This is a genomic window from Colwellia sp. 1_MG-2023 (assembly GCF_030546755.1).
GTDB lineage: Bacteria > Pseudomonadota > Gammaproteobacteria > Enterobacterales > Alteromonadaceae > Thalassotalea_H.
On the sequence record NZ_JAUOPE010000005.1, the window covers coordinates 57672 to 115342 of the forward strand.

A 57671-nucleotide genomic window follows, 5' to 3' on the forward strand; every position below is an offset into this window, starting at 1 on the left:
TCAATGTAATTCACTTATATTTATCAGCACCGCTTAGTTTTATTATGGCGGTGCTTTTTAAAAGCTATTTCCCTCTTTTTTACACTGGCTAATGCCTTTATTAATTAGTTCTAATAATTGGTCAAGATCAGTTGCTCTATTAGAAATATAAAAACTTATTTCTTTGTTATCAATTTGAAAAATATTTGCGCCCTTTAATAACTCTTTATCTACATTTGAAAGTACTGTAGTGGGTAATATTGTGCCAACGACTCTAGATTGAGTGGCCATTTTTACCGCTTGTTCATAGGAGTCTACTTCGTGTGGCGTAGCATTTAATTTTTCGATCATATCAATGATATTAGAATGTCTTAATCCTGCTATTTTAATATTTGATAAGTCGCTTAATTTATTCAATGATTGATTTGCCGTAATGAAAAAATAAGTCATATTTAAAAGCGGATTAGCATAGATAGCTATCTCATTGCGTTTTTTCGTTTTAGCTAAACCTACGGCGATATCTACATTTCCATTTTTTAATTGAAATAAAAGCCTAGCGACAGGCAATTCTCGAGGAGTATATTGAATATGTGCTACATCTAAAGCACATTGGAAAATCTCACCGATACTACCTTGAATTTTATTATCTTTATAAAAAAATTCAGGGCCCCCTGAGCCATTTACACCAAGATTATAATGTTGAGCGAAAATAGGTGAGCTTAAAAAAGTTATTACACATAGGTAAATAGAGAGCAGTGCTGTACTAATTACTTTCATCGATAAAAAATTAATCCTGAGCTTTGCAAAAATCACCAAAGATGATTATAAATTCGATTTCGTACATTAATTATAGCTGTTTTATTATTTATGCCATTAGTTTATTTTAACATCATTGTTTTTTATTCGACAAAGTATCTATCTTTACCGATGAATTTAGGGGTTTGTATTGATAATACTTTTAACGGTATTTTAGAGGTTACTTTAACGGAATGAACAACGCCTTTATTCACTCTAATAAAGTCGCCCGGTTTAATGATTTGTTTAGTGTCGTCTAAAAGAAACAAGCCTTCCCCCTCTAAAACATAAATTAGTTCAGTATGTTCTTTATGAAAGTGAGATTTTACTTCGTTTCTAACAAAAATAATAAACTCTGATGAACTATCACCACTGCTAAGTTCATCAATGTGTAAGTTTTTCATATCGCTTGGAGCAGTATAACTACTTAAGTCAGCACCGGCTAAGCAAGGGGTTGTTAAAAAGAGAGAAAGATAAAATGATAAAAATTTAACATTGAAATTCATGGTTAATAAAGTGTAAATAAAATGTATTAATACAGTTATAGCAGAAAATTACTTGCTTTGTTAATTCGCATTTTTATTTGTTGGTGTTTTAGGTTGCATAAGTTGTAGATATTGGTTGCTTCGATATAGATAGTTTTTCAAATTTTCAGCGAAAGGTTTTTACGTTATGCTACATCGAGTATATTTATTGTCATTAAACGTATTATCGGACGATTAACACTATGATTGAGCACAGACTACTTCGCAGTATTTGCCATGCATCTTTAGGCACTAATGATGTTTCACAAGCTAAAGCTTTTTATCAGCCTTTACTAAAAATACTTTCGATAGAGTTAGTCTGTGAATATGAAAATGCGATTGCTTTTGGTAAAAACGGCTATCCGGAGTTTTGGGTACAAATTCCTTACGATCAAAAAGTGTCGAGTCAAGGCAATGGCGTACATTTTGGTTTTGTTGCCACGAATAAAAATCAAGTCGATGACTTTTACCAAAAAGCACTGGCGTTAGGTGGTAAGGATAATGGGCAACCGGGTGTTAGACCTGAGTATGGCGATAAATATTATGGTTGTTTTGTTTCTGATCTTGAAGGAAATAAAATTGAAGCGTGCTATTGGCAGCTAGATAATTAGGTGTTGCTTAGTTTTTATTTGAAACTATTTTGTTGATTTTAAAGGGAAATATAGAGAAATTAAAACGAGGTAGTTAAATAATGAAAATTGACTTTATCATTGTCTTAACTTCGTTTTATACTGACGCTCTTAAAATTATCGTCATAATTATTAACATAAAGAGGTATTTCATTGTTTAGAGGTTCATTCAATTTTTTAAAGTTGCTACCCCCTCTAGTGATGAGTCTTTTGTTGTTGATAACGGGTCAAGTAAAAGCTTGGCAAGCTATTGAGAATAGTACTTTCGACGCTTTTATTCAAAAAGCGGAATCACTTAAAGATATTAATGTTGCACAGGCTTTTAGGTTTTTAGAGGCTCAAAGTCAGCATTTGTCGTCATTATCAATTGAAAATCAATTAATTTATAACAAATTATTAGCGGAACTGTACGTTGAGCAAGCGCAATATCAACAAGGCTATAATCTCGCTAGCGATGCATTAAAGTTAGCAAGAGGGTTAACAAGCCCCAGTATTACCTCCTCAGAGATTCTATATGCAAGGGGCTTTGCTTTAGAAAGTTTGGGAGATTATCAAGCTGCTCGCGAAGATTATTTGAATGGACTAGAAATTGCTGATTCATTAAATAATAAAAAAATTCTCGCCATTGGTTTGGTTAACCTTGGAGCGCTAGATTATTTAATGGAGCAGTTTGATCGTTCGCTTATTATGTTTAATGACGCTTTAGCCATTGCTCAAAAAATAAATGATGATGAATTGTTAGGTTATATTTCTGGCGAAATGGGCATTTTATACAGTCTGATAAATCAAGAAGACAAATCACTTAGTTATCATAAAAGCGCCTATGAGTATTATATAAAAGCGGGAAAAGTACTTTATGCCATTAATACCTTACGAAACATTGCGTCTAGTCATTCAGTCAATGAAAGATATGAAGAAGCGATTGAAGTATATGAGCAAGTACTTGAAAATATAAATGAAATTTCAAATAACGAATTAATTGCTTCTGTATATTCTGGTATGGCTTGGGCACAAGTTAAACAAAAAGATAGTGATCCTGAGGCGTCTTATCAATATATGCTTATCGCGAGTCAATACATAGATCAAACAGAACAAGTAGATATTCCCATAGCGCATGCCCTTGATAAAGGCTACTTATTTTTGGAACTTGGACGCTATCAAGAAGCGTTAGACAATATGCATATTGCAACTGAGTATTTAAAGCAATATGAAGGCAGTGATCAGAAAATTGTCACGACTATCTCAAAACTAAATTTATTGTATTTAAAAGCTGAAACATATTTCAAAATTAAAGATTATCAACAAGCTTATCAAGCGCAAGATGAATTTATATCTTTCGCACTTTCATTACCTGAAAAAAGTAATGTTGATGAAACTGAAGATCTTAGAATGCGCTATGAAAGTGAACAGGCTGATTTGCAAACCAAAATATTAGAACAAAAAGAGTCTGTTCAGTCTTTATTATTATCAGATGCTAAAAATGAGGTTAAATATCGTCAAATATTTATTACTGTTTTTGCGTTAGTAGCATTAGGTTTAGCATGGATATTAATAAAAATTATTAGGGGGCAGAAAAAATTACTGAGAGCAACAATCACCGACAGATTGACAAAGGTTGCCAACAGAGCTCAATTATTGCAATCAGGCGATAGATTATTTACGCAAGCGAAAACTGACAATACTCGCTTAAGTGCAGTTACCATCACTGTTGATAATTTAAGACAAATTAACCTTGAGCATAGCCATAATACTGGCGATTTCATTTTAAAGAAAATTGCAGAGTTAGGACTTGAACATATCAATGAACAAGGGGTTTTTGCTCGATTCGATGCGGGTAAATTTGTCGTTTTACTTATCAATAACACTGAGCAACAAGTGAATGTTATTGTTGATAAAATAAGATTATCAATTGCACAAAATAACTGGTCAGAACAAAACGTTATCCATGTATCTATAAGTATTGGCATTGCACATTTTCATCCGGATAAACATCCAACATTAGCATCCTTGCTAACAAACGCCGATTTGTTAAAGCATCAAGCGAGCAATGAAGAAAAAAATAAGGTAAGCGATGATGAATAATATAATGCCTTATTCAATACTCTTGTTTTTATTGTTATGTTTTTCTAGCGATTTGCGCTCAGAAGAACAACTAAATAAAGCGCCGACATTATTAGATGTTGGTCAGCCTGAAGAATCTCACCTTCTCGATAGCGAAAAACCTTTTCCGGTAGATGCAAAAATAATAGCTTTATTAGAGAGCAGTGAAAAAGAGCCTTTGGTAGCTGCATCTCTGTTATCTAAAGTGAACGAAATTAGTCAAAACTTTAATATCGCTGAAAAGTACTTAATGTTGATTATTCGCGCTAATATCATTACAGAAGATGCAGATATTCATAAAGCGATCAATTGGTTAAATAAAGCTATTTTACTTGAAAATAAAATAGCTTATGCACAATTGATACTTCCAGAGTTTAATCAAATACATTTAAATTTAGCAAAGAGGTATATTCAATTAGCTCAATATAAATCAGCTTATGAGCAAAAAAATAAATATTTGGATAAATATCGTGATTATAGAAAGCAGTTAAGAGAACAGCGCTTAGCCAAGTTAAATGCTAAATACGAGACTGATTTAAAAGTGAAAAAGAATGAATTATTAAAAACCGAACATGAATTACAACGCTTACAACTACAAGAAACAGAAAAGGAAGCGGTGGTTCAACAGCGTAATATTGGAATTTTACTGATCACTGCCATTATTTTTATCGCGCTTTTAATTCGACAATTAAAAATCAATGCTACGTTAAAAAGACTTACCGAACGTGATAATTTAACGCGGTTGTTCAATCGTCAATCTTGTTTTGAACAAGGTGAGATACTGATAGAGTCGGCGTTAAAGTATCAACATGATATCAGTCTAATCCTTATTGATATTGACAATTTCGAACAAGTGAATCAACAGTATGGTTATGTTATTGGTGATGAACTGATAAAAGGTATCAGTGAATTAGGTAAAGAAACTATTCGACCTCGTGATATTTTTGCTCGTATCGCTGGCGAAGAATTTGCGGTAATTTTACCACAAACTAATCATGAACAAGCCAAAGCGATTGCTGAGCGTTTTCGAGAAAAAGTACAACACTTTCGTTACGTTTATCAAGAAGAACAACTACAACTAACAATCAGTGTTGGCGTCGCGACATTGTCACAAACGCAGAAGAATTTTGGAGCATTAGTTAATGCCGCAGATTCAGCATTAACCAAAGCAAAAAATACCGGTCGTAATCAAGTCTGTAGCTATATTAATCAAGATTGCTAATATTTATCAATTTCTAAAACTTTCTTTCATTCAGCTATTTTTTCCTCTGTGATAATCAGCTAAGCTAGACAAAGAAATAAAGGTTTACTTTCGCCTTAATCTATTCAAATTAATAATAATTAAAGTTCTTTTTAGTCATTTTTACATTAAAGAACAACAGGTTTTCATTAATGTTTATTTTTAAAAAGAAAATTTACGCTCAGCGTTTATTTGTTGATTAAAGTTAAACAAAATTAACAGTAGCTAAGTAGTTTATATTGGGAAAATTTATCCATGTCTGATGCGCTTGATTATAGTCTTGATGGTATTGAACAACGACCATTAAGGCAATTTACTGAAGAAGCTTATTTAAATTACTCCATGTATGTCATCATGGACAGAGCTTTGCCACATATTGGTGATGGCTTAAAACCTGTGCAGCGTCGTATTGTTTATGCCATGTCTGAACTTGGTTTGTCGGCTGCAGCTAAGTATAAAAAGTCAGCACGTACCGTAGGTGATGTGCTCGGTAAATTTCATCCGCATGGTGACTCTGCCTGCTATGAAGCTATGGTGTTGATGGCGCAACCTTTTTCTTACCGTTATCCATTAGTTGATGGTCAAGGAAACTGGGGTGCACCAGATGATCCTAAGTCATTTGCTGCGATGCGTTATACAGAATCAAGGTTATCCCGTTTTAGTGAAGTGCTATTAAGTGAGCTTGGTCAAGGTACGGTTGACTGGTTACCTAATTTTGACGGTACGATGAAAGAGCCAAAAACGCTGCCCGCACGCCTTCCTCATATTATGTTGAACGGTATTACGGGTATTGCGGTGGGGATGGCAACGGATATTCCGCCACACAATGTTAGAGAAATGGCTAATGCGTGTGTCAAACTCATTGAATCACCTAAAACTGAAATTGGTGAATTATTAGAGGTTGTTAAAGGCCCTGATTATCCTACGGATGCTGAAATAATTACCCCGGCTGCTGATATTGAAAAAATCTATCAAACCGGTCGCGGTAGCATTAAAATGCGGGCGGTTTATGATATTGAGCATGGTGAAGTGGTCATAACGGCATTACCTCATCAAGCATCTGGCGGCAAAATTTTAGAACAAATTGCTGCTCAAATGACAGCTAAAAAGCTGCCTATGGTTATTGATTTACGTGATGAATCTGATCACGAAAATCCGACTCGATTAGTGGTTGTTCCTCGTTCTAATCGCGTTGATATTGAACAATTAATGCAACATTTATTTGCCACGACAGATTTAGAAAAAAACTATCGTGTAAATCTCAACATGATTGGCTTAAATAATAAGCCAGCCGTTAAAAATTTAAAAAGCATTTTAAGTGAATGGATAGAGTTTCGTCGTGAAACGATACGTCGACGCTTACAATATCGTCTAGATAAAGTGCTTGCTCGACTGCATATTTTAGATGGTTTATTAATTGCGTATTTGAATATCGATGAAGTCATTGAAATTATTCGTAATTATGATGAACCGAAAGCAGAATTAATGTCCCGATTTTCGCTTTCACAAATTCAAGCGGAAGCGATTTTAGAAATTAAACTTCGTCAATTAGCGAAGTTAGAAGAAATTAAAATTCGCGCTGAACAAGATGAATTAAATCAAGAACGTGAAAAATTAGAAAAAATCTTAGGTTCAAATGCGCGCATGAATACCTTAATGAAAAAGGAAATTCTTGAAGCGGCAGAAAAATATGGTGACGAAAGACGCTCGAAAATAATCGAACGTACTGAAGCGAAAGCGTTATCAGAAAAAGATTTAGTGCCAAGTGAACCTGTGACCGTGGTTGTTTCTGAAAAAGGCTGGGCTCGTTGCGCTAAGGGACATGACATTGATGCTAAAATGTTAAGTTATAAAGCGGGTGATGAATATTTATGCTCAGCAAAAGGGCGAAGTAATCGTCCAGTCGTTTTTATTGACTCTTCAGGTAGGGCATATACCACCGACGCTCATACTTTACCAACCGCCAGAAGCCAAGGAGAGCCGTTAACAGGACGTTTTAATTTATCTACAGGTGAAAACTTCGAACAAACGTTAATGGCCGATGACGACGCTAATTACTTATTAAGCAGCGATGCAGGCTATGGCTTTGTTGGTAAATTTTCAGATATGGTTAGCCGAAATAAAAATGGTAAGGCCTTATTAAGTTTACCTGCGAATGCCAAAGTGATTGAACCTAAAGCAATTACTGATCTTGAAAATGCCTTGGTGCTTGCGATCACCACTGAAGGAAGAATGTTGGTATTCCCTGTGAAAGATTTACCGGTTTTAAGTAAAGGTAAGGGCAATAAAATCATTAATATTTCTTCAGCACGGGCAAAATCAAGGGAAGAGTATGTAACGTTGCTTGAGGTTATTACTGATCAAGATGCGGTGACTTTACATGCCGGAAAACGAAAATTAACCCTCAAAGCAAGTGATATTGAGCATTATCGTGGTGAAAGGGGCAGACGTGGTAATAAGCTGCCTCGAGGATTGCAGCGAGTCGATCGTGTTGAAGTTGAGTCGCCGGTTCAAGTGGCATCAGAACAATCAGATGCACCGGAGCCAAGTGGGGCATAATCTATTAAAAGTAGGTTATTGCTTAGTTTAACTTTTATGTAACCAGTTAAGTTTACTGGTTGAAACGATTATTCCCTCTGATTAACAAAGGCCTAGCACGTAACCCATCTTGTTACTTGCTAGGCCTTTTTAATGCGTGACATTTTAATTATTAGTTTTTGAACATTAAAAGATAATGACTACACATGGGAGAATTACAACGTAATTCCTACGCTACATTTAAGTTTTGTCATAAAACTGTCATCTAAAACTCCTAAACTTTTAAGTGAAAGGAGATTTCTGTGTATAAGATTATTCAAAACATTATCCGTAACAAAAAGATCACGGTAGTTTTTCAACCTATCTTTAATATTACCAACCAAACTATTGTCGGTTATGAAGCTTTATCTAGAGGCCCTGCTGATAGTATTTATTACGCGCCTGATGTGCTCTTTAAAGCGGCGACTGATTGCGGATTATTATCTGAACTTGAAATATTATGTCGTGATACCGCGATTCAACAATTTGCCAACTTACAATTAACGGGTAAATTATTTCTCAATATAAGTCCCTTAGTGCTTTTAGATAAAGCGCACCCTCAAGGTGAAACGATAAAGCTTGTTGAAAAAGCAGGTTTAAATTGTCAGCAAATTGTTATTGAGTTAAGTGAGAAATATCCTTTTCCTAATGCTGAGACTTTAAGTCTAGCGTTAGCGAAATATCGGGAGTTTGGCTTTGATGTCGCTATCGATGATCTTGGTGCTGGGTATTCAGGTTTAAAAATGTGGAGCCAATTACGTCCGGATATTGTCAAAATTGACCGCTATTTTGTTGAACATTGTCATTTAGATAGTTTTAAAAGGAAGTTTCTCAAAGCAATATTTGAATTAGCTAAATCGGCTCAAGCAAAAGTGGTGGTAGAAGGCATAGAAACCTTTGAAGAATATGAGTTATTAAGACAGTTAGGCATGAGTTATGCCCAAGGTTTTTATTTATCAAAACCCAGTGCAAACCCTATACGTGATTATCCACGGTGGCTTGAACAAGATTCACTTTATTTCCAATTAAATGCTTGATGAATACACAGTCATTTTTATTTATTGTGCAGCGCGTTAATGAGTTGGCAAAGTTGAGTAATTTTTATATTAGATAATTGTCGATAGTCAAAGTAAGGGCAAATCACTAGTTTTTTGTCGGCATTGACAGCAAACTCTGCTGATAGCCAATGACAAGTTTCAGAAAACCCTAATTTTGTTGCGTAGGTTTTTCCCATAATGATTGAAATGTTATCGGATAATAGTGGTTTGTTTGATACGTGTTGTAATATTTCTTGGGGTGTTAAATTAAATAATAAATTTTCATTGCTGTGATTTTGCAGCAAAGCACAATCTCGAAAGTCTTGCCATGTCTTATATTTTGTTGGGGTTAACTCAAAGGCTAACTTTGCATATACATTAAATATTTTTCGCCAATGATTGCCGGTAAGATCTGCAATTGTCTTAATTTCGCCAACTTGCATAGGACGACAAGCTTGTAGCGTCTGATATTCAGTAAGGGGCGGTGTATTTTCAATAAATACATTTAACTGAGCGGTTGGCTTTCCGAGTCCTTTAAAAGTCATTTAATGCAGAATAATCTTGGTAAATGGTAATAAAAAACCCAGTAAAAACTGGGTTTTAGTTTGAATGTTTTAATTAGCTTAAAACTCGTCCAACATATACTCTAATGAGTCTTCATAGACTTTTAAGTCTTTTTCAAGTTGGAACTTTTCTTTCAGTTGTTCTATTTCACGCCATTTTCTTTTTTTATTACTATTTGTTGCGGCTTTTGGTTGTTTACCAAGAGAGCCAAGTACTTCATCTAGCTTATCCATGGAATGCTCCTTTTTTCTACAACTGCATGATTTTTTTACCATACTTTCTCGAAAATTTGAAACATTTTTTTAAGCTTTTAGCCAAGTAAGTGAATAGTAAGCCTTTTTATTTTTATAAAAGTGCGGAAAGTTGCTTTTCAAGTTTCACTTGGTCAATGGCAAAATTTCTGATCCCTTCAGAGAGCTTCTCAGTAGCCATAGCGTCTTCATTCATCAACCAACGAAACTCTGCTTCCGTCAGTGGTGATTCTTTCTCAATAGCAGGTTGATCATTAAATAACTTTTGCTCTACTTGTTCTTGAGAGTTGGCTAATTCATCTAATAACTGAGGGCTAATGGTTAATCGATCACAACCCGCTAGCGCTAATATTTCACCGCTGTTTCTAAAACTCGCCCCCATAACAACTGTTTGATAGTTTTTTGCTTTGTAATAGTTATAAATTTTACTGACCGATAATACTCCAGGGTCTTCTGCTGCAGGATATTCTGTTCTGCCGGTATCTTTTTTATACCAATCAAGGATACGGCCAACAAAAGGAGAAATTAAATAGGCACCTGCTTCAGCACATGCTTGCGCTTGAGCAAAACTAAATAATAAGGTTAAGTTACAGTTGATACCTGAATTTTCTAACTGTTCGGCTGCTTTAATTCCTTCCCAAGTTGATGCTAGTTTAATTAAAATTCTGTCATTACTAATGCCGGCTTCGTTGTACATGGCGATAAGTTTATGCGCTTTTTCGATCGAGGCTTGAGTATCAAACGATAAACGTGCATCTACTTCGGTAGAAATACGGCCAGGAATTATTTTTAAAATTTCTAAACCAATTAATACTGATAATTTGTCCGCCGCGTCAATAACTTGCTGTTCTGGGTTGTCTGACTGATCTTTCGCCCAGCTTACGGCTTGGTCTAATAAATGTTGATAACTTTCTATCGAAGCAGCTTTAAGAAGTAATGACGGATTTGTCGTGGCATCTTGCGGGTGAAATTTTGCGATAGCTTCAATGTCGCCAGTATCTGCAACAACCGTGGTCATTTTTTTTAATTGTTCTAGTTGGTTTGTCATCATATTTTCCTTTGATTGATGTGAAAAGTGTACCGATTAAGCGTTGAGCAAATCGTAAATAATATGACAAGCGGCTTATTTCTGGTGTGACTTCGATAATTACTCAAATTATCGATCATGAACATTTGAGTTCGAACACTAATTTGTATCAAATCCTAGCAAATTAGCAAGTAGCTTTTGTGAATTTTTATTAAATAATTAGATTATTTGTGCATGCGATAGATCGCGATTTCATCGATTTAAATCTAGCTTCTCTATGATATAGTATCGGCAATGTTAATTGAGTAGGAACCGTTATGTTACTAGTTGTCTCTCCAGCAAAAAATTTAGATTATGAATCACCGTTAACGACAGATAAATATTCACAACCTGAATTATTATCGCATAGCCAATTATTAATTGAACAATGTGCAAAACTTTCTCCTGCAGAGATATCTTCATTAATGGGGATCAGCGATAAATTAGCTGGATTAAATGCCGCAAGATTTGGGCAATGGGCACAACCTTTTACCACAGAAAATGCTCGACCTGCAGTGTTGGCTTTCAATGGCGATGTATACACAGGGTTAGATGCCAAAACCTTAACTGATGCTGATTTTGAGTATGCTCAGCAGCATATGAGAATTTTATCGGGCTTATACGGTTTATTGAAACCTTTGGACTTAATGCAAGCTTATCGTTTAGAAATGGGGACAAAACTTTCTAATGAACGAGGAGCTAACTTGTATCAATTTTGGGGCGAGTTAATTACTGAAAAGCTAAATCAAGCAATTGCTGAACAAGGCGATAATATTTTAATAAATTTAGCATCAACTGAATACTTTAAAGCGGTGAAGAAAAAGTCATTGCAAGCTGATTTGATCACGCCTGCTTTTAAAGATTGGAAAAATGGTCAATACAAAATGATCAGCTTTTTCGCGAAAAAAGCACGTGGCTTGATGGCTAGGTATATTATTGAAAATAAGGTAAATTCATTAGAAGGTTTAAAAGGGTTTTCTGTAGCAGGTTATCGCTATAATGAAGACTTATCAAAAGGTAATGATTGGGTTTTTACGCGTAAAGAGGCGGAATAACAATGCAAGGGGTAGTTATTCAAAATGGTAATTTAATCCAAGGTATAAATAACTACCATTAAAACCAAAAGGGGCGGAACGGCGAGAGTATTTAAATACCCCTGAACTGCTAACAATTTCATTGCCTTGATTGTCTATGATGGTACCGGCATGTGAATTTGCGATGGTGTTTTTATCAGGGGTGACATTAAAAAGATTGTTCACCCCAACATACCAGGATACTTGTCGGTTAAATTGGTGCTCAACTCTTATATCCGTCAATATTTCTGCACCATAGGTTTGTTTACCACCATCTGTAATAGTGTATTCTCCGTAACGGTTTATATTTACATGCCATGACCAGTTATTTTTTAGATAAGTGGAATTTACGCTCAATCTATTTTGGGGCTGCCATTCTTCGATAATAGAGATATCTTGTTCAGAGAACACTTGCTCTATTGATAACGCATTTAATACCGTTGAATTTGGGGCATAGCGTTCACTCACGGCAGTGTCAGTAATATTCCCCGCGAATGTGACGTCGAAATAACCATTAAATATAGGCGTTTTCCATGTGGCAATTAAATCTAATCCTCTTGTTTTTGTATTTACTCCATTAAGAAAAACTTGTGCTTTATCAACGTGATTTTGCTGTAAAATTTCACTTAACGCTGGCGAAAGTCCTGAACCGAGTTTATTGCTGATAACAATGCGGTCATCGATATCAATCGCATAATAATCAAGTGTCACACTGAATTTATCCGTAAATGTAAACACGCTTCCCAGGGTAAAGTTTGTTGATTGTTCTTCCGTTAGCTTTGGTATGCCAATTAGAGAGGCTAAATAACTATCGTTTCTAAAGGTACCGATTTGTTCTGCACTAAAGTGCTCGTTATCATCAATAATAAATTGGGTACTGATATTATTGAAATAAAGCTGTTGCATAGAAGGGGCTCGAAACCCAGTACTGATAGAACTACGGAAAGTGACGCTGTCATTCATTCGCCAATTTGCGGCAAATTTAATATTAGTGGTGCCGCCAAAGTCATTGTAATTATCATATCGTAACGCGCCATCTATTGTGATGCTTTCATTTAATTCGCTGTTTAATTCAACGTACAATGAATTCACTTGTCGAGATTCATTTACCGATGACATCGCTGAAATGCCTGGAAAACCTTGGATACCGCCCAACGCATTGATGTCAAAGTATGGATTGCTTTCTTGACCGTCATAATCATAATAACTGTACTTTTCACCGGGAGTGACTTGGTATTTATCGTTGCGAATTTCTACCCCTAAAGACAAGGAAAAATATTCGTAGATACGTTGTAAATCAATATTAAAGGTTTGTAATGATAATGATAAATCATAAGCCTTGGCTGATTGAGGTATTTGGCTTCTAATTTGATCCGGCGTTAAAATGCCTTGTATGTTTAACAGGTTTGCATAAGAAGCGTTGAGAGAATCTTTGGTTTGATAATCAATGGTGTTTTTTCCTTGGGTGAACGAGATATCAAAAGTAGTGTGATTATCAATTTCTGTTTTAAATCCGAGATTAAATGAAACATCTTTAATATCTGATTGAATATAAGGTAAATACCCCTCTGGGCGAACTGCTACATCATCTTGTAAAACTGGATTAGCTAATTTATTGCCATTATGACGGAAAAATGCATATGAATGATTACTGCGTTTTGAATAAATTGCGAAACTATATAGTTCACCAGATGTAAGAGAGTAGTTGGCGTTATACGCTAAACTTAATTGCTGATAGGCGGGATCCCCGATGCTAAAAGTTTTTCTATTAGCGGTTATTTCTTTTGGGTTTTGCGTGAGATAATCGCCATTTTCAAGTTTTAGACAATCTTGATATTGGCAACTGCCATGTAAACCTGAACGATCTGTTGCCTGATGTTTTAACAGATTTATGGTCGTATTAATAAATCCTTTATCTTGAATATTAACCCCTTTATTAAGGCTAATATCTAGAGTATTCCCATCACCTTGCTGGTATTGCCCTATAGTCGAATGGAAATTACCTGAATTTGCCGAATCTTTTAATATGATATTGATAACCCCTGCAATGGCGTCTGAACCATATTGAGCGGTAGCACCATCACGTAATATTTCTATACGTTTAATGGCCGATAAAGGAATGGTATTTAAGTCAGCACCCGCCGTTCCTCGGCCTACTGAAGTATTGATATGCAATAAGCTCGCATAGTGTCTTCGCTTACCATTCACCAAAATCAATGTTTGATCTGGTCCTAACCCTCTCAATGTTGCTGGTTTTAATACGTCAGTGCCATCACTTATCGAAGAACTAGCAAAATTAAATGATGGAGCGATGCTTTGTAGCATTTTACCTACTTCAAACTCTCCGGTACTTTGCAAAGATTGATGAGAAAGAATATCAACGGGAACGGGTAATTCTTGAATACTTCTGGCGATGTCGCGACTGCCAACAATAGCAATTTTTTCAATTTGATGATGAAATTGATGATTGCCCTTTATTTTGCTAGAAGGAGAGTTCGTTGGTGCGGATGATAAGTCTGTGTTATTGGTTGACGAAGCCGCTAACAGTGACCTGTTTGCTGTTATGCTGAGTTGATTATTTTCTAAGTTGGCAATCAGTCCAGTGTTTCTGAGCAATTTACGTAATGCTTGGTTGAAACTGTAATAACCTTGGAGTGTATTGGTTTGATAGTTTTTTGTTAATTCATATGAAAAAACAATGGTTTTATTCGTTTGTTTTGCAAAGGAGATTAATGCTTGATCAGCGGGTTGTTTTTGAATATCAAAAAGAAAAAGTTTTTCAGCAAAGCTTGGTTGGCAAAAAATTAGCCACAAGGTAATTACTTGAAATACTTTCATTAATAAACACTTTTCCATTAGTAAAATTGGTCGTTTTATTCGAGAATCATTATGCTGACGTAGTAACATTAATGAAAAGTTTACCTTAAAGGCGTTTAAAATTTTGTGACAATTGGCAGTATAGTATTTTTTAAGACGAAGCAGAAGAAGTGAATTTATGAGTGATTTTCTGCTTTACTTAACTGGATAGAGTTTGTGGCATTAAATTTATATTTAATATTAAAGTTATTAGCAAGAGATTCAAGTAAACCATTGATATCACCCGCTTTAAAATAACCGGCTATCTTAATATTACTGACTTCATCATTAGCAATTTCGAATTGAATTTTAGTGTAACGACTTACTTCACTGAGTGCTTCTTTTAATGTTTCACCTTTGAAGATTAACATGCCTTGATGCCATGATAACTCTTGCTCTACTTGTGCATGAGATAACTTAAATGTTTGTTGAGGTATGCTATTTTCAATAATCGTTTTTTCACCATCAGTCGTGATCATGGTTGAGTCATGTTTTTGGCTTTCAGTTACTATCAACTCAGCCAGTTTATTGCTGGGTAATTCATTACTTACCAACACTTTACCTTCGCTGACAAATAACTCTAAATCCAACTCATTATTTTTTTGAATATTAAATACTGTACCCAAAGCAGTGAAAGACTTATTACCGGTATTTACCGTAAAAGCTCTCGTTTTATCAGCAGCAACGTCAAATTGCGCTTCACCATAAACGAGTTTGATATTTCGAGAATTATCGCTGTAATTAACAATGATTTTAGAATGAGTATTAAGAGAAACTTTACTACCGTCAGCGAGTAAAATTTCATTTTGCTCACCAATATTGGTTTGATAACTAACGGCTTTAATATTTGTGGGTATTTCAGAAAACTTAGTGGTTGTTTTGCCGATCAAAATAGTAAAAATACACAGTAAAGCAATTATTAAAAATAAGCTTTTCGCACTAAAAAGGCTTAAACGATGAGTTTTTTCCAAAGGAAAAATGCCATTTAATTCATTTAATTCATTGATGTTGTCGAAAACAGAAGCTGATTTATAAATTGCTTGATGATGGAGGGGATCTTGATTAAGCCAAGCAATGATCTGTGGTTTTTCAGAGTCGGTTAACCCGCGATTTAAACAACGCACCCAAGTTCGTGCTTGCTGTTTAATTTGCTGATTGATTAATCGATTTGACACCCTGTTTGCTTTCCTTAATAACGACAAAATATCTGGATACTAACGTATGCCAATTCAAAAAGTACTAATACTATATAGGATAGTATATTACTTCAATAGATGATATTTTCACCGAAATTAGTTTGCTAAGCAAGTAATATTGAGCATTTGTTCAATATTACTTGCTTGTTTAACCTTAAGAGGGGCTGATTAACGCTTAGCGGAACGCTTGGCTTGCTTTTTTGCTTTAGCTTTAATTTGTGCTTTTGATTTTTTTACTTTAGGTTTCTTTAACGCTACTTTAGCTTCTTTATATTTTGGTCGTAACTCTTCTATAACTCTTCGAGGTAAACGATCGCCAATATAGCGTTCAATTTTAGCGACCACCGCCATATCATGGGCTTCAACCAAAGATATGGCTGTACCTTTATTACCTGCTCGTCCGGTTCGACCTATTCGGTGAACATAAATATCGGCTTTTCTGGGCATATCAAAATTAATGACATGAGTAATATCATCAATATCCAAGCCTCGTGCTGCCACATCAGTGGCAACTAAAACATTTATTTGCGCGTTGCGTAAACGTTCAACGGCTTTATTTCTCTTGTCTTGTGCCATTTTACCTTCTAACCAAGCACAAGGGATTTCTTCAGCATACAGCTTGCCTGAAAGGTATTGCACGGTTTCTCGTTTATTGGCAAAAACCACCGCACGTTTGATCTCTTCTTGCTTTAGCAAATTAGCCAGTAAGGCAAATTTATGATCTTTATCATCGGCTAAATGTAGCCATTGATGGATCTTAGCTTTTTCTTTACGAGACGGGTTTGATTCAAGAAATACGGGATCATTGAGTATTTCTTTAGAAAACTTAACGACACCTGCACCTTCAAGTGTCGCCGAGAAAAGCATGGTTTGTTTACGCCATCTTGCCTCGGCAATAATTCTATTAATGGTTTCAGCAAATCCCATGTCTAACATGCGATCTGCTTCATCAAGCACTAGAATTTCTATTTCACGTGCGTCAAATTGTTCATTTTCTATGTATTCTAATAATCGACCTGGTGTCGCAATTAAAATATCAGTAGTTTCCGTTAAAATTTCTTTATGACTACCATAGTTGACACCACCGGTGATCACGCCACTTTTTATTTTAGTTAACGCCGTTAAGTTTTCACTCTGCTCATGAATTTGTAACGCCAACTCACGCGTTGGCGATAAAATTAACACGCGAGGAAAACCAGGTTTTGTTCTTGGGTAATCAAGTAAATGCTGAGCAACGGGTAAAATAAATGCAGCAGTTTTTCCTGTTCCGGTCGGCGCAGATGCTAATACATCTTTCCCTGCCATCGCAGCAGGTAAAACTAGCGATTGAATGGAAGTAGGTTTTGTGTAACCGGCATTATTTATGCCGCCTAGGAGTTCAGAATCTAGGTCAAACTGCTCAAACATAGTGATTTTAGGCTCGAAATTAAGATGTGCAGATTATAGTGGTAAAGTCGTCAATAACCTATAGTGCACGTTAAAAAGTTTATATTTAATTGATTAACTGGATAATACGTCGTTTATCTCAGCATTAATTTGTTGGCACCATAAGTCGATACGAGTATCGCTTTCGTTATATTGATTATCTTCATCTAACGCTAAACCAACAAAGTGGTTTCCATCCTGTGTTAGCGCTTTCGAAGCGGCAAATTCGTATCCTTGATTTGGCCATAAACCAATCACGTAACCACCTTGGGCGATAACTTTATCATGCAACATACCTAAAGCATCTTGAAACCATTCGGTGTAACCTATTTGATCACCCATGCCGTATAAAGCAACAATTTTACCATTAAGATCTAAGTCATTTATTTCATCCCAATGGCTTTCCCAATCTTCTTGAATCTCGCCATAATCCCAAGTTGATATACCAAAAATAAGGAGTTCAAAATTCTCGCTTTGAGATAACGGAATATCTTTTAGGTTAAATAATTGCACTACACCTTTATCAAATTGGCTTTGAATTTTTTCGGCAGCAATTTCTGTGTAACAAGTCGTTGAGCCATAAAAAAGTCCAATTTCCATGCTTTTTCCTAGCGAGTTATTTGAGAAATTTAATGGCGCGCAGTTTAACAGATTGAACTAATAACAAGCTAGCAGGGATCAAAAAAATTATTGTAATTTTTATCTGCGAATTTGGAAGCGTTAAATACCTGCATAAAAATTGATTTTTCATGCAATACCCTGTAATTTTGTCGCCTCTGTGACGGTCTTATTTGTCGTGTCTTGATTTCCTTTGAGCTGATGCTAATAAAGTTAGTGAAAGGATGGTAAATAAAAATAAATTTGTTAGGAATTTCTATGTTTAAACATCGTGCTTTCGTTTTTTTGATCAGTAGCTTTTTTTGCGTAACTCAAGCGCTAGCTCAAGTTAACAATATACTTTCTGAAAAGTTACAAACTGAGATTAAGGAAACACTCGCCTCTAGTATTAATCTAGAAATTCAATCAGTTAAAGCTTCTCCATTTCCTGAACTTGTTGAAGTAGTGACACAACAAGGTTTGTTTTACGCCAGTAAAGACGGACAATTTTTAGTGCAAGGCAAACTTTATGGGATCGGCAGTAATGAGGTGATTAATCACACTGAAGATAGTTTAGCTGAATTACGCATTGAGGGATTAAAACAATTTAGCGATGGTATGATTGTGTATCCGGCTAAAAACGAAAAACATCAAATCACAGTTTTTACTGATATCACCTGTGGTTACTGCCGTAAAATGCATAAGCAAATTGAGCAATATAATGACTTAGGGATCACGGTTAAATATATGGCTTATCCGCGAGCGGGGGTGACAGATCAATTAGGTAGATTATCGCAAGGCTTCAAAGATTTACGTTCTATTTGGTGTCATGAACAACCAAATGTCGCTTTAACCAAAGCGAAGTTAGGATCATCTGTGGCACAACGAATTTGTGAAAGCCCGGTTGAAGCCGAGTTTAATTTTGGTCGTCAGGTGGGTGTTAATTCCACCCCTGCTATTATTTTTCCTAATGGACTTTTATTACCTGGGTATCGTGAACCTGCCGATTTATTAAAAATTCTTGAGAGCATCAGCGCTGAAAGCTAGTTGTATGACACGCTGCTTTAATATTCTTTGGTAAACAGGCAAATATTTTTTATATGAATAAAGTTATTGTTCGTCGCGAAAAGATTGATGATAGCTTTTTGCCTACATCGTTACATCCCGTTATTAAACAAATATACGCTACACGAGGCGTGCAATCTGAAAGTGAATTATTGCTTAAAGCTCAACAATTAATTTCTGTTGAACAATTAGCTGGCATTGATGACGCCTGTGAAATTCTTTATCACGCTATGGTTGCTAATCAAGCGATTGTTATTGTTGGTGACTTTGATGCTGATGGCGCAACAAGTACCGCGTTAATGATGTCAGCATTAGCGATGTTTGGTTATAAAAACCACCAATTTTTAGTACCGAATCGTTTTGAATATGGTTATGGACTAACGCCTGAAATTGTCAGTATTGCTCATCAGCAAGGCGCACAATTATTAATTACCGTTGATAGCGGCATAAGTTGTATTGCTGGCGTCGAAAAGGCTAAGTCTTTAGGATTGAAAGTCATAGTCACTGATCATCATTTACAAGGTCAGTCGTTACCGCCCGCCGATGCCATAATTAACCCTAATCAGCACCAATGTAGTTTTCCGAGCAAAGCACTCGCAGGGGTTGGAGTTGCGTTTTATTTTATGCTCGCGATGAGAAAATATTTACGCGAACAAAGCTGGTTTTATTCTAGTGAAAATGACGTTCAAGCAACGCAATCACAAGAAACTGAATCACCTGCAAATTATGCCTATAACAATAATGACAATAGTCAGTCGGGAAGTAGCGAGGCACAAACCGCTAGGCCTCAAATAGCTGAACCAAATATCGCGCAATTACTAGATCTTGTTGCACTCGGCACTGTGGCTGATGTGGTGTCACTTGACGCAAATAATCGAATTTTAGTGGAACAAGGGTTAAAACGGATTAGAGCAGGACACACCAGGCCTGGCATTCAAGCGTTAATTGAAATAGCAGGGAAGAACCAACAACGATTAATGGCCAGTGACTTTGGTTTTGCACTAGGGCCCCGAATCAATGCGGCAGGGCGTTTAGATGATATGGCTTATGGAATTAATTGTTTATTAGCTCCTGACTTAATGTCAGCAAGAGTGATGGCGGCAGAGCTTGATAGTTTAAATAAATCGCGGCGTGAAATTGAGCAAGGTATGCAACATGAAGCTGAAACTATCATGAAGCAACTTAATTTTACGGAAGAAAATTTACCTTTTGCAATTTCTTTATTTCATGAGCAATGGCATCAAGGCGTAATAGGTATAGTGGCGGGGCGATTAAAAGAAAAGTTTCATCGTCCGAGTATTGTCTTTGCCGAAAGTGATAATGGTCTTGAGCTTAAAGGTTCGGCGCGATCAATTCCTGGTCTGCATATCCGAGATTTATTGGAACATATTGATAGCCAACACTCAGGGCTTATCGTCAAGTTTGGGGGGCATGCGATGGCAGCAGGACTGACCATCGCCAAAGAAAGCTTTGCGCTTTTTCAGCAGAAATTTACTGACTATGCTGAAAAATGGTTAGATCATGACTTACTTGAAGGGAAAGTGTATTCCGATGGTCCATTATCACTGACTGAAATGACCTTAGATTTTGCTGAAAAAATTAGACAAGCGGGACCATGGGGGCAAAATTTTCTCGAACCGGTATTTGATGATCAATTTACCCTGGTTCAACAAAGAATTGTCGGTGAAAAACATCTTAAATTGGTGGTAGAAAAACAGGGACAAGTTTTTGATGCTATTGCTTTTAATATTGATGTAAAACAATGGCCTAATCATAATGCTAAGCAAGTTCACTTATGCTATCGACTCGACATTAATGAATTTCGAGGTAAGCAATCGTTACAGTTGATGGTTGAAAACTTAACGCTTACCCGATAAGTTTTTCAACTTTCACTTCGTTAAAAATACTTCCTGTTAAATTGCGACAAGCAAGCGTTTATTTACCCGTGTAATTAAGCTACAATGCGCGACTATTTTACTATTCATATTGGCCGCTAATTTAAGTCAAAAGTTATTGGCGTTGTAAAAAGAATTTTAAGTATGCTAGAAGTAAACCCTGTATTAAATAAAATTAAAGAAATTCGTGAGCGTACAGATATGCTTAGGGGGTACCTTTGACTACGATCAGAAGTCTGAGCGCTTAGTTGAAGTTGTTCGCGAATTAGAAGCTCCAGAAATTTGGAATGAACCTGAGCGCGCTCAAGCATTAGGTCGCGAGCGTGCTAGTTTAGAAGCGGTTGTTGAAACTATCGACCAAATGGACTCAGGTTGTGAAGATATTGAAGGACTTGTTGAACTCGCTGTAGAAGAAAATGATGCTGAAACGTTTGAGGATGCACAATCAGAAACTCAAACATTAGAAGCAAGTTTAGAGAAATTAGAATTTCGTCGGATGTTTTCTGGCGAACAAGACGCCAATAATTGTTATTTAGATATTCAATCAGGCTCAGGTGGTACCGAAGCGCAAGATTGGGCTGAAATGCTAATGCGTATGTATCTTCGCTGGGGTGAAGCACACGGATTTAAAACCGAAGCGATTGAAGTAACTGACGGTGATGTGGCCGGTATTAAAGGTTGTACCATCAAATATACTGGCGAATATGCTTTTGGTTGGTTAAGAACAGAAACTGGCGTGCATCGACTTGTTCGAAAATCACCGTTTGATTCCAGTGGACGTCGTCATACTTCATTTGCCTCTGCATTTATTTATCCTGAAATTGATGACAACATTGAAATTGACATTAACCCTGCTGATTTACGCGTTGATACATTTAGAGCATCGGGCGCTGGTGGCCAGCATGTTAACAAAACAGATTCTGCTATACGTTTAACGCATATTCCAACAGGCGCAGTAGTCGCTTGTCAGGCTGATCGCTCGCAACATAAAAATCGTGCGACAGCGATGAAGCTATTAAAAGCTAAACTGTATGAAATGGAAATGCAGAAGCAAAATGAAGGCAAGCAAGAATTAGAAGATGGTAAATCAGATATTGGTTGGGGCAGCCAAATACGTTCATATGTATTAGACGACAGCCGGATCAAAGATTTGCGTACTGGGGTTGAAAACCGAAATACACAAGCGGTATTAGATGGTGACCTAGATAAATTTTTAGAAGCGAGTTTAAAATCTGGCTTATAGTATTTGTATCGCCGTTTATTTATATTCGGAAACAAAGCCATTTAAAAACGAGTAAATTAACAGAAGTAAGTACTAACATTATCAAAAATACATTTTGATATTTTAACCGAGAAAGAAAATGACAGACCAAGCAAACCAAGACGAAAATAAATTGATTGCCGAACGTCGTGGCAAATTAGCGCAAATTCGAGAAAACTGTCCGGCTAACGGCCACCCAAACAAGTTTGATCGAAAACACTATGCAGCTGATTTACAAGCTGCACACGGTGAAAAAGATAAAGAAACGCTTGAAGCTGAAACTGCAGAGTACAGCATTGCTGGTCGTATCATGGCGAAACGTGGTCCTTTCTTGGTATTACAGGATATGACAGGACGTATTCAAGCGTATGCTCATAAAACGGTACAAAAAGAAATAAAAGCGAAATGGGGCACCTTAGATATCGGTGATATTATCGGGGTAACTGGCACTATGCACATGTCTGGCAAAGGTGACTTATATGTCAATATGGACAAATATGAGCTATTAACGAAATCACTTCGCCCATTACCAGAAAAATTCCACGGCTTATCAGACGTTGAAACAAAATATCGTCAACGTTATGTTGATTTAATTATCAATGAAGATACCCGTAATACCTTTAAAATTCGTTCAAAAATTGTTGATGGTATCCGCAAGTTTTTAACAGAACGTGATTTCATGGAAGTTGAAACACCGATGTTACAAACCATTCCTGGTGGTGCGACGGCTAAGCCTTTTGAAACATTTCATAATGCCTTAGATATTCAAATGTATATGCGCATTGCGCCAGAGCTTTACTTAAAGCGTTTGGTTGTAGGTGGCTTTGAAAAAGTATTTGAGATTAACCGCAATTTCCGTAACGAAGGTTTATCGACTCGTCATAATCCAGAATTTACCATGATTGAGTTCTACCAAGCCTATGCTGATTACAAAGATCTAATGAACTTAACAGAAGATATGTTACGTACGTTAGCCGAAGATGTGATGGGCACGTCAATCATTCGTAACACAGTTAAAAATGCAGAAGGCGAAGTGATTGAAGAGAAGTTTTACGATTTTGGTCAACCCTTTGCTCGTCTTTCCATGGTAGATGCCATTTTAAAATATGGTAAAGATTTAGACGAAAATGTTTTACGTAATCCTGAAGATAACTTTGACGCATTGAAAGCCATGGCGAAAGCCGTTGGTGTAAAAGAAACAGAAGCAGCTAAAGTGTGGGGGCCAGGTAAATATATTTGTGAAATATTTGAAGAAGTCGCTGAGCATTTATTAGATCAACCGACTTTTATTACCGAATATCCTTGGGAAGTGTCGCCTTTAGCTCGTCGTAATGATGAAAATCCATTTATCACTGACCGTTTTGAGTTTTTTGTTGGTGGTCGTGAATTAGCGAATGGTTTTTCTGAGTTAAACGATGCTGAAGACCAAGCCGAGCGATTCCAGAACCAAGTAGCTGGAAAAGATGCCGGTGATGACGAAGCGATGCATTTTGATGGTGATTACATTCAAGCATTAGAATACGGTTTACCTCCTACTGCTGGCGAAGGTATTGGCATTGATCGTTTAGTGATGTTATTTACTGATTCACCAACGATTAAAGATGTTATTTTGTTTCCTCACATGAAACCTTTAGCCGATAAGTAACCTAGCTTTTAATGATCTAACTGTGAGATCACAGAAATGATAATTAAGCCCGTAATCAATTTATTGATTACGGGCTTTTTATTGGTGATTGTTCAGGTGTGAAGCTAAGGGCTTTTATTTAATAACTGAGCAGCCTGTTCAGCCCATAATTTATAGGCGGCTTGAGAGGGGTGAAATTTATCATCCGCCAGATATTGTTCAGAGAAAGGAATATCTGCGTGCAATAAATGACAAGCTGGTTTAGTAAGAATTATTTCTGCCATTTTTTGGTTTAAGTATTTTGCCCGAGCGCCCAAGAGCCACCTTAAAGGTTGAGGCAGGGCGGTAAATAAATGCATGGGAGGTAGGGCTGAAAAGATGATGTTTTTCGAATGAAATTGACTTTCTAATAGCATCATTAACTCTGTTAAGTTTTTCTGCCACCGTTTAGCGCTCGTAAAACTAGTTACATCATTAACTCCGATAGCTACCAGAGTATAATCAATATGATCAAATGCGTGATGATGATGTTGTAATGTTTTAATGAGATCGGTAGAGGTAAAACCTGTTTTCGCAATGAGTTGCCATTTCACCTGATACGTTTTGGCTAGGTTCGCGGTAAAATAACCTGATAATGCATGATCTTGATGAGCAACTCCAACCCCCGCAGCAGATGAATCTCCGATGATAAGGACTGTTAATGTTTTACTTTCAGGGCTAACATCTTTATCACAATCACCTTCGCGTGCCCCTTGAGGCTCAGGCAATTTAAGGGTTGTTTTTCGAGTCCATAATCCTTGTATGACCAAAAGCAATATGGCAAAAATAGCTAGAACTAAAATGGCTATTAACATTGTTTTCATTAGACTTTCCTAAACATTTTTGCCTTTTACAAACCTGCTAATAAAATACAAAATTAAGTACTGGCGAGTCCCCAAATGAAAGCAATGGTGCCGGTTATGACAATCATTATCATATAAGTTACCCCAATAAACGCATATTTAACTGTGGTAAAAAAATATCCCTGCTTATAAACACGCTTTTGCATAATAAATAAATATATCGGGATCCAGAAAACGATGGCAATTTCTAAAAATTCGGTAATATCTTTTAAAATGGTATAATCGGCAGCATAATGTTGAGCAAAACCAATAAGCTCTACTATTAAAATAGCCAAGAAAATAAAACTGTGACTATGTAAGGCAACAGTTAAGTGTTCTAAATAAAGCCGTTTAGAAAAAATAAACATCAATTTTAATAGAGCGGCAAACAACGGCAAAAGAATAAACAACAGTTGCGGCAACTTCTCAATCGCTTCTTTAATTAAGGGGGTAGGATCTTCGTTAAAAGCTTTTTTTGCTTTTTGGGAGAGTAACTGAGCGAAATCATTGAGCTTTTTATTATTTTCAGGCGTTAAAAAGTCAAACGATAAGCTACCATCTTCATTATTTCCAAAGGTTAATTTATCGGGCGTTAAATCTTTTTTGTCACCGTTTTTAAAAAGCGTGATGCTTTCAATGATGTTATCTAAATTCTCTTGTTTTTCTTGTGAAAACTGTTCTTTTTCACGTAATTTTTCAAACTCTAATTGTACTAACTTATCTGTGAGGCCTTTAATTGCAAGACTTTTTTGTTTGGTTAAATCTTCTTGATATTGGGAGAATTTTTTAATGTCATTGTCTATTCTTACTTGCTCATCTGGCGCTGCTGTTGCTTTTTTCTCTTGTAATCCGCTAAGGTGCTGTTCTACTTTGACAGCAGAAGATACGGAATCTCCTACATTAAACGCTCCTAAACTTTCATCGACGGCAATAAATTTCAATGTCAGAAAAAAAACAATGCTAATAAATAGATACAGTCTTAATGGCGGCACATAATGCACGCGTCTTCCAGCAATATATTCGTTGGTAAGAAAAGCTGGCTTAAATAATAATGGGATCAAGGTTCGATTTGCGCGCGAGTCAAAACTAAATATATCGTCAAGAAGGTGTAAAATAACACTCCAAAAATAACGTAATGTTGACTCAACCGATTGCCCACATTGAGAGCAATACATACCATGAACTTGCGCATGGCAATTTTCACAGGTTTTCACATCATCTTGCGATAATGTCTGGTTATCTTGGTTTGTTATTGATTTATCAGACATATTCTAAATTTTAATTATTATTTTTAATTAGATAATAACATGAGATTTTATCAATAAAATTGGTAAATCGCTCAAAGGAACAATTTAATTACATTAAATTTACAAAAAATACTCTAACTTACGTGCTGATCTGGCAATGTTCTGTTAGATTTAATGGTAAAGAAGAAAAAGCCAATCGTAGGAGAATTAAAATGGCATTTGAAGTTACTTTTGAATTAAAAGAATCAGATTTAGATCACTTTCGTGACGTGATGAGAAAAGCGCAGTCAGGTGCTAAAAGTCTGACTGAGGAAAGTATCTTGGCAAACGCTAAGAGCCTTAGCCAAGATATAAATGTTGAACTTCCGCCATTTGTCACAGAGCGTATTAAAAAGTTAGAGACGCTTGTTGCAATGATTGAAGATTCAGAGTGGGAAATTCCAGCCGAAGAGCGTACCGATGTATTAAGTGCCTTGGCTTATTTTAGTGATCCAGAAGATCTAGTACCTGATCATATTCCTGTTTTAGGCTTTTTAGATGATGCTATTATGATCGAGTTAGTGGCTGAAGAATTAAAAGACGATATTGAAGCCTTTGAAGAATTCTGTGCTTATCGCTCGCGTGAAGAAGGGCGAAGTGGTGATGCAACCATTACCCGCGACGAATGGTTAGGTGCTAAGCGTCGAGAACTACATAGTCGAATGAGAAACCGTCGTAATACGCGTCGCAGCGGTCGTCGTTCAATGTTTTAATGTTACTTTTTACATTTAAACGATTAAAAAAATCTTCACTTAATGTGAAGATTTTTTTTGCTTTTTTCGTGATTAATTTTGTTTTGCTTTTAACCATATAATGGTCAATAGTGGCCGTGATTTTATCGGACTTGTTAATGAGTAACAAAAAGCATTAAAGTAAAAAAGCCAATAACAATGGCGTTAAATGAAAAAATATAAATAAAACCCCGAAGGCCTTCTTTCATGGTATAGCCTCGATTATTGAGGTACCACCACCAAATAGCCGACATTAATATTGGTAATAAAAAAAACAATCTAATCATCTATCAACACTTTAATTTAATCTGTATATCAACATCATAGAACAAATAATGGCTAATTTCCGTTTTGTTTTTCAATCAATAGCGTTAGGGGCTTTCTGATCGCATATAAAAATAATAAACTTGGGATCACCATCAAGGAGGTTAAGATAAAAAAGAACGCCCAATTCCCATCTAACCAATCTACAATAATACCTGAGTACGAGCCTAGCATCACTCGGCCAAAGGTGCCTAATGACGCCATTAAGGCATATTGACTCGCCGTAAAGCTCTTATTACATAACACGGATAATAGCGCGACAAAGGCAACTGAGCCCCATGCAGAGGTAAAACCATCAACAAAGACAGTAAACGCAAATAATAATTTATTTGGTCCGACAAATGCGATGGCTGAAAAAAGCAAATTACTCGAAGCCATGGCGATGCCGCCAATAAATAGCCCCTTTAAAATACCATATCGAATAGTGAAAACACTGCCAATTAGCGAAAACACGATAGTTGTCGCCCAGTTGATCATTTTAGAGTAATAAGCAATGTCTTCATTTGAAAAGCCTACTTCGCGATAAAAAACAATCGACATTCGCCCTAAATAGGCTTCACCTAATTTGAATAAAAAAATAAACATTAATATCGATAAAGCGAGCTTAGTCCCATTACGATCGAAAAATTCTTGAATGGGGGCCACTAAAGTCGTTAGCAACCATGCGGTGACTCTATGGAACGCTGTAATATGATAATTGTTTTGAATAGTATTATGTTTATTCAATTGTTTATTGAGTTGTGTGAGTTGTTGAATAAAAAGAAACAACAAGCCAACGACTAAAAAGGTAATAAAGGTAAATTGATATTCGCTTGCAATAATGCTTTGTGGCCAAGCCGGATAGCCAATATTTGCATAAACAATACTGATCAAAATCAAGGGTAAAATAAACAAGATTGACAGCGACTTTTTACCGTATTGGGGGAGCACAGTTAAATAATCAGCTTCAATTTTATCGAGCACTTGTTCACGATTACTTTTGGGTTCACTAACCACTAATGCCGTGACAACGAGCACTAACATAATGCCCGCTAATATTTGAAATACTTCAGGCCATTGCCAATTTGGTTGACTGACTAAAATAAAAGGAATACTGCCTAAACCTGCATAGCCTGTCCACCAGCCCGCTGTTGCCATTGCCGAGCCGGCAGCCATAATATTGTTATCGTACCCTGCTAAAGAATCGATACGATAAGCGTCTATAGCAATATCTTGTGTTGCACCCGTTAACGCTATAATTACCCCAAACATTGCCATCAAATTCAGTTGGCTGCTTGCATCTAAATAACTAAGTTGCAGTGCAGCGAAAGCAATAATAAGTTGAGTGACAATAATCCAGCTACGTCTCATACCAACTTTAGCCGTGATAAAAGGTAATTTGACTCGATCAGCTAAAGGTGACCATAAAAAGTTAATACTATAGGCAACAAAAATCAGACCGAATAAACCAATACTCGAACGACTTAATCCCTCATCCTTTAACCAACCTGTCATAGCCGAGCCAATCATTACCCAAGGAAAGCCACTGGCTACACCAAAACAAAAAATGGTGAGTAATCGTTTATTTTTAAAGTAATTAAGGGTTTCTTTTATCGTATTGGGCGAAGACATGCGCTAAATTCAAAATGCTAGAAATTGCTATGGAGACTATCAGACTCGACTTGGGTAAAAAAGGATAATTTTGCCAGCTCTGGTATTATTACTCGTTAATATTGACAATTATGGCAGCGGGCGCCAGCCAATGCAGTCAATAGGATAACTGCCTGTACCATTAAAAAAATCAAGACAGGTATTTATTTCACTGCGGAAATACAAATCTGATGAAAGGGCAAGACTGCCATGCAAACTCATTTCGTGCATCACATGCCAAAATACCCGTTCCTTTGCATTACTTGGTGTATCGTCCATTACTTGTAATAAAGTCCATTCTTCCATCGTATCTACAATAAATTGATCCAATTCTGTGTAGTGGAGAGACTTTTCAATGACGGCTTTGATATAGGCACTAATTTGTAAAATTTTCTCGTTGATAAACTGCTCAATTATCATTACTTTCCCCATTTTAGATAAAGATACATACATGAGAAAGATCACAAAATTGCTTTTTGTGAGTAAATTCTGATTATTATTATTTTAGTAAACTTGATGCATGTAATACTTAATGTATCGTTGATAAAGTGTCACTTGTCAAAAGTCTATCGGAAGTTTTCTGTTAGCGTCTTGTAACTTATAGTAATTTATTTTGAACAGTTAGCGTTATTAAAGGATTAAAATGCAGCAGGCAATAAAGTTGCTTTAACTAATATAATAGGCTCTACAGGGACATCATCCCAGGCCATTGATTCATCATAATCGGTTTCAACGGCTGACATGGCTTCAATGACTTCTTCACCTTCAATAATGGCACCAAATACGGCGTAGCCCCATTTTCTACCTGGGTCTAAGTTTTTATTATCACTGACATTAAAAAAGAATTGTCGATTGGCAGTGTGCGGTCTGCTTTCTTTTGCCATGGCAATTGTACCGCTTTCATTTTTTAAACCATTCCCTGATTCATTGACAATATTTTCATGAGTTTTTTTCATGGAAAATTCTTTATCATAACCACCACCTTGTACGATGAAGTCTTTGATCACCCGATGAAAAACGGTGTTGTTATATTCTCCTGTTACTACATAAGTGAGAAAATTATCCACGGTAATAGGTGCTTTCACGCGATCTAACTCAACAATAATGATACCCATTGATGTTTCAAGTTTAACTTGTGGGTATAAATTATCAGGATCGAGATCTATTTTATTTGCTTGTACAGCAAGCGAAAGGGTCATGAATAAAAGCGATAAATATTTCATAAAAAATCCTGAGCTAAGTAGTAAGCGATAAACTGAATCATTATTTTAAAAATTGTTGAATTTCACTATCGTTTACGATTAATGCGATGGTGTCGCTAATTTGTTGATTAAGGTTTCGCTCTAAAACGGCAAGATCAGCAGCTAATACGCCTTCACTATTCCCTTTATTTTTAAAGGTTTTTGTTAAAGTTTGTTCGTTTGCCGTCACTTTAGCGGTTAAGGTTAATTGGCTGGTGGTGTGATATTTCATTAGCGCTTGATGAACATCAACCTCTGCGGTGTTGATAAATAACTCTATATTATTCATTGCATTCTCATCGATAGTTAAACCATTATTGATGAAAGCTTGTTTTAATAAAGGAGTTAATATTGTATCTAAGTGGTCATGCGCAGGTACTAACTCTATCGCTTTACCCTCACGATGAATGGCAACAATATGACTATTCGCCCGCATGTCTGTTACTGTTATTTGAGCAGTCTTCATCGCATGAAGGGTAGATTTTATTGCAGGAATCTGCGGCGCTAATACCATTTTATTTGTTGTATTAGCGCAAGCGGTTAACATAATAAGGGTTAAACAAGTCGCTAGCGTTTTAAATGGTGACTTTAAATGAGCAAATGTAAGCATAATTTATTTCTTAATGGCCGATAATATGACGAATTTATCATTGCTGGCGATGAGTTTTTCATTGCCAAAAATGCGTTGTAATTTAATATGATAACCAAGTTGCCTGTTACCAACAATACGTAATTCGCCCCCTTTTTTTAAGGCGCGATAACTATCTTTAAACATTTGCCATGCAATATGATCTGTAGTGGCATTTTGTTGATGAAAAGGCGGATTACATAAAATAACATCAATACTTTGCGGCTCAATATCTGTTAAGCAATCATTCACGATAAACTGACAATTATTAGCACTTTCCGGAAAATTAACGTGTACATTGTCTTTCGACGAAGCAACAGCCATATAAGACTCATCGGTAAAAGTTAATAGCGTTTTGGGATTGTCTTTCAGTAACGAAAGCCCGACAACGCCATTGCCACAGCCTAAATCAATAACCTTTTTGTCATTGGTTAATTGAGGTAAATGCTGAATAAATAAACGAGCACCAATGTCGAGTTTTTCTCTGGCAAAAACATTAGCGTAATTTTTAATAATTATGTTGCTGTTGTCTAACTGCCATGATTTTGTTGTTTGCTGTTCGACTGCACTTAATAAAGGATCAAATTGACAAAATACTAATCGCGCTTTTTTTACCGCTAGCGAGGTTTTTGTGATCCCTAAGTGCTTTTCAAATAATTTTAATGTCGATGTTTGTATACTTTTTGCTTTGTCGCTAGCAATAAAATGTGTGTCGGGTGTTAATATTTTTCTAATCTTATTCAGCTGCTCAACCATTAAGTTTTTACTTTTTGGAATTTTATAGAGAATAATGTCTGCAGCTTTAGGTAATTCATCTAAGCTTGAGGCTTGCTTAATATTGGTTAACGTTAAATTGTTTTGTTCACCATTGTGCGCTAACGCCAATTGACTAATATATGAATCAGTAATTGTCTGCACTTTATTATCAGTAAAATTTAACGTAATTGCGCCAAAGTTATCATTGAAAATTAATAGGCGAGAATCATGTTTTATTAAGTGATTATCAAAAACATAATTCACTAAATATTCATCAGCGGCATCCCATGCTTGTAGGCTTCGGTTAACCTGATTAATAGGGTAGCGATCGAGAAATAAATTTTTGTCGTTGATAATGAAAGGACTGAACATAGATAATTAAGCTACTAATTCTGCTAGATGAAAGGTAGCTATTGTGCCAAAATTCAGCCTTAGTCACTAGGGCAAATTGAGAAGAAGTCGATTAAAATTTCATTAAGCGGAGCCACGATTGCTTACTTTCCTAATTTTATTGATTTTAGTGAAAGTAAACTATTGGTAAAACAACTCTTTCAAGACATTGCTTGGCGACAAGATAACATTTCAATGTTTGGTAAAACGGTAGATATTCCTAGATTACAAGCGTGGTATGGTGATAAAAATGCGAGTTATACCTATTCAAAATTAACTTTGTTACCGCTTGATTGGACGCCACTTCTATTACGATTAAAACAACAGGTGAGTGAATTTTGTCAGCAAGACTTTAATGCCATGTTGGCAAATTGCTATCGTGACCATCGTGACTCGGTTAGCTGGCATAGTGATGATGAACCAGAGCTTGGTGAACAGCCTGTTATTGCATCTTTATCTTTTGGTTGTCAGCGTATGTTCCATTTAAAGCATAAAGACAGTAGAGAAAGCGTTAAATTACCTTTACAATCGGGCAGCTTGTTAGTGATGTCAGGTGACACACAAAAAAACTGGCAGCATGCGTTACCTAAATCTCGCGTTGAAAAAACGATGAGGATTAACTTAACATTTCGAAATATCGAATAAATTTTTTTGCTATTGTTTTTACTGTTTGAGCAGTGGTTTAGCATTAATTATTGAAGATAGACATCTAGACTGATGGCACATTTAACCATCAATACTAGAATTAAAGTTATAAATATAAAATTAACAGGGATCATCAAATGACCGTTGAAAGCATTATTGAAGAGAAATTATTAGCTGCATTTTCCCCTTTACATCTTGATGTCATTAATGAAAGTCATCAACATAATGTTGCTCCAGGAAGTGAGTCCCATTTTAAAGTGATTATTGTTTCCAATAACTTTGAAGGTGAACGTTTAATTAAAAGACATCGTGCTATCAACGCTGTATTAGCAACTGAGTTAGCAGAAAAAATTCATGCATTAGCACTTCATACCTATACAGAAAAAGAATGGCATGATTATTATGAAGAAAATACGCCTTTATCGCCAAAATGTTTAGGTGGCAGTAAAAAGTCTGCGTAATGATTAAAGTGGCTATATTTTTACCGGCTTTTAAGTTAATTTAATAGCCACTTTTCGTGTTTATTGATAGGGAAATGTGAGCAATAGCTATCGCTGTCTAGCTCGTTACTCTATGCTTTGATGCGATATAATCTACTACGTTTTTAAACAAAATCTACTACGTTTTTGAACATTGCTATGTATCCTATATTGCAACTATGCTGCTAGCAAAGAGTTGTTTTATCAATGAAAGATTTATTGATACCAACGCATGAATTAGTGGCAATATTTATACTACTTTCTGATTTTATACTCTTCTCTGATTTTAGATGTGGTCGAAGTGAAAGAGGGGGCGCATAAAGACACTGCTATAAAACCATAACTATAAAGCCATAACTATAAAGCCATAGCTATTCACCGCCCCCATTGACTCGATTGAAAAAATAAAACCGTTTAGTGAATCAAGCAAACCCTAATCTTCATCAAAATTAGGTAAAACACCACTGCGACTATGTTCAAAAATTAACGAAGTTTCAACTGTTGTAACAGCATCTCTAGACGTAATAGCATTAAAAACAAATTGACGTAAGTGTTCACTATCTCTCACTGACATATGAATAAAGTAATCATAACTTCCGCCCATATGATATAGACTGACTATTTCTGGTAGTTTTAATAAATCGTCGCGTAATTCATTGACGATTTCTTCTGAATAAGGCTGGAGTCGAATTGCGGCAATCGCTTCAATATTTCCGCCAATACTTTTAAAGTTAATATCGACAAAAGCACCCTTAATAATACCATTTGTTTTCATGCGTTTTACCCGTTCTAAACAGGTAGAGGGTGCAATGCCTATTTGCGAGGCGAGTTCTTTATTGGTGATATCTGCGTTTTTATAAAGAATAGTTAATATTCGTAAATCGATATCGTCTAATTTTTTCATCTTTATCGTCTTGCTATTAAATTTACATCTGATTATTAATTGCATACTACACTTATTATTGTCTGAAAAACTAGTGGAAACTGATATTTAAGGGAATTATTTTCGATAAAGTTAGCTTATTCCGAATTTATGACATACCAATGTTTTTTTCTTAACGAGTTGAACAAAGCTTGTAATAAAAAATGGATGATCATAATTTTTATTTGTGACATATTATGTCAGGTAAATATTTAGAGAAATGAGGTTATATGCCAATTAAATCAATTCAAGATTTTTTAAAGTTAGAAGCATCAAGCGGAATTATTCTTATGATCACGGCGATTTTTGCCATGATGGTTGCCAATTCGCCTTGGTCGGTTTATTACGACATGTTGCTAAATATTCCTGTCGTCATCGCGGTAGGATCTTTTGAAATAGCTAAACCATTATTATTGTGGATTAACGATGGTTTAATGGCGTTATTTTTCTTCTTAGTTGGTTTAGAGCTTAAAAGAGAATTTCTCGAAGGTGATTTATCTCAGCCAGGTCAAATAACTTTGCCGGCAATTGGTGCCATCGGTGGTATGTTAGTCCCCGCGCTTTGTTACGCCATACTTAACTTTGATAATCCAGTTGCGTTAAATGGTTGGGCAATACCGACCGCAACAGATATTGCTTTTGCTTTAGGGATCTTGGCGGTTATTGGTTCGAAAGTGCCACTTCAGTTGAAAGTTTTTTTAACATCGCTCGCTATTTTTGATGATTTAGGAGCTATTATTGTCATTGCTTTTTTCTATACTGAACAATTATCTTTGCTGTCATTATGTGTTTCTGCGGCAATGCTGGCGCTGTTGTTTATCTTTAATCGCAAAGGCATTACTAATACCGCCCCTTATATTTTTATTGGTATCGTTTTATGGGTTGCGGTATTAAAATCGGGAGTACACGCAACATTAGCGGGGGTGATTTTAGCGCTCTTTATTCCGATAAAAGGGGAAGAAGGTGAACCTTCACCTTTGAAGTCTCTTGAGCACAATTTACATTCTTTAGTCGCCTTTATTATTTTACCTATTTTTGCCTTTGCCAATGCTGGCATCAACTTCACAGGAGTAGGACTTGAGCAAATAATCTCGCCTGTGCCGTTAGGCATTATTTTAGGCTTAGTGGTTGGTAAGCAAATTGGTGTCTTTGGCTTTTGTTTTATCGCGATTAAATTAGGTTTTGCTAAATTACCTGAAAATATGAATTGGACCTTACTTTACGGCATAGCAATGTTATGTGGAGTTGGTTTTACTATGAGTTTATTTGTTGGCTCGCTTGCTTTTGAGCAAGACTCAGCAAGTCCAATTTTCCAAGACAGATTAGGTATTGTCGTTGGCTCTCTTATTTCAGGTATCAGCGGTTATTTATTAATTAATAGCGCGGTAAAAAAACTTCCTGATTCATCCGACAATTAAAAAATCTTAAGAGCTAAAATTGGCGATGTTTTTTATCGCCAATTTTCGTTAAACTATCGGCAATTTTTCTCGATTCATTTGCGGTATGAAACACGACTATCAAGATTTGATAACGTTATTCGAACAATGCTTTTATCAAACGTTTAACACTCGATTAGTTAAAGGGGGGGATGAACCACTTTATTTACCTGCAAGTGAACAATGTAGTAATCATCAAATTATTTTTGCTCATGGCTTTTTTGCCAGTGCCCTTCATGAAATTTCCCATTGGTGTTTAGCCGGCGATGCTCGACGACTTTTAGAAGATTTTGGCTATTGGTATTTACCTGATGGCAGAAATGCCGAACAACAAAAGCGCTTTGAGCAAGTAGAAATTAAACCTCAAGCCATCGAGTGGGCATTTTGTGTGGCTTCTGGAAAACGGTTTTCTGTATCTGCTGATAATTTAAACGGAGTCGAGGCTGACACGGTTAATTTTAAACGTGCTGTTTACCAACAAGTTAACATTTATATTGAGCAAGGTTTTCCTGTCAGAGCCCAGACATTTATTGAGGCATTAGCGAATTTTTATCAAGTTCCATTACCTTTGAAATTAGAACATTTCCTCAGTGAAAAAGAGTTATATGAGCATATTTAAATTAGGCCTAATTATTAATCCTATTGCCGGTATTGGCGGTAGTGTCGCTTTAAAAGGCAGTGACGGAGAAGGCATTGCTGAAAAAGCAAAATTACTAGGTGCTCAAGCTAAAGCTAATGATAGAGCTAAACTAGCGCTAGAAATTTTATTGCCTTATCGACAAAACATAGAAATTTACACGGCCAATGCGTTAATGGGTGAAGATATCGCTCGGTCGTTAGGTTTTAAAGTAACGGTGGTTTATCAAGCCCTGTCTTCTGAGACTACCGCGCAAGATACAGAACATACGGTATCAGCATTATTAGCTGAAGGTATTGATTTACTGTTATTTGCCGGCGGCGATGGCACGGCAAGAAATGTTTGTCATATGGTTGGTGACACTTTTCCTGTATTAGGCGTGCCTGCAGGTTGTAAAATTCATTCCGGCGTTTATGCCGTGACACCCAAAGCCGCAGGGCGAGTGGTTGAAATGATGGTAACAAATCAGTTGGTTACCTTAACTGAAGCGGATGTGATGGATATTGACGAATCGCTTTTTCGACAAGGTATCGTTAAAGCCAAACGGTTTGGTGAAATGAAAGTACCGTGTGAGTTACGTTATATTCAAGCGGTTAAATCGGGTGGTAAAGAATCTGATGAGTTGGTTTTACAAGACATTGCCGCTGATGTGATTAATAAGATGGATGATGAACTATTCATTATCGGCTCTGGATCAACAACTGCCTTTTTAATGGAAGAGTTAGGGTTAGAAAATACTTTATTAGGGGTTGATTTAGTTCAACAGCAAACGTTATTGGCAAACGATGTTACTGAACCACAATTGTGGCAACATCTTGAAGATAATCCGGAAGAGAAAGTGAAATTAGTGATCACGTTAATTGGTGGTCAAGGTCATATATTTGGCCGTGGCAATCAACAATTGAGTCCGCGTGTGATAAAAGCGATAGGCAAAGAAAATATCATTATCATTGCCACGAAAACTAAATTGAGTGCCTTGCAATCAAGGCCACTTATTGCGGATACCGGTGATAGTGAAGTTGATAATTTACTTGCTGGTTTTATGGTTGTTACGACAGGATATAATGATGAAGTGTTATACCCTGTTGCTAGCCCACAATAATTATCAACCTCATAAAATAAACAAACAAAGGATGCATGCGTGAAAGTTAAGAATTTAGAAGCGTTATATCAATATTTTGATGAATTAGTAGCACAAGAAGCCGACAGCGATACTTTATTTGCTAGTAGTTACATAAGAGGTTTTATCGCCTTAGTGGCTGTTCAATTTGGAGATGAGAAACAAAAAATTAGCGCTGAGCTTTGTGATTGTGTGAGCGAGCAGCTCAGTAAAGCAAAAACCGAACTGACTCCTCAAGACAATGCAATTGTTAATAATTACTGGTTAAGTTTACAAAAAACTTTACTCGTTTAAGTGAGTTTTATTAACCTAAAATAACGTGAAAAACTAGTCGGTTAAACTTGAAACCGCCGCCGTAAGCTTAGTTAATAACGCTTGTGAAGTTAGTTCATTCGCGTTTACATCAAAGTTGTCGTAAAAACTAGGTATCGAAAGAGAAGCTTTAACATCGCCATTAAAGTATGGCGCTGATGTTACCGCAGCATTTAAAACGCTTGCTGCGCCTCCAGGACCTGGTGAAGTAGCTAATAATACCATAGGTTTATTTTGAAAAAGCTTTTGGTTTATTCGCGATGTCCAATCGAATAAATTTTTATAAGCGGCCGTATATGAGCCATTATGTTCGGCAAATGAAATGATCAGCGCATCTGCTGTTGTAATTTTTTCATAAAATGCTTTCGCTTCTTTGGGTTGCCCTAGAAGCGCTTCTTTATCTTCGCTAAATAAAGGCATTTCATAATCATTAATATCTAACACCTCAACAACCGCTTCTTTAATTAACGACGCTGCATAAGTTGCTAATGTTTTATTAATTGATTTACTACTGCTACTGGCGGCAAAAGTTAATACTTTCATAATCGTGAACTCCATAAGTTATTTAAGTTGTTTTGTAAACGATCGTTAGTATATATTGAGAGTTAAATGTAATTAATATCAGTTTTATGGATAAACTATTTCCAAATGACTTCTAATACAAATTTATTTGATGGTATCGTAATTTTTACTCATGTGGTTAATTGTCGAGGCTTTAGTGCCGCTGCAGAAAAAACTGGACATTCAAGTTCTTACATCAGTAAAGAAATAAATAAATTAGAAGCGCGACTCGGAGTACGCTTGTTAAACCGAACCACGCGTTCGATAAGTTTGACGTCTGAAGGTGAAGTGTATTATCAACAATGTCAGCAAATGGTTAATGATGCCGAGCAAGCGTTAGGTGAATTAGATCAGAATCAAGAAGCGATAAAAGGTGTTTTAAAAATAAGCTGCCCTGTTAGCTTTGGTCTTAATTATCTCCAACCCGTGTTATCGAAGTTTCTTAAACAATACCCATTGATGGCTTTAGATATTGACTTTAATGACCGTCAAGTTGATGTGGTGTTAGATGGTTTCGATTTGGTGATCAGGGCGACTCATCATTTAGAAGAATCAAGTTTGATCTGCCGAAAAATATTTCAATCAAAAGGGGTCACCGTTGCTTCTCGAGAGTATCTTAAGCAATACGGCCGTCCCACGGAACCAAGTCAATTAACTGAGCATAATTGCCTATGTTATAGTAACTTACGGTTGCCACATAAATGGGTTTACCGCTCGTTAAATGATAAAATGATTGTTGTGGATGTGAAATCTAAATTGCTTTGTAATAGCGCTCAACTTGAATTAAGAATGGCGTTAGACGGCCATGGCATAGTGCGTTTACCCGAATTTGCTTTAGAAGATGCCTTGAAAAATGATCAGTTAGAAGTGTTGTTTACGGATTATCAAGAGCCGGCAATTGATGTTTATGTGGTATATCCTAGCCGAAAATATTTATCTCCTAAAATAAGATGTTTCATTGATTTTATTGTCAATGAGTTGCCTAATGAATCACTTTAAAATCAAGTGCATAAATGAATTTTTGTTGTCTTTTGATATAGCCTACTCGTTTTTTCTTAGTTTAGTTTTAGCTAAATTTTCGTTTAATAATATCTCGGATCACAAAACGATTTGGCGAAAGATTAAAAAGCATATCACTGTCAACTGGATAAGGTGCACCAGTTAAGTCTGCGGTTAAAATTTGCGCTAATAAAGGCGCGGTACAAAGCCCTCTAGCCCCTAAGCCAGTTAACAGATATAAATTTTTAATGTGAGGTGCAGCTTGATAAAACCGCCAATTTTTATCTTTTGCTAAATGTTGATAGCTTGTTATATGTTCCTTTATACTTGGCATTGCTCCAACCATAGGCAAATGATCAGGAGTCATGCAGCGTAAACGTGCTTTTCGAGTTACCACATCAGATGGCTGCCACGATGCAATATCAAGGGTTAACTTTGGTAAGCATTTTTCTAGCATAGTTAGATTATAGTGGTCATCTTCATCGCGAGGTACCGTATCAAAGCTGTTTTTATCAAAAGTTGCTCCAATGCAATGAATGCCTTTATGCTCAGGTGTTAAATAACCCTTATGACAAATCACTGTATTCAACTTGCCAATTTTTTTATTGGTATTCATTGAAGTAATTTGCCCTCGAACTGAGCTTAATGGCAGTTCATCAATCGTGTTTATTTTTATGCCTTCAGCGCCACCACAAAAGACCAAGACCGAAGCGTTAAATTCACCTTTATTGGTGTTTATCTGCCAACTTTCGTCATTTTGTTGTGAAATACTGGCAACCTGTGTTGAGGTTTCAATGCGTAAACGATTGGTTTGATGAGCCGCTTTCAGTAATTGTTCGACTAATTCTTGCGGAGCTATCCAGCCAGATTTAGGAAAAAACAATCCGCCATGCGCTAAAGGAATGTTTGCTTGTTGGCTGGCTTGTACTTTATCAATGCTGGTGACTAACTCACTAGGCCAGGCTTGATTTTTCTCAAACGCTTGCTGGCGCTTTTCAAGCGATGTTTTATATGAAATTTCGAGTAAACCACACCAATCATGACTGAAATGGAAACCTTGAGCGTCGAGTTCATCATAAAAGTTTAACGCAGTCCAAAAGGCTTTTTGGTAGAAAAGACTAATGTCATCTTGTTGCTGATGAATAAGCGGAAACAAGGCGCCGATAGCATTGCTGGATGCGCCTTGCGCTACCTTTATATCTTTGCAATAAAGCGTGACTTTTATGCCGTTTTTGGTTAACAAATAGGCCGCACAGGCTGATGCAATACCACCGCCAATAATGCTGACATGTTGAGGTTTAGTGATTTGTGGTCTTAATTGGTAGCCTTTACCAACGCGTTTATTTTGTTGGTATTTTCCTGTTAGAATTTCATTCTTATTACCTAAATATTGCTTTTTTTCTAAACGAAAACCTACGTTTTCTAATCCTCGTCGAATAAAACCGGCAATGGTAAAAGTACTGATGCTAGCTTGGGGTTTTGATAATCGCGCCATTTCTTCAAACAGCTCATCTTGCCACATTTCAGGGTTTCGAGCGGGTGAAAAACCATCAAGATACCAAGCATCAACAAACCCTTGCTGTTTTCTCGGCAGAGATATGGTTTTAAATGCTTGTGTAGAGTCATCAATAAGTATGGTTAATTTTATGTTGTGATCTAAAAAGTGACAGTGAATTTCTTGCTCTGGCGTTTCTGGATAGTTTGCGATCAACGCCTCTTGTTCAGCCTCTAAACTCTTGAGACTTTTTAACGATTTGATTAATTGGCTTTTTGATAGCGGATATTTTTCAGTACTTATAAAGTGCAGAACAGGTAATTGATGGCTTTGCGCAAGCGCTTTATATAATTTAAACGTTAATAAAAAGTTTAATCCTGTACCAAACCCCGTTTCGGCAATAGTAAACTCTTTTGTACTATTGATTAAATTTTCAGCAATGTTGTTGCCTTTTATGAACACGTGTTCGCTCTGTTGATATCCTGATTCCGTATCAAAATAAATATCGTTAAATTTTTCAGAATAAGGAGAGCCGTCTTCTCGGAATGTTATTTTATTGATAGAGGTCACTTTATGTTCAATTATTACAAATAGCACTATACACAAGCGCTATTTTACCTATAATTCATCGTTATTGTCATGGTTTGAATAAATGAGAGTACACGTGTACACTCAGCAGACCAGTTTCTGGGTAAATTTCTGTATGATATGCCCGATTTTTATAAATTTTAAATGGTTAATTAAATGAAACGAGTAGTCATCACCGGATTAGGAATTGTATCAAGTATCGGTAATAACGCTGAAGAAGTTCTAGCGTCTTTAAAAGCAGGCCGTTCAGGTATTACTAAAGCGGACAGTTTTGAAGAACAAGGTTTACGTAGCCAAGTTTGGGGTAAGCCTTCACTTGAACCAAAAGATCATATAGATCGTAAAGCCTTCCGTTTTATGGGAGATGCTGCTGGTTATGCCTATATTGCGATGGAGCAAGCGATTGCCGATGCTAAATTAACACAAGAGCAAGTTTCTGATTTCCGCACAGGTATTGTTGCTGGCTCAGGTGGCGCATCATCAGAAAATGTTGTTGCTACGACTGACACCCTACGTAATCGTGGTATTCGTCGTGTAGGTCCTTATGCAGTACCTAAAACTATGGGTAGTACAGTATCAGCTTGTTTAGCAACACCATTTAAAATTAAAGGTGTGAATTATTCAATTAGTTCAGCTTGTGCAACCAGTGCCCATTGTATTGGTAACGCCGTTGAGCTAATTCAATTAGGCAAACAAGATGTTGTTTTTGCAGGTGGTGGTGAAGAAGTGCATTGGTCATTAGCGATGATGTTTGATGGCATGGGAGCATTATCAGCAGGTCGTAACGAAACTCCTGAACTAGCTTCTCGTACCTATGATGCTGATCGCGATGGTTTTGTTATTTCTGGCGGCGGCGGTATGGTTGTTGTTGAAGAATTAGAGCACGCATTAGCGCGTGGCGCACACATTTATGCTGAAATCGTCGGTTATGGCGCAACATCAGACGGTTACGATATGGTTGCTCCAAGTGGCGAAGGCGCAGTGCGTTGTATGCAACAAGCAATGGAAGGTGTTGAAGGTAAAGTCGACTATTTGAATACGCACGGTACTTCTACTCCAGTGGGTGATGTTAAAGAGTTAGGTGCCATTCAAGAATTGTTTGGTGACGATTCTCCGGCAATCAGTGCAACTAAAGCCATGACAGGTCATGCTTTAGGTGCTGCAGGTGTTCATGAAGCTATTTACTCGTTATTAATGATGGAAAATAATTTTATCGCACCGTCTATTAATATTGATACCCTTGATGAAAAAGCACAAGGCTTAGATATTGTCACTGAAGCCCGTGAAGCCGAACTTGACTTAGTGATGTCAAACAGCTTTGGTTTTGGTGGGACTAATGCCACTTTAGTAATGAAAAAATATAAATAACGATTAATTCTTTGTTATTTTTCGCTGTAACGGCATCAGAAATACTCATTGATAGCTATCAATTCGGTCTTTCTTTTTTTTTACAGACATAAATAACTGCGAATTCACTCGTTATTACATTAAGCCACTTTTACAGTGGCTTTTTTGTTTAAAATATAAAAGTAATATTACGTCAAAAATAAGTGTTGAAATAAATGAATATTTTTTATGATGAAAATATGCCATTTGCTGCAGATTTTTTTGCAGACTTTGGAAAGTTAACGCCGTTTTCAGGTCGTGATTTAACGGCAGAACAAGTTGCTAACGCAGATGTACTGTTAGTGCGCTCAATTACGCAAGTAAATGAACGCTTATTACAGCAAAATAATTCGTTAACATTTGTGGGGACAGCAACCATTGGTTTTGATCATATCGACAGGAATTATTTAGACTCGAGAAATATTGCTTTTAGTTCCGCGCCTGGCTGTAATGCCGTGTCTGTTGCTGAATATGTGTTGTCTTCATTGGTGGTTCTGGCCGAACGCTATCAACTTAAACTGTTGGATATGACCGTAGGCATTGTCGGGGCAGGCAATACGGGTAGTCGATTAAGTGAAAAATTAGCGGCATTAGGGATCAAACATGTATTATCAGATCCTTACCTTGAACAAGATAGATCTGATACTCGAAAGTTTGTTGCTTTAGATGAAGCATTAAGCTGTGATGTTATTTCATTACATGTTCCTAAAACTACTCAAGGCGAACATCCAACGTATCACCTTTTAAATGAACAACGTTTAGCCGCGTTAGCTCCTGAGCAGATTTTAATAAATGCCTGTCGTGGTGAAGTGATAGATAATCAAGCGCTATTGCGATTAAAGCAATCTGGACATGCTCTTAAGCTTGTTTTAGATGTATGGGAAAATGAACCTCATATTTTGCATGAGTTAATTCCGTTTTGTGAAATAACTACTGCCCATATTGCTGGTTATAGCTTAGAAGGAAAAGCTCGTGGTACCGAAATGCTTTATCGTGCATTATGTCAGCATTTGAATGTTCGTGAAGAAAAATCATTAGAAAATTTCTTACCTGAATCAGGTATCAATCAAATTGAAATAAACCAACAATTTGATGAAATTTTACTAAACCAACTGGTGAAAATAGTTTACGATGTGCGTCGTGACGATGGCCTTTTCCGTCAACAAATAGGCTATCAACATGTAAATGGTCATTCATTTGATTATATTCGTAAAACTTACCCAGCTCGCAGGGAATTTTCGGCCATTCAAATAGCGATGACAAAGCAAATAGAGAGTGATGTTTTATATCAACTCGGTTTTCGAAAAAGCAGTAAGTAGTAATAGTAGCGTAAAAGAGAGAAGGGCATGACACAGAAATTTGATGTTTGCATCTTAGGTGCAACAGGTTTAGTTGGTAAAACAATTATGGAAATTCTTGAAGAAAGAGATTTTCCTATTAATAAATTATATCCATTAGCGAGTGCTCGCTCTGCTGGTGAAATTATTGAATTCAATGGCGAAAATATTGAAGTGATTGACGCAGACACCTTTGACTTTAGTCTTGCTCAAATTGGCTTTTTCTCTGCCGGTGGTAGTACTTCAGCAAAGTTTGCACCTATTGCAGGTGAAGCTGGCTGTATTGTTATTGATAATACCTCTGAATTTCGTTACGAAGATGATATTCCATTAGTGGTTCCAGAAGTAAACCCAGATGCTTTAGCGGACTATCGTAACCGTAATATTATTGCTAACCCAAATTGTTCAACGATTCAGATGATGGTGGCGCTCAAGCCAATTCACGCTGCTGTAGGCATCGACCGCATTAATGTTTGTACTTATCAATCAGTTTCTGGTGGCGGTAAAGCGGCAATGGACGAATTAGCAAAACAAACAGCGGATTTACTAAGTGGTAAGCCTGTGGAAACTAAGAACTTTTCACGCCAAATTGCGTTTAACGTTATTCCACAAATTGATGTGTTTTTAGAAAATGGCTACACCAAAGAAGAAATGAAAATGGTGTGGGAGACCAATAAAATATTAGGGGATAACAGTATTCGTGTTAACCCAACGGCAGTGCGTGTACCGGTATTTTTTGGTCATGCTGAAGCCTTACACATTGAAACTAAGTCTCCTATTTCTGCTGAAGAAGCGAAAGAATTGTTAAAACTGGCACCGGGTGTGGTTGTGTGTGAAAAGGACGAAGATTTCCCAACACAAATTAGTGATGCCAGTGGTAAAGATGACACTTATGTGGGGCGTATTCGTGAAGATATTAGCCATAACAACGGCTTAAATATGTGGATTGTTGCCGATAATGTTCGTAAAGGTGCCGCAACGAATAGTGTGCAAATTGCCGAATTATTAATAAAAGAGCATCTTTCATAAAATATATTGTGCTGAAATCACTTAGCTATTGCTAAGTTTAAGATTTATTAAAGAAAAATAAAAACTCGTCGTTATAGTTAACGACGAGTTTTTTTGTTATAAAAAGGGTTCAAGAAATACATTGTATTGAATATAAAAAGCACATGCTTTGATATTGGAATAATTTTTGCTTTGTTTTTTCAGTACTTGGACGAGTCAAACTATTGGCTAACTATAAAAATAATTAGGAAACCTTAATGCAACGACTGTTACGCCTGTGCCTGTGGCAGGTTATATTTATCAGCATTAGTACAACCAGCCTTAATACATTCGCTTTTGAAGAAGGCGGTATTCGTATTCGCGGTCCTAAAAGTACGGACGCTTTTCCCTTTGAACGCTACGGGCCAATTCGTTCATCTGATACTTTATGGAATATTGCCCTACAAGTTCGCCCTGATCCTACGTTAACTATTTATCAGGTTATGCAGGCGCTTTATCAAAAAAATCCTGCGGCTTTTAAAGATAATAATTTAAACCACTTAATTGATGGACACTATTTACAAATACCTTCTAAGTTAGAAATTGCCCAAATAAACCCTTATACCGCTCGACAAAAGTCGGATCAAGACGATCAATCTTGGCAGTCAAAAGTTGTAGAAAAAGTTAAAACAACTAAACCACCTGAGCAGAGTGTTCAGAAAAAAGATTTAGAATTAGCAAAAACTGAAATCAACGACAAATTACAAACCTACGATAATTCTCAAAAAGAACGTTTAGAGAATATCCAAAATGATGTATCTGATTCGATCGATGGTTTACAAGCCTTGTTAAAAGAAAATCAAGTGGTTGATAAGCAATTATCAAACTTTAATGAGCAATTAGAAGTTATTCAACAAGAGTCTGCAAAAGAAGTAGATGAATTAAAAGAACAGCTATCAGCCATGCAAGCCTTGCTAATGAAGCAAGAGGAAAGAGCAGCGGCACGTGAACAAGAATTATTGTTAGAGAAGCAACAAGCAGAATTAGAAAAAAACAATTTTATGACCAGTGCTTGGTTCCTGATTTTAATGGGAAGTATCCCCGCAGCTATTATCATTGGCTCTGTCGTATTTTTCTTACGTCGTAAGAAGAAGCCTGAGCAAGAAGCACCAGTATTAGATAAAACGCCTGAACCTGAATCACAAGCTGAAGAAGTAAAAACTGCAGAGCCAAGTGAGAAAGAAGACACATTATCTTTAGACGATGAATTATCGTTAGATGACGAATTATCACTAGATGATGAATTATCGCTAGATGACGAATTATCTATAGATTTGTCAGAAGATAATGATGGTGACGACTTATTAAGCGCAGATTTAGATGATTTAAGTGATGACCTGTTAGATGATGATGTAATTCATTTGGACGATAGTTTAAATGATTTAGATGACTTAGGTGATTTAGACGATCTAGAAGAAATATCTTTAGATGATGAACCTGAAGAAGTTAGCGAAGCACTTGAAGGTGGTGAATTAGATCAAGGCGATTTAGATTCATTACTCTCAAATATAGACGATGAAGTGGGTGAAGAAGAACCTGAGATTGATATTCTTGAAGGCGGTGCCTTAGATCAAAGTGCATTAGATGATTTACTTCTTGATGTTAGTGATGAAGACGAAAGTCAGGATACTGATGATGTGCTCAATGTTGATAGTATTATCGATGAAATCGAAGAGCCGCAACAAAATGAAACTAATGACAATGCCGAATTAAGCGATCCTGATGACATTGATGCGCTCATGGACTCAATGGCAAGTGCACCTGAAGCTGAAAATAATGACACTGAAAATGCTGCTGATGAAATCCCAGATAATGCCGAATTAACCGATCCTGATGACATTGATGCGCTCATGGACTCAATGGCAGGTGCACCTGAAGCTGAAAATAATGACACTGAAAATGCTGCTGATGAAATCCCAGATAATGCTGAGTTAACCGATCCTGATGACATTGATGCGCTTATGGATTCTATGGCAGGAGACTCTACGGCAAGTGCACCTGAAGCTGAAAATAATGACACTGAAAGTGCTATTGATGAAATCCCAGATAATGCCGAGTTAACCGATCCTGATGACATTGATGCGCTTATGGATTCAATGGCAGGGGACTCAATGGCAGGGGACTCTACGGCAAGTGCACCTGAAGCTGAAAATAATGACACTGAAAATACTGCTGATGAAATCCCAGATAATGCCGAGTTGACCGATCCTGATGATATTGATGCGCTTATGGATTCTATGGCAGGAGACTCGATGGCAAGTCCTGCTGATGAAATACCAGACAATGCCGAGTTAACCGATCCTGATGACATTGATGCGCTTATGGATTCAATGGCAGGAGACTCTACGGCAGGTGCCGCTGAGCCTGAAAATAATGATACTGAAAGTGCTATTGATAAAATCCCAGACAATGCTGAGTTGACTGATCCTGATGACATTGATGCGCTTATGGATTCAATGGCAGGGGACTCGATGGCAAGTCCTGCTGATGAAATCCCAGACAATGTTGAGTTGACCGATCCTGATGATATTGATGCGCTGATGGATTCGATGGCAGGGGACTCGATGACAGCGGACTCGATGGCAAGTCCTGCTGATGAAATACCAGACAATGCCGAGTTAACCGATCCTGATGACATTGATGCGCTTATGGATTCTATGGCAGGGGACTCTGCCCCAACAGCTAAAAAGTCAACTTCAGCAACACCTTCTAACGAAGCAGAAATAAATGAAGAAAATGACAATAACCCGGAAGTAGATAATAAAAATCACGAGCAAATAGAGAATTTTTCTGAAGAATATGTAGCGCCATTTTTGTCTGCTGATTTCAGTGATTTACTTTCGGCAGATGATTCGCTTGAAGAAAAGAAAGAGACTCAAGAAGAAAGCTTAACTGACGAAGACGATATTGATATAGATGCTTTACTTGCTGATGTAGCAAATGCTGATGTAGTAAGTAACGAAAATGACAATGATTCTTCAACTTTAGATATTGGTGATGAAATTGTTTCCGAAGAAACGGCTGATATTGATGAAGATCAATCAAAAATCGAAGATGATATCCTCAATGACATATCGAGTGACTTTGACGAATCTACATTAACTGAACTGTTAAATGAAGATGATAATGAACAAACAACATCACAAGTTGAGCTTTCTCCGGACTTTACTGATAGCAACGTTTTAGCTGATTTATTGTCGGATGATGATAATGAAACTGACCGTGAAAAACCAACTGAAAAAACTGAAGCGACGGAAATCAACGATATTCAGGAGTTAGACAGTTTAGATTTTGATGAACTGCTTGCCAATATTGAAGAGGAAGCACCGGCTTCAACTGACGATGATTTTGACTTATCAGATGATTTTGAAATAGGTGATAGCACTGAGAGTGAAGAATCAGATGACGTCATTGAAAAGCCTTCTGATGCTGTTGAAAAGCATCAAGATGATTTTATTTCTGTCGATTCATTAATTTCTGATACATTGTCTGATTCATCTGAGCAAGAAGAACCTTACGAACAAACGAATATTGATGTTGGCTTGGGGGATTTTCCTGAATTTACCCGTGATGTTAATAAAATCGATGTTGACGAAGAAGATGATAATGGCGCCGCCGCAAAACTTGACTTAGCTAAGGTTTACATCGAAATTGGTGATAATGAAAATGCGGAAGTTATCTTACAAGATGTTGTGAAAATTGGTGATGCGGAACAACAATTTGAAGCACAACAATTACTTGATAATATTAACTAAATTCATCAAAACATTTAATTAATGAGCAGCTGATAAAGCTGCTTTTTTGTGCGTGTTGATTAATATTTGATTTGGGAGTCTTTTTAACGGTTGCTTAGCTTAGGAAAGAAATTACTTTTACACTAGGCTCTCTTTGGGTAATTGAATCGATAAAAACTACTCAATAGCGACTCGCCAAAGTGTTAGAAATAGTAGATAATGCGCGAAAATTAACACGGGTTTAGAAAGTTATGCGCTATGCCTTAGGCATTGAATACGACGGAAGTAAATATTGCGGTTGGCAACGACAAAAGTCGGTTGTCAGTGTTCAGCAAACGTTAGAGACTGCGTTGTCTAAAATTGCCAATGAACCGATTGAAGTGGTTTGCGCAGGACGAACAGATACCGGGGTAAACGCCACTAATCAAGTGGTGCATTTTGATACGAACAACAAGCGTAAAGATGTGGCATGGACATTAGGTGTCAATACTCATCTTCCGCAGGATGTTGCGGTTTCTTGGGTACATGAGGTTAGTGAAGAGTTTCATGCACGATTTAGTGCCACTGCGAGACGATATCGATATATTATTTATAATAAAAGACTCCGTTCTGCCATTCTCAGCCATGGCTTAAGTTTTTGTCATTATCCATTAGATGAAAAATTGATGCATAAAGCCGCGCAATATTTGGTGGGGGAGCATGATTTTACTTCTTTTAGAACCGTACATTGCCAATCTCATTCTCCCGTTAGAACATTATCCCACTGTAATGTCAGTAGAAAAGGTGATTATTTAATTCTTGATGTAAAAGGGAATGCTTTTCTTCATCACATGATTCGAAATATTGCTGGCAGTTTGATGAGAGTGGGGCAAGGAAAAGAAACCGTTGAGTGGATAAATGAAGTGCTAGCAGCTAAAAATCGTTGTGTTGCTGGCATGACAGCCGCTGCAGAAGGTTTGTATTTTGTTGATGTAGATTATCCTACCAAATTTAATATTCCTAAGCGTCAATTAGGTCCTTTATTTTTAGAATAGTAAGAAAACAGACAAAACAGACCAGTTTTTTGTATTCAAAATACCGTAAAATATGCTCTAATTAGTGGTTATATTTAGGTATTATTAAAATTTTAATATTTAATGGCTTAGAAAGAGCCATTAAATAATTTTCGTGCATAGGCAAAGTTAAATTATGAGCTGGATTGAAAAGATTCTCCCGAAAGCAAAATCTACCCAAAAGCGTAATATTCCTGAAGGGGTATGGAGTAAGTGTAACTCGTGTAACGCGGTTTTATATAAGGTTGAACTTGAGCGCCAAATGTCGGTTTGTCCTAAATGTGATCATCATATGAGAATCAGTGGACGTAAGCGCATCGAAGGCTTTTTAGATTTAGGAGAGCGCATCGAATTAGGAGAAGAATTAGAAGCGCAAGATATTCTTAAATTTAAAGATTCAAAACGTTATAAAGACCGTCTGTCAGCAGCGCAAAAAAGCACAGGTGAAAAAGATGCTTTAGTGGTGATGAAAGGTGAATTACACGGCATGCCTGTAGTCGCTGCAGCATTTGAATTTTCATTTTTAGGTGGTTCAATGGCTTCAGTTGTTGGCGCTAGATTTGTGAAAGGTGTCGAATATTGTCTTGAACATAACCTGCCGTTTGTTTGCTTCTCAGCCAGTGGCGGTGCTCGTATGCAAGAAGCATTATTTTCATTAATGCAAATGGCTAAAACCAGTGCAGCTTTAGCTAAAATGAGCGAAAAAGGCTTACCTTATATTTCAGTACTTACCGATCCAACCATGGGTGGTGTTTCTGCCAGTTTAGCTATGCTTGGTGATGTTAACGTTGCTGAGCCTAAAGCATTAATTGGTTTTGCTGGCCCTCGAGTCATTGAGCAAACGGTACGAGAAAAATTGCCTGAAGGCTTTCAACGTAGTGAATTTTTATTAGAAAAAGGTGCAATCGACATGATAGTTGATCGCCGTGAAATGCGTGATACCTTAGCGCGTTTATTAGCTAAATTTACTGGATACGATTTAAAAGTTAGTTAATTGTTTTATAAAAAACACTAATTAAATCCAATACCTTTATGAAAAAAACACATCAAAGCCACTCAAGTCGAAATCTCGATGAGTGGCTTTCTTATTTAGAAAATATCCACAGTACTGAAATTGATATGGGCTTAGAGCGCATATCAAAGGTTGCTCAAAAATTAGCTATTAACTTTGAATTTACCCAAGTCATAACCGTTGCCGGAACCAATGGTAAAGGCACTACTTGTGCTTTTCTTGAAAATACTTTATTAGCTGAGCAACATTCGGTCGCTGTATATTCATCCCCCCATATTGAAAAGTTCAACGAACGCTTACGCATCAATAAACAGGATGTAGATGATACAGCCTTTATCCTCGCCTTTGAGCACATAGAGCAAACTCGCGGTGATATATCATTAACCTATTATGAATATACAACCTTAGCCGCTTTACTCATTATGATGGCTGAAAAGCCTAATTACGCCATTTTAGAAGTTGGTTTAGGTGGTCGACTAGACGCCACTAACATTATTGATGCAGACATTGCTGTGATCACCACGGTTGATTTAGATCATCAAGCCTTTCTTGGTGATAATAGAGAAAGCATTGGTTTTGAAAAAGCTGGCATTATGCGAGAAGGGCAACGTGTAGTCATCGGTGATAAACTACCGCCTAAATCTGTTTTAACACACGCTCAACAACTTAACACCCAAGTTTATCTCCGCGGTGTAGATTTTAACGTTGATTTATTAAATTTTGAAAATCGCTGGTGTTGGCAAAGTCAAAATAATACCTTTAATAATTTACCACAACCTTCTATTCCTAGAGATAATATAGCCACCGCAATTATGGTCCTCGAATTACTTGGGGTTACGCTTGATGAAAAAAAACTGGTGTCTCTAATTGCTTCGACTAAAGTTGCTGGTCGTACAGAGCGGATAGCTGGCCATTGTAAAATTATGTTAGATGTCGGCCATAATCCATTGGCTGCTCGTTACTTAGTCGAACAGATTGCTTTATTGTCAGCAACTAAAGTACATGCTGTAGTTGCTATGTTGGCAGATAAAGATATTTTAAATACGTTAACCCCTTTAATATATTCGGTAGATTGTTGGTATTTGGCAAGTCTAGATGTACCTAGAGGCGCAAACGCTGCACAACTCGAATGTCACCTGTCAAATAACGCGAATCAACTATTAACTTTTGACAATGTCATTGATGCCTATAAAATGGCTCTTTCACAAGCTAAAGAAAGTGATTTAATCCTTGTTTTTGGATCATTTTTTACCGTTGCTCAAGTTAAAAGCTTTATAAAATAGGAGTTATCTTGTCTACACCTTTTCAAAATAGATTAGTCGGTACTATGATAGTTGCAGCCGTTGCGATTATTTTTTTACCTGATGTGCTTGATGGCGATAAAAAAACTTATCAAGAAGAATTTGATAAAATACCAACCGCACCGAAAGTAGACTTTAAACCACAAAATCAATCATTTCCTGATGACAAATTAGCCGTTTTACCAAAAGAAGAAATAAGTGAAGAAATAGCACTTGATGACGAAGTTGAAGAAAAAGAAAACCAAACGATAGCTAATGATAATGCTATGCCAAAGAATGAGGCATTCAACGATGAAAAATCTTTAGCGAGTGTTAAAAGCGATGATGTGAAGCCACAAGCTGTAGTAACAAAAAATATGCCCGAGAAAGCTGTTGCTCAACAAGCATGGGCAATACAACTTGGTAGCTTTAAGCATAAGAAAAATGTTAATGAACTGGTGAAAAAGCTTGAATCGGCTGGCTATACGGTTTTTACAAGACCGATTAAAACCAAAAATGGTACTTTAACGAAAGTGTTTGTTGGGCCAGAATTAATTAAAAGCAGTCTTGAGAAAAAAATCCCTGCATTGAAGACCTTAACTAATGTGCAAGGAAAAGTTGCCCGATTTACGCCAACTAGATGATAAAAATATTAGCTAAATTGCTCGTGGTTCTGTTAGAATGCGCGCCACTATTTATTAGTTAATTTAATTGAGAACTCTCGATTTATGGTTTGGATAGACTATGCCATTTTGGCTGTCATAGGTATTTCCACGTTAATTAGTTTAGTTCGTGGCTTTGTTAAAGAAGCTGTGTCGCTAATTATCTGGATCAGTGCCTTTTTTATCGCGAGTACTTTCTATGCCAAACTTGCCACCTTATTAACGAATATTTCTGATCCTTTTCTGCGTAATGGCGCAGCAATTACTATTCTCTTTATAACAACCTTAATTTTAGGGGCCTTAGTTAATTACGTTATTGCTCAACTGGTAACAAAAACAGGTCTTTCAGGTACAGATAGAGTCTTAGGGATTGTCTTTGGTGCCCTTAGAGGAGCATTGATTGTAAGTGCAGTGCTTTTCTTTATGGATGCATTTACCCCCTCAGCATCAAGTGACTGGTGGCAAAGTTCTCAATTGATCCCAGAATTCAAATTAATAATTGAATGGTTTTTTGAATATCTCAAACAATCATCCAGTTTTCTAAAACAAGCTTAGTTCGGCGGAGAAAAACAGCATGTGTGGTATAGTTGGTATTGTTGGTAATACACCAGTAAGTCAATATTTATATGACGGTTTAACAGTTCTACAGCACCGCGGTCAGGATGCTGCAGGGATTGTAACGATTCAAAATAACACCTTTCGCCTGAGAAAAGGCAATGGTTTAGTAAAAGACGTTTTTCATACGCGTCATATGCTGCGATTACAAGGTAATATTGGTATCGGACATATCCGTTATCCAACTGCGGGAACTTCTAGTTCTTCAGAAGCGCAGCCTTTTTACGCTAATTCACCGTTCGGTATTTCCTTAGCGCACAATGGTAATTTAACCAACGCTGAAGAATTAAAAGAATGGCTATACAAAGAAGCTTGTCGTCATGTAAATACTACTTCTGATTCTGAATTATTACTCAATATTTTAGGTCACGAATTACAAAATATCGGTAACTTTACTTTAACACCGGACGATATTTTTACTGCTATTGCTAATGTTCATAAACGTGTTCGTGGTGCATATGCAACAGTAGCGTTAGTGATTGGCAATGGCATGGTTGCTTTTCGAGATCCTAACGGTATTCGCCCTCTTGTTTTTGGTAAAAGAGAAAGCGAAAAAGGTACCGAGTATATGGTTGCTTCTGAAACAGTCGCATTAGATGCCTGTGATTTTGAGTTTATCCGTGATGTTGCCCCCGGAGAAGCTATATACATTACTGAAGATGGACAGTTTTTCAGCAAGCAATGTGCAGAAAACCCAACCTTCAGTCCTTGTATTTTTGAGTATGTTTATTTTGCGCGCCCTGATTCAACCATGGATAAAATTTCTGTATACGCGTCACGCGTTGAAATGGGGAAAAAGCTAGGTGCAAAAATAAAGCAAGAATGGGCTGATGAAGATATCGATGTTGTTATTCCAATTCCTGAAACATCATGTGATACGGCCTTGCAGATTGCGCAAACATTAGATTTACCTTACCGACAAGGTTTTGTAAAAAACCGCTATATTGGCAGAACTTTTATTATGCCAGGTCAAGAACAACGTAAAAAATCTGTTCGTCAAAAGTTGAATGCGATCAGTGCCGAATTTGCGGGTAAAAATGTATTGTTAGTGGATGACTCTATTGTGCGTGGCACAACCTCTGAGCAGATTATTGACATGGCGAGAGCATCGGGCGCTAAAAAAGTTTATTTTGCTTCAGCGGCACCAGAAATTCGTTTTCCAAATGTATATGGCATCGATATGCCTAGTGCAACGGAATTAATTGCTCATGGTCGTGAGTTAGATGATATTTGTGATTTAATTGGTGCTGATAAACTAATTTTCCAAACGATCGACGATTTAGTCAGTGCAGTTTCGGTGGCTAACCCTGATATTAAAGCCTTTGAAACATCCGTTTTTAATGGCCAGTATGTCACACAAGATATCGATCAAGGTTATTTAGAACGATTAGATGCACTGCGAAATAACGAAACAAAAGAAAACTCAGATAAAAATGCCGATTCTATTATCGATATGCATAATGAAGGTGCTGAATAAATACCTTTTATTGAAATTAGCTCATTAAAAAAGGCACCTTAGGTGCCTTTTTTGTGATAACTCATTAAGTTTGGCTTATACGGTTAAGAAATGTATTCAGTACCGAAGCCCATGCCAAACATAATAGCACTCACTGCCATCAAAGAAACGAGTAAAACCAAGCCACAAGTGACTACAGAGCTAGCATAAATAAAGCCTTTTTCCTCTGGGATATTCATCATGATTGGAATACCTGAATATAGTAAATACACTGAATAAGAAAGCGCAGCTAGCCCAGCTAAAGTGACAAACCATAAAACAGGATAAAGCGCAGTAAGACCAACCATTAACAATGGTGTTGCTGTATAAGCGGCGAGTTCTAACGCTTGTGTGAAATCAGGTTTAGCATCAAATGTTTTTGCCATCCATTGAATAAGGTAGGCGAGTGCAAAGACGCCAATAACTAACCCCGCATACATAGCAACAGACATTGCTAATGCACTTGATTCAGATATTTTTATGGCATCCCCCGCACCAATTGTCCAACCTATATGCGCGGCAGCATAGTAACTACAAATTGCTGGAATCAATGCAATTGTTAGGATATGGACAAAACTGTACATTAAACTTTCATGACGTTTTTCGATGGTTTGCCATTCTTCTTTTGGATGAGCATAAAGCCCCCAGATATGATTTAAGATCATAATATTACCTCTTGCTGTCCCCAAAATATGTTGCTCGCGGAGAGTAACTTTCCGCTAGAACACTTACGTTCAACTTTTTTATTTTTTTATAGTTGATACCTTATTTATGAAATAACTGGAAGCGTACGTCAAGAAGAGTTTGAATTTTAGACAAGGTTTTTGAAAAATCCTCTGTTTTTATAATCAAAAACACAAAAAGGATTTTTTTATATAGTTAAATTAACTATCAACTGACTTTTACTCTCACTACGTTCATGATTTCAATATCAAAGCCTGCCACGGATTCAGAACTCGGATAATAAGTCATATTGACTCGTTGACCTTTTAAAGTTTGATAGAGCTTTTTACGTTTATATTTAAAAGGGACATCAAGATTATCAATCATGATGGTATTTAATATCCAATCATCTACTTCTCGTTGCACGTGTGAAATCACTTTTAGGTTTTCGCTATGAACTAGATCTTGGTGCTTATTGATTAGTTTTTTAATGTTTTTCTGAGTCATAAGTTATTAGTAGGCTATTTATAGCAATGTGATTGGTTAAAGCTAATAAAATGATTTTACGTGACAGACCATAAATAGTTAAGTAAATGGGTTAATTTAACCCATCATCGATATCTCGAGCTCACTTTATCAATTGAAAATATTCTTGCTAAATTGTTTTGAAAATTTGTTTGTTTTATTTCAATTGCACTTTTATTTTGGTGCAAACCAATGAGATATTAGCTTTTATTTTATTTAACCAATTGAAAGTAAAGGATTAATTATAGTGGTGCGAATTTTGTATATCAAGTTCAATACCGTACTTTTTAAAGGTACGGCAAATTAATTCAGGTAACTCAATTGAGACATACTATGGAACAAACATTAAACAAGAAAACATTACCAGTAGATCTGAGTAAAAAAACGATTGCGGTAATGTTAATTGAAAAACAACCGAGTAATCACTCGTTATTAAAAGAAGCGCTAATTGACTTTGGCTATCATGTAACTAAACATATTTCATTTAATGAAAACATTTTAGAGGAGATTGATATTTGTACGCCGGAAATACTCATTTTAGTGACTGACTCACCAAGTCATAAAATGTTAAAGGATCTTGCTGAGGTGAACCAACTTCATCCTTTGCCAATAGTAATCTTTTCTGAAAATGATTCGCCTAATGTCATTCAGCAAGCGATTAAATCTGGGGTCAGTGCATATGTGGTGAATGAAATTTTACCTCAGCGCATACAGAGCATTATTTCTGTTGCTAATGAGCGATTTAAAGCGGTTCAGTCACTACGCAACGAACTTAAACAAGCAAAAGTACAGCTTGAAAGTAGGAAGTATATTGACCGAGCCAAAGGCTTATTAATGGAACAAAAACGAATGAGTGAAAACGAGGCATATAAAACACTGAGAAAAATGGCGATGGATCAAAGTTGCTCATTAGCGATAGTGGCAAAAAACATCATAGATGTATGCCAGTTATTATCGCCAGCGAGATCATAGCTTTATTGTTTAAAGGTTAAGGTATTTAACTTTATCGTAAATAAAATATTGAAATTAAACAACGTTATAAATGAACATTATATGGACACAATGTGTTATTGAAACGAACTATTAATCCTTGTTTTAGTTTAAAAAACGAATAGAGCAATACCTTGATCGTGATCACACTTTACCATAATACATCGATGTTAAAATTTAATGACTGAAGAATAACGGATCTAATACTTAGTGACCAATTTTTTAGAAATGAAAGAATTCCCAGTGAAAATGGAAAATCAAGATATTCACACTGAATACCGTATTAATTAACAATACATTCAAAAAATTATAAGCAAAAAAACGATTACTCGTTAATTAGTATCACGCTGAAAAATTTTAATAAAACCCGACAGAGAAATAACGCATGAAACTCAATAAAACTACTTTATGTCTTGCTTTAACATTGGCGAGTTCTTATTCAACCACTGTTATGGCGAATGATATTGCTACCGCTTTGTCTAATGGTAAAGCAACCGTTGATCTAAATTTACGCTATGAAAATGTTGATCAAGATAACGCTTTAAAAACAGCAAGTGCCTTAACGTTACATACACGCCTTAGTTATGCTACCGGGGAAGTGAATGGCTTTTCTTCACTGGTAGAATTTGAAGATTCACGTAATGTTTTGGGTATTGATGATTATAATAATACTTTAGGTAAAAACACCGATCATTCAGTCATTGCAGATCCTGAATCAACAGAAGTTGACCAAATGCTATTACAGTATAAACAAGAAAGTTTTACGGCAAAATTGGGGCGACAAGTGATCACGATGGATAATCACCGCTTTGTTGGTCACGTAGGTTGGCGACAAGATAGACAAACGTTCGATGGTATTACTTTCGATTATAACGCCTCAGAAAACTTATCTTTTAAATATGGTTATATTACTCAACGAAATCGAATTTTTGCTGATGGCAAAGATATTGACTCAAAAGATCATTTATTTAATGCCGCGTATAAAACTCAAGCGGGAACAATATCAGCGTATAGCTATTTATTAGAAGTTGATAATAATAGTGATAATGCTCTTGATAC

General features: G+C 36.6%; 52 protein-coding genes (1 of these 52 only partly in view). 30 read left to right on the forward strand and 22 right to left on the reverse strand.

The window, feature by feature from the left end:
- Positions 1-57: 57 nt before the first annotated feature.
- The gene (locus Q4493_RS07295) at positions 58-756 is read right to left on the reverse strand and encodes an ABC transporter substrate-binding protein (RefSeq protein WP_303450920.1); all 699 of its coding nucleotides are present in this window, start codon (positions 754-756) and stop codon (positions 58-60) included.
- Between the two features lie 122 nt (positions 757-878).
- Entirely contained in the window at positions 879-1280 is a 402-nt protein-coding gene (locus tag Q4493_RS07300) for a cupin domain-containing protein (protein WP_303450923.1), read from the reverse strand.
- 221 nt (positions 1281-1501) lie between these two features.
- Here Q4493_RS07300 and Q4493_RS07305 point away from each other — a divergent pair, with 221 nt between their 5' ends.
- From Q4493_RS07305 to Q4493_RS07325, 5 genes are all read left to right on the forward strand, one after another.
- Positions 1502-1909: a VOC family protein gene (locus tag Q4493_RS07305; RefSeq protein WP_303450926.1), complete on the forward strand. Its 408-nt coding sequence runs from the start codon at positions 1502-1504 to the stop codon at positions 1907-1909.
- Between the two features lie 228 nt (positions 1910-2137).
- Entirely contained in the window at positions 2138-4009 is a 1872-nt protein-coding gene (locus Q4493_RS07310) for a tetratricopeptide repeat-containing diguanylate cyclase (protein WP_303450929.1), read from the forward strand.
- On the forward strand, positions 3999-5249 hold the full coding sequence (locus Q4493_RS07315; protein ID WP_303450931.1) for a GGDEF domain-containing protein: 1251 nt from the start codon (positions 3999-4001) through the stop codon (positions 5247-5249). The genes Q4493_RS07310 and Q4493_RS07315 overlap by 11 nt, the downstream gene beginning before the upstream one ends.
- 273 nt (positions 5250-5522) lie before the next feature.
- Entirely contained in the window at positions 5523-7826 is a 2304-nt protein-coding gene (parC, locus tag Q4493_RS07320; protein ID WP_303450932.1) for a DNA topoisomerase IV subunit A, read from the forward strand.
- Positions 7827-8107: 281 nt separating this feature from the next.
- Positions 8108-8881 (forward strand): EAL domain-containing protein, encoded by a 774-nt coding sequence (locus Q4493_RS07325; protein ID WP_303450935.1) that lies wholly within the window; start codon positions 8108-8110, stop codon positions 8879-8881.
- 17 nt (positions 8882-8898) lie between these two features.
- Here the strand turns inward: Q4493_RS07325 and Q4493_RS07330 are convergent, their stop codons facing one another.
- The 3 genes from Q4493_RS07330 to tal all read right to left on the reverse strand — a co-directional run bounded on the left by Q4493_RS07330 (position 8899) and on the right by tal (position 10744).
- Positions 8899-9426, reverse strand: a complete 528-nt coding sequence (locus Q4493_RS07330) for a hypothetical protein (RefSeq protein ID WP_303450937.1) — start codon at positions 9424-9426, stop codon at positions 8899-8901.
- A 78-nt stretch (positions 9427-9504) separates the two neighbouring features.
- Positions 9505-9678, reverse strand: a complete 174-nt coding sequence (locus Q4493_RS07335; RefSeq protein ID WP_303450940.1) for a DUF3545 family protein — start codon at positions 9676-9678, stop codon at positions 9505-9507.
- 112 nt (positions 9679-9790) lie between these two features.
- Positions 9791-10744 carry a transaldolase gene (tal, locus tag Q4493_RS07340; protein WP_303450943.1) on the reverse strand — a complete coding sequence of 318 codons (954 nt, stop codon included), beginning with the start codon at positions 10742-10744 and terminating at the stop codon, positions 9791-9793.
- Positions 10745-11040: 296 nt separating this feature from the next.
- Between tal and yaaA the strand changes: the two genes are divergently transcribed.
- Positions 11041-11817: a peroxide stress protein YaaA gene (gene yaaA, locus Q4493_RS07345; protein ID WP_303450946.1), complete on the forward strand. Its 777-nt coding sequence runs from the start codon at positions 11041-11043 to the stop codon at positions 11815-11817.
- Between the two features lie 15 nt (positions 11818-11832).
- Here the strand turns inward: yaaA and Q4493_RS07350 are convergent, their stop codons facing one another.
- From Q4493_RS07350 to fldB, 4 genes are all read right to left on the reverse strand, one after another.
- A complete protein-coding gene (locus tag Q4493_RS07350) occupies positions 11833-14673 on the reverse strand; it encodes a TonB-dependent receptor (protein ID WP_303450950.1) in 2841 nt (946 codons plus the stop codon).
- Between the two features lie 155 nt (positions 14674-14828).
- On the reverse strand, positions 14829-15866 hold the full coding sequence (locus Q4493_RS07355) for a FecR domain-containing protein (protein ID WP_303450953.1): 1038 nt from the start codon (positions 15864-15866) through the stop codon (positions 14829-14831).
- A gap of 189 nt (positions 15867-16055) precedes the next feature.
- Positions 16056-17294 (reverse strand): ATP-dependent RNA helicase SrmB, encoded by a 1239-nt coding sequence (gene srmB / locus Q4493_RS07360; RefSeq protein WP_303450956.1) that lies wholly within the window; start codon positions 17292-17294, stop codon positions 16056-16058.
- Positions 17295-17387: 93 nt separating this feature from the next.
- Positions 17388-17912: a flavodoxin FldB gene (fldB, locus tag Q4493_RS07365; protein WP_303450959.1), complete on the reverse strand. Its 525-nt coding sequence runs from the start codon at positions 17910-17912 to the stop codon at positions 17388-17390.
- 276 nt (positions 17913-18188) lie between these two features.
- Between fldB and Q4493_RS07370 the strand changes: the two genes are divergently transcribed.
- The 4 genes from Q4493_RS07370 to lysS all read left to right on the forward strand — a co-directional run bounded on the left by Q4493_RS07370 (position 18189) and on the right by lysS (position 23775).
- Complete coding sequence (locus Q4493_RS07370; protein ID WP_303450962.1) at positions 18189-18956, forward strand: thioredoxin fold domain-containing protein; 768 nt, start codon at positions 18189-18191, stop codon at positions 18954-18956.
- 53 nt (positions 18957-19009) lie between these two features.
- Positions 19010-20851, forward strand: a complete 1842-nt coding sequence (recJ, locus tag Q4493_RS07375; protein WP_303450964.1) for a single-stranded-DNA-specific exonuclease RecJ — start codon at positions 19010-19012, stop codon at positions 20849-20851.
- A 162-nt stretch (positions 20852-21013) separates the two neighbouring features.
- Positions 21014-22112 (forward strand): peptide chain release factor 2 gene (prfB, locus tag Q4493_RS07380; RefSeq protein WP_303450967.1). Its coding sequence is split into 2 segments (ribosomal slippage): positions 21014-21088 and positions 21090-22112, totalling 1098 coding nucleotides; the frame shifts between segments, so codons are not numbered across the junction.
- 118 nt (positions 22113-22230) lie between these two features.
- Positions 22231-23775, forward strand: a complete 1545-nt coding sequence (lysS, locus tag Q4493_RS07385) for a lysine--tRNA ligase (RefSeq protein ID WP_303450969.1) — start codon at positions 22231-22233, stop codon at positions 23773-23775.
- Between the two features lie 104 nt (positions 23776-23879).
- Here the strand turns inward: lysS and Q4493_RS07390 are convergent, their stop codons facing one another.
- Both Q4493_RS07390 and Q4493_RS07395 read right to left on the reverse strand, forming a co-directional pair.
- A complete protein-coding gene (locus Q4493_RS07390) occupies positions 23880-24617 on the reverse strand; it encodes an SGNH/GDSL hydrolase family protein (RefSeq protein ID WP_303450972.1) in 738 nt (245 codons plus the stop codon).
- Between the two features lie 53 nt (positions 24618-24670).
- Complete coding sequence (locus tag Q4493_RS07395; RefSeq protein ID WP_303450975.1) at positions 24671-25903, reverse strand: DUF3667 domain-containing protein; 1233 nt, start codon at positions 25901-25903, stop codon at positions 24671-24673.
- A 191-nt stretch (positions 25904-26094) separates the two neighbouring features.
- Here Q4493_RS07395 and Q4493_RS07400 point away from each other — a divergent pair, with 191 nt between their 5' ends.
- On the forward strand, positions 26095-26634 hold the full coding sequence (locus Q4493_RS07400; protein WP_303450978.1) for a YkvA family protein: 540 nt from the start codon (positions 26095-26097) through the stop codon (positions 26632-26634).
- 134 nt (positions 26635-26768) lie between these two features.
- Here the strand turns inward: Q4493_RS07400 and Q4493_RS07405 are convergent, their stop codons facing one another.
- From Q4493_RS07405 to Q4493_RS07430, 6 genes are all read right to left on the reverse strand, one after another.
- Positions 26769-26939, reverse strand: a complete 171-nt coding sequence (locus Q4493_RS07405; RefSeq protein ID WP_303450981.1) for a hypothetical protein — start codon at positions 26937-26939, stop codon at positions 26769-26771.
- Between the two features lie 52 nt (positions 26940-26991).
- Positions 26992-28587: an MFS transporter gene (locus Q4493_RS07410; protein ID WP_303450983.1), complete on the reverse strand. Its 1596-nt coding sequence runs from the start codon at positions 28585-28587 to the stop codon at positions 26992-26994.
- Between the two features lie 108 nt (positions 28588-28695).
- Positions 28696-29025 carry a hypothetical protein gene (locus Q4493_RS07415; RefSeq protein WP_303450986.1) on the reverse strand — a complete coding sequence of 110 codons (330 nt, stop codon included), beginning with the start codon at positions 29023-29025 and terminating at the stop codon, positions 28696-28698.
- A 218-nt stretch (positions 29026-29243) separates the two neighbouring features.
- Complete coding sequence (locus tag Q4493_RS07420) at positions 29244-29828, reverse strand: peptidylprolyl isomerase (protein WP_303450989.1); 585 nt, start codon at positions 29826-29828, stop codon at positions 29244-29246.
- A gap of 40 nt (positions 29829-29868) precedes the next feature.
- Complete coding sequence (locus Q4493_RS07425; protein ID WP_303450992.1) at positions 29869-30456, reverse strand: YajG family lipoprotein; 588 nt, start codon at positions 30454-30456, stop codon at positions 29869-29871.
- Between the two features lie 3 nt (positions 30457-30459).
- Positions 30460-31602: a methyltransferase gene (locus Q4493_RS07430; protein ID WP_303450995.1), complete on the reverse strand. Its 1143-nt coding sequence runs from the start codon at positions 31600-31602 to the stop codon at positions 30460-30462.
- A gap of 96 nt (positions 31603-31698) precedes the next feature.
- On the opposite strand from Q4493_RS07430, the gene Q4493_RS07435 reads away from it, so the two are divergent.
- Both Q4493_RS07435 and bolA read left to right on the forward strand, forming a co-directional pair.
- Positions 31699-32265: an alpha-ketoglutarate-dependent dioxygenase AlkB gene (locus tag Q4493_RS07435; RefSeq protein ID WP_303451536.1), complete on the forward strand. Its 567-nt coding sequence runs from the start codon at positions 31699-31701 to the stop codon at positions 32263-32265.
- Positions 32266-32402: 137 nt separating this feature from the next.
- Positions 32403-32726: a transcriptional regulator BolA gene (bolA, locus tag Q4493_RS07440; RefSeq protein WP_303450998.1), complete on the forward strand. Its 324-nt coding sequence runs from the start codon at positions 32403-32405 to the stop codon at positions 32724-32726.
- Between the two features lie 451 nt (positions 32727-33177).
- Here the strand turns inward: bolA and Q4493_RS07445 are convergent, their stop codons facing one another.
- On the reverse strand, positions 33178-33648 hold the full coding sequence (locus Q4493_RS07445) for an Lrp/AsnC family transcriptional regulator (RefSeq protein WP_303451001.1): 471 nt from the start codon (positions 33646-33648) through the stop codon (positions 33178-33180).
- 248 nt (positions 33649-33896) lie between these two features.
- Here Q4493_RS07445 and nhaA point away from each other — a divergent pair, with 248 nt between their 5' ends.
- The 4 genes from nhaA (at position 33897) to Q4493_RS07465 (ending at position 37153) form a co-directional block, all read left to right on the forward strand.
- Positions 33897-35084: a Na+/H+ antiporter NhaA gene (nhaA, locus tag Q4493_RS07450; protein ID WP_303451005.1), complete on the forward strand. Its 1188-nt coding sequence runs from the start codon at positions 33897-33899 to the stop codon at positions 35082-35084.
- Positions 35085-35169: 85 nt separating this feature from the next.
- Positions 35170-35721 carry an elongation factor P hydroxylase gene (locus tag Q4493_RS07455; protein WP_303451008.1) on the forward strand — a complete coding sequence of 184 codons (552 nt, stop codon included), beginning with the start codon at positions 35170-35172 and terminating at the stop codon, positions 35719-35721.
- Entirely contained in the window at positions 35708-36841 is a 1134-nt protein-coding gene (locus Q4493_RS07460; protein WP_303451011.1) for an ATP-NAD kinase family protein, read from the forward strand. The genes Q4493_RS07455 and Q4493_RS07460 overlap by 14 nt, the downstream gene beginning before the upstream one ends.
- A 39-nt stretch (positions 36842-36880) precedes the next feature.
- The gene (locus Q4493_RS07465) at positions 36881-37153 is read left to right on the forward strand and encodes a YfcL family protein (protein WP_303451014.1); all 273 of its coding nucleotides are present in this window, start codon (positions 36881-36883) and stop codon (positions 37151-37153) included.
- A gap of 33 nt (positions 37154-37186) precedes the next feature.
- On the opposite strand, the gene Q4493_RS07470 is transcribed toward Q4493_RS07465, so the two are convergent.
- Entirely contained in the window at positions 37187-37714 is a 528-nt protein-coding gene (locus tag Q4493_RS07470) for an NADPH-dependent FMN reductase (RefSeq protein WP_303451017.1), read from the reverse strand.
- Between the two features lie 105 nt (positions 37715-37819).
- Here Q4493_RS07470 and Q4493_RS07475 point away from each other — a divergent pair, with 105 nt between their 5' ends.
- Entirely contained in the window at positions 37820-38731 is a 912-nt protein-coding gene (locus Q4493_RS07475) for a LysR family transcriptional regulator (RefSeq protein ID WP_303451019.1), read from the forward strand.
- 67 nt (positions 38732-38798) lie between these two features.
- Here the strand turns inward: Q4493_RS07475 and mnmC are convergent, their stop codons facing one another.
- Entirely contained in the window at positions 38799-40796 is a 1998-nt protein-coding gene (mnmC, locus tag Q4493_RS07480; protein ID WP_303451022.1) for a bifunctional tRNA (5-methylaminomethyl-2-thiouridine)(34)-methyltransferase MnmD/FAD-dependent 5-carboxymethylaminomethyl-2-thiouridine(34) oxidoreductase MnmC, read from the reverse strand.
- Positions 40797-40970: 174 nt separating this feature from the next.
- On the opposite strand from mnmC, the gene fabB reads away from it, so the two are divergent.
- From fabB to purF, 10 genes are all read left to right on the forward strand, one after another.
- Entirely contained in the window at positions 40971-42182 is a 1212-nt protein-coding gene (fabB, locus tag Q4493_RS07485) for a beta-ketoacyl-ACP synthase I (protein WP_303451025.1), read from the forward strand.
- 194 nt (positions 42183-42376) lie between these two features.
- Positions 42377-43519, forward strand: coding sequence for a 4-phosphoerythronate dehydrogenase (locus Q4493_RS07490; protein ID WP_303451028.1), 1143 nt, complete (start codon positions 42377-42379; stop codon positions 43517-43519).
- A 27-nt stretch (positions 43520-43546) separates the two neighbouring features.
- Positions 43547-44566, forward strand: coding sequence for an aspartate-semialdehyde dehydrogenase (locus Q4493_RS07495; RefSeq protein WP_303451031.1), 1020 nt, complete (start codon positions 43547-43549; stop codon positions 44564-44566).
- Positions 44567-44802: 236 nt separating this feature from the next.
- Positions 44803-48339 (forward strand): FimV/HubP family polar landmark protein, encoded by a 3537-nt coding sequence (locus tag Q4493_RS07500; RefSeq protein ID WP_303451034.1) that lies wholly within the window; start codon positions 44803-44805, stop codon positions 48337-48339.
- Positions 48340-48569: 230 nt separating this feature from the next.
- Complete coding sequence (gene truA / locus Q4493_RS07505; RefSeq protein WP_303451037.1) at positions 48570-49352, forward strand: tRNA pseudouridine(38-40) synthase TruA; 783 nt, start codon at positions 48570-48572, stop codon at positions 49350-49352.
- Between the two features lie 154 nt (positions 49353-49506).
- The gene (gene accD / locus Q4493_RS07510; RefSeq protein ID WP_303451040.1) at positions 49507-50364 is read left to right on the forward strand and encodes an acetyl-CoA carboxylase, carboxyltransferase subunit beta; all 858 of its coding nucleotides are present in this window, start codon (positions 49507-49509) and stop codon (positions 50362-50364) included.
- Positions 50365-50402: 38 nt separating this feature from the next.
- Positions 50403-51665 (forward strand): bifunctional tetrahydrofolate synthase/dihydrofolate synthase, encoded by a 1263-nt coding sequence (gene folC / locus Q4493_RS07515; protein ID WP_303451043.1) that lies wholly within the window; start codon positions 50403-50405, stop codon positions 51663-51665.
- Between the two features lie 8 nt (positions 51666-51673).
- A complete protein-coding gene (locus Q4493_RS07520; protein WP_303451046.1) occupies positions 51674-52306 on the forward strand; it encodes an SPOR domain-containing protein in 633 nt (210 codons plus the stop codon).
- Between the two features lie 84 nt (positions 52307-52390).
- Positions 52391-52879 carry a CvpA family protein gene (locus tag Q4493_RS07525; protein ID WP_303451049.1) on the forward strand — a complete coding sequence of 163 codons (489 nt, stop codon included), beginning with the start codon at positions 52391-52393 and terminating at the stop codon, positions 52877-52879.
- Between the two features lie 19 nt (positions 52880-52898).
- The gene (gene purF, locus Q4493_RS07530) at positions 52899-54416 is read left to right on the forward strand and encodes an amidophosphoribosyltransferase (protein WP_303451052.1); all 1518 of its coding nucleotides are present in this window, start codon (positions 52899-52901) and stop codon (positions 54414-54416) included.
- A gap of 83 nt (positions 54417-54499) precedes the next feature.
- Here purF and Q4493_RS07535 read toward each other — a convergent pair whose 3' ends face one another.
- A complete protein-coding gene (locus Q4493_RS07535; RefSeq protein ID WP_303451055.1) occupies positions 54500-55099 on the reverse strand; it encodes a Yip1 family protein in 600 nt (199 codons plus the stop codon).
- 226 nt (positions 55100-55325) lie between these two features.
- Entirely contained in the window at positions 55326-55604 is a 279-nt protein-coding gene (locus tag Q4493_RS07540; protein WP_303451058.1) for a hypothetical protein, read from the reverse strand.
- Between the two features lie 351 nt (positions 55605-55955).
- Here Q4493_RS07540 and Q4493_RS07545 point away from each other — a divergent pair, with 351 nt between their 5' ends.
- A complete protein-coding gene (locus Q4493_RS07545) occupies positions 55956-56594 on the forward strand; it encodes an ANTAR domain-containing response regulator (protein ID WP_303451060.1) in 639 nt (212 codons plus the stop codon).
- 403 nt (positions 56595-56997) lie between these two features.
- Positions 56998-57671: the 5' portion of an alginate export family protein gene (locus Q4493_RS07550; RefSeq protein WP_303451063.1), read on the forward strand. 532 nt of this gene lie beyond the right edge of the window; 674 of the gene's 1206 nt are visible here — the first part of the coding sequence; its start codon is at positions 56998-57000; the stop codon falls past the right edge of the window.

Bases quoted from the DNA above. Each gene is read 5' to 3' on its own strand.
- Q4493_RS07295 (WP_303450920.1), bottom strand. From the start codon at position 756: ATGAAAGTAATTAGTACAGCACTGCTCTCTATTTACCTATGTGTAATA.
- Q4493_RS07300 (WP_303450923.1), bottom strand. From the start codon at position 1,280: ATGAATTTCAATGTTAAATTTTTATCATTTTATCTTTCTCTCTTTTTA.
- Q4493_RS07305 (WP_303450926.1), top strand. From the start codon at position 1,502: ATGATTGAGCACAGACTACTTCGCAGTATTTGCCATGCATCTTTAGGC.
- Q4493_RS07315 (WP_303450931.1), top strand. From the start codon at position 3,999: ATGATGAATAATATAATGCCTTATTCAATACTCTTGTTTTTATTGTTA.
- parC (WP_303450932.1), top strand. From the start codon at position 5,523: ATGTCTGATGCGCTTGATTATAGTCTTGATGGTATTGAACAACGACCA.
- Q4493_RS07330 (WP_303450937.1), bottom strand. From the start codon at position 9,426: ATGACTTTTAAAGGACTCGGAAAGCCAACCGCTCAGTTAAATGTATTT.
- Q4493_RS07335 (WP_303450940.1), bottom strand. From the start codon at position 9,678: ATGGATAAGCTAGATGAAGTACTTGGCTCTCTTGGTAAACAACCAAAA.
- tal (WP_303450943.1), bottom strand. From the start codon at position 10,744: ATGACAAACCAACTAGAACAATTAAAAAAAATGACCACGGTTGTTGCA.
- yaaA (WP_303450946.1), top strand. From the start codon at position 11,041: ATGTTACTAGTTGTCTCTCCAGCAAAAAATTTAGATTATGAATCACCG.
- Q4493_RS07350 (WP_303450950.1), bottom strand. From the start codon at position 14,673: ATGAAAGTATTTCAAGTAATTACCTTGTGGCTAATTTTTTGCCAACCA.
- srmB (WP_303450956.1), bottom strand. From the start codon at position 17,294: ATGTTTGAGCAGTTTGACCTAGATTCTGAACTCCTAGGCGGCATAAAT.
- fldB (WP_303450959.1), bottom strand. From the start codon at position 17,912: ATGGAAATTGGACTTTTTTATGGCTCAACGACTTGTTACACAGAAATT.
- Q4493_RS07370 (WP_303450962.1), top strand. From the start codon at position 18,189: ATGTTTAAACATCGTGCTTTCGTTTTTTTGATCAGTAGCTTTTTTTGC.
- recJ (WP_303450964.1), top strand. From the start codon at position 19,010: ATGAATAAAGTTATTGTTCGTCGCGAAAAGATTGATGATAGCTTTTTG.
- lysS (WP_303450969.1), top strand. From the start codon at position 22,231: ATGACAGACCAAGCAAACCAAGACGAAAATAAATTGATTGCCGAACGT.
- Q4493_RS07390 (WP_303450972.1), bottom strand. From the start codon at position 24,617: ATGAAAACAATGTTAATAGCCATTTTAGTTCTAGCTATTTTTGCCATA.
- Q4493_RS07395 (WP_303450975.1), bottom strand. From the start codon at position 25,903: ATGTCTGATAAATCAATAACAAACCAAGATAACCAGACATTATCGCAA.
- Q4493_RS07400 (WP_303450978.1), top strand. From the start codon at position 26,095: ATGGCATTTGAAGTTACTTTTGAATTAAAAGAATCAGATTTAGATCAC.
- Q4493_RS07405 (WP_303450981.1), bottom strand. From the start codon at position 26,939: ATGATTAGATTGTTTTTTTTATTACCAATATTAATGTCGGCTATTTGG.
- Q4493_RS07410 (WP_303450983.1), bottom strand. From the start codon at position 28,587: ATGTCTTCGCCCAATACGATAAAAGAAACCCTTAATTACTTTAAAAAT.
- Q4493_RS07415 (WP_303450986.1), bottom strand. From the start codon at position 29,025: ATGATAATTGAGCAGTTTATCAACGAGAAAATTTTACAAATTAGTGCC.
- Q4493_RS07420 (WP_303450989.1), bottom strand. From the start codon at position 29,828: ATGAAATATTTATCGCTTTTATTCATGACCCTTTCGCTTGCTGTACAA.
- Q4493_RS07425 (WP_303450992.1), bottom strand. From the start codon at position 30,456: ATGCTTACATTTGCTCATTTAAAGTCACCATTTAAAACGCTAGCGACT.
- Q4493_RS07430 (WP_303450995.1), bottom strand. From the start codon at position 31,602: ATGTTCAGTCCTTTCATTATCAACGACAAAAATTTATTTCTCGATCGC.
- bolA (WP_303450998.1), top strand. From the start codon at position 32,403: ATGACCGTTGAAAGCATTATTGAAGAGAAATTATTAGCTGCATTTTCC.
- Q4493_RS07445 (WP_303451001.1), bottom strand. From the start codon at position 33,648: ATGAAAAAATTAGACGATATCGATTTACGAATATTAACTATTCTTTAT.
- nhaA (WP_303451005.1), top strand. From the start codon at position 33,897: ATGCCAATTAAATCAATTCAAGATTTTTTAAAGTTAGAAGCATCAAGC.
- Q4493_RS07455 (WP_303451008.1), top strand. From the start codon at position 35,170: ATGAAACACGACTATCAAGATTTGATAACGTTATTCGAACAATGCTTT.
- Q4493_RS07460 (WP_303451011.1), top strand. From the start codon at position 35,708: ATGAGCATATTTAAATTAGGCCTAATTATTAATCCTATTGCCGGTATT.
- Q4493_RS07470 (WP_303451017.1), bottom strand. From the start codon at position 37,714: ATGAAAGTATTAACTTTTGCCGCCAGTAGCAGTAGTAAATCAATTAAT.
- Q4493_RS07475 (WP_303451019.1), top strand. From the start codon at position 37,820: ATGACTTCTAATACAAATTTATTTGATGGTATCGTAATTTTTACTCAT.
- fabB (WP_303451025.1), top strand. From the start codon at position 40,971: ATGAAACGAGTAGTCATCACCGGATTAGGAATTGTATCAAGTATCGGT.
- Q4493_RS07490 (WP_303451028.1), top strand. From the start codon at position 42,377: ATGAATATTTTTTATGATGAAAATATGCCATTTGCTGCAGATTTTTTT.
- Q4493_RS07495 (WP_303451031.1), top strand. From the start codon at position 43,547: ATGACACAGAAATTTGATGTTTGCATCTTAGGTGCAACAGGTTTAGTT.
- Q4493_RS07500 (WP_303451034.1), top strand. From the start codon at position 44,803: ATGCAACGACTGTTACGCCTGTGCCTGTGGCAGGTTATATTTATCAGC.
- truA (WP_303451037.1), top strand. From the start codon at position 48,570: ATGCGCTATGCCTTAGGCATTGAATACGACGGAAGTAAATATTGCGGT.
- accD (WP_303451040.1), top strand. From the start codon at position 49,507: ATGAGCTGGATTGAAAAGATTCTCCCGAAAGCAAAATCTACCCAAAAG.
- folC (WP_303451043.1), top strand. From the start codon at position 50,403: ATGAAAAAAACACATCAAAGCCACTCAAGTCGAAATCTCGATGAGTGG.
- Q4493_RS07525 (WP_303451049.1), top strand. From the start codon at position 52,391: ATGGTTTGGATAGACTATGCCATTTTGGCTGTCATAGGTATTTCCACG.
- purF (WP_303451052.1), top strand. From the start codon at position 52,899: ATGTGTGGTATAGTTGGTATTGTTGGTAATACACCAGTAAGTCAATAT.
- Q4493_RS07535 (WP_303451055.1), bottom strand. From the start codon at position 55,099: ATGATCTTAAATCATATCTGGGGGCTTTATGCTCATCCAAAAGAAGAA.
- Q4493_RS07540 (WP_303451058.1), bottom strand. From the start codon at position 55,604: ATGACTCAGAAAAACATTAAAAAACTAATCAATAAGCACCAAGATCTA.
- Q4493_RS07545 (WP_303451060.1), top strand. From the start codon at position 55,956: ATGGAACAAACATTAAACAAGAAAACATTACCAGTAGATCTGAGTAAA.